A 57,671-nucleotide genomic window follows, 5' to 3' on the forward strand; every position below is an offset into this window, starting at 1 on the left:
CGAACACAGAAGTTAAGCTTCTTAACGCCGAAAGTAGTTGGTGGGAAACTGCCCGCGAGGATAGGTAGTTGCCACGCAAATATCAAACGGAGAGCGATGAGATTATCTCATCGTTCTTTTTTTTAACAAAAGTTCTTATAATATAAGGAATTTTTTATTCCTTATAAGCTAGTAATATAGAACTAGTCGTTAAAGTGGTTACTAGAGAGTAACCCAGCATTAAATATAATACGAAGGTGATTAACATGCGTGAGACACGTAATAATAGGAAGACACATAAGAAGGTTATATGGATCACGTTAGCCTCCGTACTCGTTGTTATAGCATTAGCAATTACATTCTTCTTTCCTATTAATAATGCGATGAGAGAACTCAGTGGCGGCAAAGATACAGTTACTGATGCTGCTTTAAAAGATCAGTTGGTAAAGAAAGTAGATAAGGATAAGAACAAGTCTTCTAACTCTGCTAATGATCCTACGAATGATCAACAAGTTAAACAGGCTGTTACTTCTATTAAGAAGACTAGTACTCAGGATATAATGCAATCAGCTAATGATGAATCAAAAGCTGCTTCGATATTGCAGAAGAACACAACCTTGTCAGCAGCTCAATCAAGAGCAGCTGCTAAAGAAATGTTTTCTGATACTCGATACAATGGGTTACGTCAATCTATCAGTAGTGGTGATTGGTATGGTGCCTATAATCAATATCAAACATTAGCCAAAAATGGATCACTTGATGCATTGAAGGCAAGTATAAATACAGCAAAGTAAGACCTCCGAATTTACCATTCGAAGGTCTTTTTTTGTCCAAAAAATGCTATATAACGATTAAAATTCAAAAATTACCAAAAATCCTGTAACCCGCTCATACCACCGGTTACAGGTGACGTATTATCAATGTAATTACAAAACGGTCAGTAATAACAGTCGTTTGTATTGAGATAAAAATGTATTTATGAGTAGCTTGCGAACGTAGTTATATCACCGGTTAAGGCCATTTTATACGCCAAAAGAACCTCCAATTTGTCTAATAATCCAGTTTCTTCTATATAAGTAGTTTGATTATGCCAATTTCAGCATAATCTTGAACGTGTTTCTTCTATATGAAGTGACTTTGATCAAAGACAATCTCAGCTACTCTATTTCAATTTAATAGGAACTTATCCTATATAACTTGCTGAAGCGATTTGGAGGGACAAACATGAATCATGTAACTCATTAGAATATCAAACGGAATAATACCTAAAATTGCATTAATAATGACACATAAGTTAATAGGACATATCCAGAATAGTATCTTATTATGGAAAAAAGCCTCAATTATGTCCTATAAACGACACATTTACCGAATATATGGTCAAAAAAGGTAAATACGATAGTCTATAAAAAATAATTTATTTTATTTTTGATTCTTTAAATGTGATCAGAACTGATTTTAAATGGTTGACATAAACCCTGATATAAAGGCATTTTAATTTAAACACATCATATTTGCTCGAATTATTTTTCGAAAAAATGAACTCAATTCAAATAAACCAATCGAAAAAATTTAATAAATTGATTAATTTATCTTGATATAAATAAAATTGTATTATATTATCTCAAGTGTAGCTACTTCAAATATGACCGACAGAGGTCAGCTGTGATTGAAGTTGGCATATAATTCAATGTTTAGGTTATGGGGAGATTTAATTATGACAATATTTGGCGAAGGTTCACTCCTAAAGAAAATTATTACTTGGGTATCGATGATAGTTATCGTATTACCAATCGTTGCTTATTCAACGGTAGAAGTCGCAGAGGCTGCTATCTACAATGACGCTGGTAAATATGGGAACGTTGATCCTAGCGTTCCGCTAAAGACTTCATCGAGAAATCCTGACAAAATTGTCGGTCTCTCAATGACCACTAAAAAAGGCGTTCCGGTTATGAGGTTGAATATATCAGCCTCGTCGGATGACGTAATTAAGAAGGGTGATCAGCTTGATATCAAGTTCAGTGGGAAGAACGTTGATACAAGTAAGATCAAGGAGCTTGCTGCTCAGGATAGCAACAGCCTCTACAATATTGACAAGAAAGGTAACGACCTACTTGTAAACTTCAAGAAGGATGCTACTTCTGGTAGTTACCAAGAAGTATTTGCAATCGCTACTAAGAATGTCAAAGCTGATACAAAAGCATCAGCTACCTTCGCCGGTAAAAATATTAATATTCAACATAATAATATTAAATCTACATATAGAGCTCCTCAGAAACAAACAAAGCAAAATCAAACACAAAGAACTTCAAACAACAATCAATCAAACAATTCTCAACAACAACAAAAAGCAACTACTCAATCAGCTGCTAATTCTTCAAATAATTCAGAGGCTCAGGCGAGTCGCTCACAAAACAGAACTTCTCAACAAGTTCAACAAAATCAAACTAACAATGCAACACAATCACAAAATCAAAATCAGCAAAAAGTTAATCCATCATTCGCACAAGCAGAAAATGCGGTTAACGACAGAACAACTATTCAAGTAACAGGAAATAATACAGCAGTTCCATTAACAAATGATTCAGAAACTGCTACTACACAAAATCCTGCTTCAACAAATTCTGATCCACAAACAACAACTCAAACTTCAGAAAATATTTCGACACAAGCAACTGCTTCTAACGAAACAACATCTGATCAAACTCAAGCTGCAACTTCTGCAACTGAACCTGCAACACCTGCAGAAAGTACAACTACAGAATTACAACCTACACAAGTTGTTTCTAATAATACAAATACACCTGCAACTTCAACACAAACTCAAGCAAGTGCAAATGGTAATTATATCGAAATAGCTAACCAAGGTGCATCTGATCCAAAAGCTACTTTGGATAACTACTTGGAAACAAGTACTGAGAAACAGGATAATATTCCTGCTGAATCAGATACTGATACTGACAATTATGAGGACAACTCACAATTTGAGGCAATCTATGGACATGTACAAAACAAAGCTGACGGTGCCACTACTGAAGAAGTAAATGAAATCGTCAAGAATTTGCCAAGTATGTGGAACTATATTGGTCAAAATACATCTGAAAATGACCATCAGGGCCAAGTTTGGAACTTCCACTCAACACTTTCGACTGGAAGAGACATGTACGTTACAATCGACGGAACTGCCAACCAAAACAGTTCTGACGCTCTTCAACAACAGATGCCACAACTGTTGAGAAGCATGGGTCAAAGTATTGAACCCGGCGCTCTCAATCAAGCTGTCGACATTGACGCCTTGAAGAGGTCACAGATCTATCAAGACTATCTTGATGGTAATTATGCTGGGCCAACCGGTGATCAAACAGCAGATACTGCTGCAATCATCGACACAGTGCTCAAGCATTCTACTATTAGTCTTGATAAGCCTAATAATGGTGCTGACATCACTAAGTTGCCTACCATTGCGGCTGTCGATCCTAACGCTCTTTTGCAATACGCTAAAGACAATGCTTCGACAACTTCAACTAAGACAACCAGTGAAGCTAGTCAAACTGCTGATTCAAACAGCAATGACAACACCGACAGTCAGGCATTGTACACAACTATCAAGAATGATACGTACAATAAGATGACTCCATGGGCTTCTGACAATGAAAAGGCTGAAATGCTCAAGTCTGTACCTACAATCTGGAATGATGTCTCAACTAAGACTGATAAAACAGATAAAGTAGGTAACTTCTACAACTTTGCCTTAGACGGCTCTGACGGAAGAACTATGTACTATACAATTGATGGTCATGTTTTGCCAAACGGTAATAAATATGAACAACAATTCCCAGCTGTATTGAACTCATTAGGTAAGAACATGACACCTAATACCTTCGATCAAGCTGTAAATAACGATATTTTAAGAAATTCTAAGGAATATGCTGACTATCAACAAAAGAGTCAGGCTAATTTGGCAACCAATGCTGCCAAAACTGCAGTAGCTGCTCCAGCCGCTGCTGGCGCCGGTTTAGGCTTATTACCATTACTACTACCATTCATTGGTGTTCCAATGGCAATCGCTGGTGCACTCTTATTACCAGTTGCTACAGGTGCAGCCTTACTTGCTGCTCCAATCGTTGGCCTATCTGCCTTAGCACTAGCTCCAGTTATTATTCCTGCACTAGTACTATTACCAGCATTATTGGCATTACCAGTTCTCGGACTTGGTTTACCACTTATTTTGGGTGCTAAATTAGCATTCTTACCAATCGATTTATTGAACACACTCGTATTAAGCACAGTTGGATCAATTATCCTAACTGCACCACTAACAATTTTCAATACATTAGTAGGTGTCGGTCTAGGCTTGTTTAACACGCTTGTTGGTTCATTACCACTAGCACTACTAGACTTCGTCGCTCCAATCTTACTTAACTTCCTAATTGTTTCAGGAATCAGTCACTTGGTACAATTCACATTGTTCAACACACTTGCATTCCTAACAATTGCGAAAGCTTTGATCAACGGAGTAGTCGATTTGGCCTTAGCATTATCAATCATTGGCTTACCAATTGCTTTGATCAAAGGATTATTCGACCTATTGAACTTAGGTCTCGGATTGATCAACGCAGTCTTACTACCAATTCTATTAGCTGGCGTAAATGGCTTGTTGTTACTACCAATTGCTTTGCTAAATACATTATTAATGACATTATTTAATATTTCCGTTCCACTAGTACTTGGGTTCATTGTTTCAATGATTCTAAGTGGAATGATTACAGGATTAACATTCTTAGCCTTATTAGGTGCTAAATTATTGGCCGACTTGGTTAAAAATGGTTTCAAATTATTATTAGGCTTGATTGTAGCGGGAGTAACCTTAGTTGGATTGCCACTACTAGTTCTTGTAGCTCAAGCATTAAACTTCTTTATCCTATTGATTGCTAACGCAGTCGGTGGATTCGCATTATGGGCATTGTTGCAATTAGCTAAGACATTATTGTTAGGTGGAATTGCAATCACATTGTTCACATTGCCACTACTTGGAACACTTGCTGTAAATACTTTGATCAAATGGAGTATCAGAGCAATTATCCACATCTTTAGATTCTTCATCGGTGCTATCAAGCTCGGTGCAAGATTTGCATTAACATACATACTCGGATGGCTCAGCGTGTTTGCTGGAGCAGACATCATTGGTTCAAGCATTACAGTAGTTGCAAGTGCTATTGCTACTGTAGTCGCATTATTAGTTCCTGTCGCCGGCCCAATCCTTGCATTATTGCCATTCGTTATAAATTTAGTAGCCGTATTTAATACAGCAATCGGAATTGTTCTTAAACTTGTTCTTGCTTTAGGTAACATTATTGCCATTGCAAACTTATTATTATCAATCCCAGCAATTCTCTTCATAAGACCTCTATTAGGCCTTCCAATAACACTTGGTGCTGGTCTACTTTCAGACTTAGTAACTGGTTTATTATCACTACCATTACTTCTATTTAGACAATTAGCACTTCAAGGTTTAGTAACATTACCATTAACACTATTGAACTTATTCAATGGTTTCTTAATTGAACCATTATTGATCAACGGTCTTGGCTTATTGAACGCCATTGTATTGCCATTCGTCCTTGCACTTGGTGCATTCGGATTGATTGCAATTCTTGGTCTTCTACTATTAGCCTTGAGACTTCCAGTGATTGCTTTAGCATTATTAACAATCCCAAGCTTTATTCCATTATTCAACTTGATTTTAACTGCTATTTTCTTAGCACCATTGATCACATTAGTTCTATCAGTCTTAAACTTATTCATTGGTTTACCATTGATATTCTTGATTGATACAGCTATCAATATCATCGTTCCATTCTTAGTATGGTTAGCAGGGATGCTACTATTGGCACCAGTCTTTGGACCATTAGCATTCTTCAATCCTCTAACATGGATCAACATGCCATTACTAGCCTTTGTCGGTACATTCTTGACAAAACTAGCTCTCAAATTGATTGCTTTACCAATCATCTTCTTAACAAACGGATTACTCAGCTTATTGCCAGCATTTATTGCAGCATTTGTAGCTGGATTATTACATGCACTATTTAACGGAATCTCATTACCACTATTAGCATTGCCATTATTGATTCCATTGATGCTCAACGGCTTGTTAACAGCTTTGATTCCGGGATTGAACTTGATCACAGTACCAGTTGGTTTATTAGCTGGTTTAGCTGGATTACCAATCCTATTAAACTTATTAAACAAATTCCTTGGAAAATTGATTTGGCGTAGCGTTACATTCGTAACTGTTTACTTGCTTGCCAACGTATTGAGAGACTTACTTGGCTTACTTACATTGCCATTACTATTAGGTCTATCAACACCATTGATTTTCTTGAACAAATTATTATTTAACCAATTTGGTTTGTTCCCAGCACTATGGCTTGGACTTCCACTATTGGCACAATTATTAACATCTGGACTACTTTGGGGAATTACATTTGCCAAAGACTTCGCAAGAGTTGCCTTAGACTTGTTCAACATTGGTGCAACGTTATTAACATTGCCATTGTGGACAATTCTTCCAGGCATCAACTTGTTAAGAAAATTAGCAATTGGATTCGTTGCCTTAGTTGCAGTTCCATTAAGAGTTCTCAAAGGCTTGTTCGATATTATCCGTGCAATCGTTGAACTTGGATCAGCACTATTGATTCCATTAGCAGTCGGATTTATGAACTTCCTATTGTTATTACCAGTTACAATCTTTAACTTCTTAGCATTGAAGTTATTGAACTTAGGTATTCCAGTATTATTAGCATTATTACTATCAATTGGCTTATCACTATTGGCTGCTGGTTTGACATTCATCGTCTTACTTGCAATTCAATTACTAAATGGCTTCTTGAAGTTTGCTGCAAGATTATTGATTCTAGGTGCTATCACACTATTGATCCTTGGTGCATTGCCAATCATCATCGGTGCCGCTGTCTTGAACTTCTTCTTGCTTGCTGGATTGAATGCCTTCGTAGGCTTCAATATCTGGTTACTATCAAGTCTTTTGAAAGACTTATTAACAGCAACTATCTTACTTGGCTTGTTCTTATTGCCATTAGTAGGACAACTTGTTATCAATACTCTCGTTAAATGGAGTATCAGAGCAATTATCCACATCTTCAGATTCTTCGTGGGTGCTCTAAAACTTGGTGCTAGATTAGTACTTTCATTTGTCTTAGGACTATTGAATCTAATCACAGGTGCCGCAACAGCCGGATCAATCGTTTCAGCAATTGTTAGTGGAATCGCTACATTGTTAACAGCCTTGATCCCAGTTGTTGGACCGGTCCTAGCACCATTACCATTACTAATTACATTAGTATCAATCTTTAATACATTAGTATTATTACCAATTAAATTATTAACAGGATTCAATCACTTCTTGGCTTTAGGATTCTTCCTATTGTCAATTCCAGCTATCTTGTTCGTACGTCCATTGCTCGGATTACCAATTACATTATTAGCTGGCCAAGCTTCAGATGTTGTTATGAGCTTGTTGACACTTCCATTAGTTATCTTCAATCAAATTGCCTTGCTTGCATTAGCTGGATTACCAGTACTATTGCTTAACAGATTTAGCAATCTATTAGCCGCACCATTATTGATCAACGGCGTTGGATTGTTGTTAGCCTTAAGATTACCAGCATTACTAGCACTTGGTTTGTTGATTGCACCATTACTACTTGGTTTGCTCAACTTTAACTTAAACCATCCATTGCTTGCTGTACTTCTATTAGGACTTCCTGGCTTGATCCCATTCTGGAACTTGAACCACTTACTATTATTCCTAATTGGATTACACAACTTGATCTCAAGTACTTTGAGATTATTAACACTACCAATCAAAGTATTCTTTGATGTAGTAGGGGATGTCGTTCTTCCACTTCTAGTTTATGGATTGAACTTCCTCTTATTAGTACCATTCTTAGGTTTGCCAGCATTATTGAACCCATTGACATGGATCAACTTAGGTCTTCTATCAGCAGTTGGAACATTCTTGATCAAATTGTTGTTAGCACTCTTGGCATTACCTTTGATTCTTATTAAGAACTTGATCAACAGTATTATTCCTGGATTACTCGGTGGTCAATTAGCATCCTCATTACGTGGATTGCTAGGTGGCTTCCCAATCTTCCTAGGTTTGAAACTATTGACATTATTACCAATTATTAACGGCTTATTAACAGCCTTGATTCCTGGTTTGAACTTGATCACAGTTCCACTTGGTTTGTTGTCATTATTGGCACAACCATTATTGAACCTTGGAATTATTGGAAACTTGTTCGGTAAAGGCTTATGGAGAGGTGTTGGAAGCTTTGGAACATTCACACTATCTAACTTAGTTAAGAATGGTCTCGACTTAATTGGCTTACCAATCGTATTACTTCTAGCAACACTTCCATTATTCTTATTGAAGCTTGCTAACAAAGCATTTATCCTACGTCCATTATTACTATTTGCATTACCAGTATTACCTCAACTATTAGCCTTCAATGGTGTTGTATTATTGAACGCTCTTAGAAGGGGAGCAGAGTTGATCGCCGAATTATTCAACTTAGGTGCAACTCTTGCTACATTCCCAATTTGGGGAATCATTCCTGGATTGAACGTCCTCAGACGCTTAGCCATCGGATTATTAGTATTAAGAATCGTAAGAAACGTGCTTGTACAATTACTAAAAGCCTTCTTATTATTCGTATTACCAGTCAAAGTTGCCGTATTGTTAGCACCATTGTCATTCGTTATCGGACTATTAACATTCGTCAACTTAAGACTATTTAACAACTGGATCTTGCCATTATTATTGACAGTCGTACCAGCTATCTTCTTTACAGTACTTAACCAATTGATTACTTTCGCAGTACTAACATTATTGTCATTACTAAATAATCTATTCGGTAGTCTATTGAAAGCTGGTCTAATTCTTGGACTTACAGCATTGTTCACATTTGTTGGAATTCCACTATTAGTTCTCGGTATGATCTTGAACATCTTTATTCTATTGGGAGTTAATGCATTCATTGGATTCAATGTTTGGTTACTTTCATCATTGCTTAAAGACTTGCTTACTATCGGTGCCATCATTGGCTTAGCATTACTTCCACTTGTTGGACAACTTGTAATTAATACAATTGTTAAATGGAGTATCAGAGCTGTTATCCATCTAGTTAGATTCTTCATTGGTCTATTTAGATTAGGTGCAAGATTAGTTCTACAATTCATCATTGGATTGAATAATCTAGTCTTAGGTGCAGCCAGAGGAATCGCATTGATTGCCGGTGTTGCTAACTTATTATTAGCCCCAATCTCATTATTAGTTCCCGTCGTTGGACCAGTTCTATCATTACTTCATCTTGTAAGAGCAGGACTAGCATTCTTTAACCGCTTCTTGCTATTACCTCTAAAACTAATTTCTGGTTTGATCAACTTAGTTACTCTTGTTGGTTTGTTCTTATCAATTCCATATTGGTTATTCATCAGACCATTAACATCAGTATTCATGGCACTCGGTGCAGGACTTGTTTCTGACATCGCATTGACATTGTTGACATTACCATTAGTAATTCTTAACCAAGTATTATTAGTAACACTTGGTGGATTACCATTATTAGTACTAAACAGAATCAGTAACTTGTTTGCCGCTCCATTATTGATCAACGGAATCGGCCTTGTATCAGCAATTGCAGTACCATTCTTATTATTGATTGGCGCATTGCTATTGCCTGCATTACTCGGACTTGGCTTGATCTCATTAGATAACCCATTATTAGGCGTTATCTTACTTGGATTACCAAGCTTGATTCCATTCTGGAATTTGAATAATAGATTATTGTTCTTTATCCCAGCATTGATCTTGGTTAAACACTTACTTGATCTATTAACATTACCAATTTCATTCATTAAAGACTTAGTATTAAATTCATTATTACCAGCATTAGCATTACTATTGATCGTTCCACTTAACTTATTCTTATTTGGACCATTCAATATTCTTAACTGGTTATTGAATCCAGTTCTTGCATTGATCAATACATTGATAGTTCAAGGTTTGTTAACAAATCTTGCCTTACCACTCGTATTATTATTGAACGCAATTCTTGGTTTGATTCCATTAGTTGTATCACTATTACTAAATGCCTTAACAACATTCTTCTTAGGCGCACTTCCATTATTGCTAGGTGCCGGATTATTGTTATTACCATTTGGTCTATTACAACAATTATTAATGCTTAATGGTTTATTGACAGCATTGATTCCTGGCTTGAACCTAATTACAGTTCCACTTGGTTTGTTAGCCGCATTGATCAACCTTCCAGTACTATTAGCACTCGGATTCATTGGTCTAAACATCGCTGTTATTCTAGCTGTTAAATTATTAGTTGGCTTCATCAAGGCTGCAGTAGTATATCTATTGGCAAACTTGATCTTAGATGGCTTAGCATTGATCTTGATTCCATTAACAGTAGGAATTCTTGGACTAATCAACTTCCTACCAATGATGATCTTCAATCAATTCATCGGCCTTCCAGTTCTATTAGGAATTATCGTACCAATCATTGGTGCATTTATTATTAAAGCAATTCTATGGATGATCTCATTTGCTCGTAGAGCATTTGGCATTCTAAGAAGCTTGATCAGAATTGCTATTTCATTATTAACATCACCACTCTGGGCACTTCTACCAGGTATCAATTTGTTAAGACGTGTATTGTTCTGGATCAACATATTCTTCTTGATTCCTGCAACTATCATCAAACAAATCTTTGATACGTTGAGAAGATTGAACCACATTTTGCTACTTCAAATAGTTCCAAATATTATTGGTTTGATCAGCTTATTAGGTACATTAGCATTATTACCATTACTATTCTTAACAAGAAGAATCATCGGCTTAGTATTGTGGGTCGGCGTAGCATTGTTCAACTTCCTTGCACCAATCATAGTTGCCGCTATCCTTAACCACATCTTGAGACGCATCCTCAGCTTAGGATTAGTAATTCCACTCTTATTGAATGGATTCCCAATGGTATTAGTAACAGCCGGAATCTTATTGTTCTTGATTAAGAACTTTATCTTCTTGACTATCGCTAAAGTTGTTACAGCTATCGTTCTTGCTGGATTGATCATCTTATCGATCATTACTTTGGCAATCGGTGCTGTTATCCTTGGATTCCACGGTTTGATCAGATTACTATTCTTACCACTCAGAATTTTGGCAAACATCTTATTCATGCCTGCTAAACTATTGAGCTTAGTAATCTTCCCATTGAACTCAATTACAATTCCATTATTCATCGGGGCAGTAGTAAGAGTATTCGTCGGACTAGTTGTATGGCCAACAGTTTACTTGATTCAAGTATTCACATTGCCATTGCTACTAGCACCACTTGTAAAATTATTAGCCTTCCTCGATTTCTTGAGAAATAACATTGGTAACTTAGTATTTGTTCAATTAGTTCATGCCTTGATCACATTTATCAAGTACATCGTTCACACAATTGTCGACAAAGTTATCACAGTTCCATTAACAACATTCGTTGTTGCTATGAGAACACTAACATTAGCTACATTCTTGTTAATGGCTGGAACAATCTTCACATTCCTCATCAACCCATTAACAATCATACCAGCAATCTCATTCTTGATCTTTAAGTTATTGAATCCATGGACAAGATTGTTCGATTTGATTCCTTCACTAGGTGCTTACTTTGTATGGTATTTAGGTGCATTCTATGCAATCAATAATGCTTTATGGCCAGGTACTGGATTATTATTTGCACTATTTAACCCAATCCTTCTCATCTTGCTAGAAGTATTGACAGGTGTAGCAATTCCATTGCTATTACCAGCAGTGATCGTTGCAGTATTGTTAACATTATTAGTTCCAATATTCGCCTTGATCACACCATTTATTTTCGTAATGCCAAACTTCTTCTCATTATTGCCATTACACAGATACTTAATTGATCCACTCAGATTATTTATTAACTTCTACAAGAACAGTGTTCTATTCGGCTTATTACAATTATTGCCAACACACTGGATCTTGAACTTACTCAACCCAATCAACTTGTTCATGTATGTCTTCATACCTGTACAGTTCTTAGGTTACGAATTGATGCAAGTTGTAGCATTTATTTCTACATTATTGATTCCTGCATTTAGAAACGGAATTGCTAAACTAGAAGCTACTATTGCTGCAGTATTGAACGTTGTTCTAGTTGGTTCACCATTATTCCTACTTAACATCTTGAACGGACAATTCTTCTGGACATGGTTACCTGTACTCAGAGGTTTGATCGGTGGTTCATTGATCGACAAATTATTGACCATCCATGACGTTATCGGATTATTGATTGTTCCATTTATCAACTTACCAGTAATGTTCTTCTCATTGATCAATTCACTATTCTTCGCAGCAACACTTATCGGAAGAATATTTGCACCAATCTACATGTTGCCATTTAAGATTTCTGACATCATGGAACTAGCTATGAGATTCTTCTTCCCAGGAGCAAACATCTTCCCAGGATTAGGAATTACATTCTGGTTCGGCGTATTTGGATTAGTTCTTAACCAATTCATTTTCGCAAACGCAGTTATGCTACCATTTATTCTTTACCCAGGTAGATTATTCAGAATTGTATGGTCATTCAATTTACTCAACTTCTTCTTGAGAATTCAACCATGGTTCACATTGAATATCACCTTAGAATTATTACTACAGATCATCGATTATGTTCTATTAGTTCTAGGTAGAAAATTGATTTGGCAAATTACTTACTTCTTGATTGGACCTATGATTTTCTTCGGTAGAATCATTTTCGCACCGGTTGCTTCGGCAGCTATGTACGTAATCTTTAAGGGATTGGCACCAGAATTATTACTTGGAGCCGCACTTATCACCTTATTATGGATGGCAAACTCACCAGTTACATTGTTATTGCCATTGGTTCTTCCACTTATTGCATTGGCTGCACAACTTGGATTAGTTGGATTCAGCTTGTTGATCTCAGGTGCATTGTTCATTACACAACTTGTTGTCACAATGTTGATTGCTCTTATCCCATTTGCACCAACGCTACTACCATTAACAATCTTCTTATTCTTGAATCTCGGTGTCATCATCTTGACTGTCATTGGCTTATTCGCCATTGGACTAGTAAGAGACTTTAACACTATTGCTACATTGCTATTATTCATCCCAGCATTGTTCAATACATTCGAGTTTATCTTAGCCGGTAGTCCATCACTATTTGGTAGAATATTTGATAATATTTCTATCTTGTTGGCTGCTGTTAGATTCATAATTGGTTATCCATTAAATCCAATCATGTACTTATTTGTATCACCATTCCGTATGGGTATTTACATCTTTAACGTTATGTTGAAGACATTACATACCGTTAGAAATTGGTTCTTACTTAGAAATCTTCAAATATTGCTTGTTGGACCAGCAATTCTCTTGTCATTAAGAGGAGCATTAGGCCTATTAGGATTCAACACACCAATCAACACAATGTTGATCCTTATCTTAGCCATCGTGCTTGAAGTTCTCTTTGCTGCAGCATTCGCAATCTGGAACTTAGTTGTTGGCGCAGGTCAAATCATTGGTTTAGCAGCCTTGTTGATCACATTGCCATACTTGAACTGGATACCAGGGATTCTATTGTTGGTATACGGAACAGATGCATTGTTCTTCGCTACAAGACCACTTGAAGATTTGATGATTTTGACTATTCACAACTTGGCATTATTACAAGTTTGGTTCCTAACATCCGTACCAATGACAGCATTTGCTGCATTCTACGATATTTTGGCAGGGATGTTCACAATCGATCCAATTACACTATTGTTCTTACCAATTCACCAAATTGCTAACTTGATCCGTATCGTTGGTCAAATTGCTATGTTGAACGTCAATACATTGGTATGGCACAGTGCAATTATCATCGAATTAGTTTCACAAGTATTCTACATTTGGAATAGATACTTCTCACTTGGAATCTTGATTCCAGGTTGGTGGAGATTGATTCCACCAGTATTCCCATTACTTATCGGAATACTACCAGTTTCATTGATCCCTGGACCACTACCATTAATGATCTTAATGAATATCGAAACCGTTCTAAGCGTTATGCCTATGATGGTTTGGACATGGATCCCATACATGATCCTTAATATCTTGAGATTTGTAGTAGGGGCCGTAGGCTTCGACTGGGTTGCACATAATCCACTCTTTATCCCTCTATACTTATTACTTGCACCAATAACTATCTTTGCATTAACTGCACCTAGTTATCGTCTACATCTAAGATTGATATTTAGAGCTTTGATTATTGTTAGATTACAACTAACACAAGTCTTCGAAATGTTGAATGAAGAAGTCGTAAGACATGTTCTTGATTTCAATAGAAGATTGTTCGTGATCAACACTGCCAACTTATGGTCACTATTCATGAACTTAACTACCTTGAACCTTGTTCTCAATGTCGGAATCTTCAACCTAATTGCTATCAGATTAGCAATCAGAATCCCATTAACAATGATTCTTGACAGGGTATTAGCTGTTCTAGCTACTATTGCAACTTATCTAGCACTCAAACTTCCATCATTCTTATTAAGAAATATTTGGATCTTCGTGCCAGCATTTACAGTATTATTCACAGGTATCACAGCGGCTGTCAAAGTTGTTGAAGGTCTAGCACTATTAGCAACTGGTGCCTTGATCGTTCAAACTTTGATCAACGGATTACTTAAAGCTGGATTATTCGTTCTTGGATTAATTGGCGTTAAAGTATTGGCATTTATCAATGCATTACCAATTACCATCATCAATATTTTGGCAGCAATGATCCTTCAAGCTATCCTCGGAGTATTTGTAACAGTTCCTGCATTTATTGCATCAATTATCATTCCAGGGATGTTCAACTTGGCAACATTAGCTGTTGTTAACTTATTACTTCCATTAATATTATTCGTATTATTTACAAACTTTAGCAGACACTTCATCGAACTTGCTGTTATCGGACTCAGCCTATTATTAGAAACAGGTTACTTACTATTAACTGGCGGATTCAAGATTGCATTGTTCTTGTTAGTACTTGCTACTGGATTAAGATTTATCTCAAGATTGGCAATTCTATTTAACTTAGTAATGTTCAACATTGTCAGCTTTGCTGTTGGTCACTTCTACGTTATCAAAGCAATCTTGTTCTTCACATTGCCTCTATACTTAGGTATCTGGATCGCATTGTGGGCTAACTTAGCAATCATCAACTCATTATTATTACCAATCATCACGTTGTTAACATTTGTTACAGCTATCTTTGGTACCATCGCAACCTTGTTGATTGTTGGATTAGTTGCCAACATTGCATCATTGTTACTTGGATTGTTCTTAACACTAATTACAGGACTTCCATTTACAATCTTGAAACTTGTTATCGCTAATGTTCTTGCATTGGTAAATGGCTTTATTGCACAGTTCATTGCCTTACAATTCTCACCAGGTCTCTACTTATTGAATGTCATAGCAAGACAACTATTATTCGTTCTTCCTGCTAGATTCATTCAAATTGCACAAATTATTTCATTACCTGCCGGCATTTTTGCATTAGGTATCAACTTCATTACAGTACCTAGATTCTTAGCATTAGTTGCCTCAATCGTAGCTGGAATCATTGCTACATTGGTAATTACACAGGTATTGATCTTCTTAGTACCATTATTCTGGGTACCAATCATCAAAGCTATTGCTTTCGCAGACTTCTTGGCTAATAACATCAGTAATGTTGTCTTCGCAAGATTCTTGCACGCAATTATCACACTCGTTAAATGGGCTCTTAAATCTATCTTAGATGACTGGATCACAGTTCCATTGACAACATTTATTGTTGCAATGAGTGTTCTAACTGCCTCAGCATTCTTCTTGTTACAAGCAGTGGTATTTACATTCTTAGTAAATCCATTGACAATTTTGCCAGCAATTTCATGGTTATTGTTCAGATTATTGAACCCATGGACAATGCTTCTTGATCTATTCCCATCAATTACCGCATACTTCTTCTGGTACTTAGGTGCCATGTATGTTATCAACAATGCATTATGGCCTGGATTCGGATTGTTATTAACAATCTTACTTCCAGTTTGGTTGAGTATCATGAACGCCACAGTTGCATTGACGATCCCAATTCTATTCCCAGCAACATTGGTTACTGAAGCCTTGATTTTATTAGTTCCTATCTTGGCTGTAGCAATGCCAATCTATGGATTGATTCCTAACTTCTTGTCAATATTCCCAATCGGCAGATACTTATTAAATCCATTGAAACTTGCTGTGAACTTCTATAGAAATTCATTAATTCTCGGACTACTTAATATTTTACCTAGCCACGTATTATTGAATCTTCTAAACCCAATCAATTTGTTCATGTATGTATTTATTCCTCTTCAATTCTTAACAAATACAATTGTTCAAATTATTGCTCACAAAGCATTTAAATTTATTCCACAATTCCGTGACGGAATTACTATGTTAGAAGCAAATATTGAAGCATTATTCAGAATGACAATTTTGAATGCACCAATATTCTTGCTAAATATCTTAAACGGACAATTCTTCTGGACATGGTTACCAGTTCTTAGAGGATTGCTCGGTGGATCAGTAATTGATAAATTACTTATTCCATTAGATATCATTGGTATGATCGTAGTTCCATTTATCTCATTGCCAACAATGTTTGTATCACTTATCGGTTCATTATTCTTCGCTGGTCTATTGATCGGTAGAATGTTTGCACCAATCTGGATGCTACCATTCAAGTTCAATGATGTTATTGAGCTCGGTATGAGATTCTTCTTCCCAGGTGCTAATGTCTTCCCAGGTCTCGGCTTGGTATGGTGGTTCGGCGTTCTTGGATTAGGAATCAACCAATTTGTACTTGCAAACTCAATGATGTTACCATTCCTTATCTTCCCAGGAAGATTGTTCAGAATGGTTTGGTCATTCAACTTGCTAAACTTCTTCTTGAGGATCCAACCTTGGTTGGCTATCAATACTCTTAACTTTGTTGTTGTAGAATTATTCAACTTCCTATTATCTGCAATTGGTAGAAAGATTATCTGGTCACGTGTTCAATACTGGATGCTATTACCAGGTGTATTCTTCGGAAGAATCATGTTTGCACCAATCGCTGCTGCAGCAATGTACTTAGTATTTAGTGCTTTAGCACCTAGACTATTGTTATTAGCTGCCGTAGTTACATTGATGTTCATGGCTTACTCACCAGTTACATTATTGATTGGTCTCGCATTACCATTGATCACTGTAAATAACATCATCTTGCTTAACTTAGTAGGATTGACTGTTACAGCTGCTCTTGGAATTGCCGCTTTGAATTCAGCATTGTTGATCGCCTTGATGCCATTGATCCTTCAACCAGGATTCCTGTTCGTCATGGCAGCAATCTCTATCTTTATCGGTCTTGTCTTATTGGCATTACCATTTGCAATAGATAGATTGTTCAACTTGATCAGCTTATCAGCTATCGTTGCTGTATTCGCAGTAATGAGAACAGTTCTCTGGTTAGCACATAGAGTTGTTTCAGGACTCTTGTTCTATGGATTGGGTGCTATTGCAGTTCTATTCAACGGCATTATGGCTCTTGTTTACACATTTGCATTACCACTTTCAATCAATAGATTACTCGGATGGCTTCATGTAGCTAGATTAGTTGCAGTAGTTCTTGCTCAATTGATCCACTTATTGAACGCATTGATCATCCCAGTATTAACACTTCCATTATTGATTTATAACGATTTAGTATTCTTCGCTGCAAGCTTGGCTAATTTGAATGTCTTAGGACTTCTATTAGTTCTATTGATTCAAGGATTAGAAATCTTTGTAGCATTCCCAGTAGCTATCTTGGCTGAATTATTGTTCATGCTATTAGGTTACTTCCCATTAGCAGGATTATTATCACTTGGATTGCTATTGATTCCACTACCAGCATTCTTGATCACAAACGGAGTTAACTTGTTATTGAACTTCGTTCTCAAATTGATCAACTTAGCTGTAAATGGATTCTTGTTTATCGCTTCATTAGTTCTCTTTATTCCAGCTGCATTTAATACCTTTGAATTCTTCTTGGCAGGGAACCCAAGAATCTTCGGTAGAATATTTGATAATATTTCACTTGGTTTAGCAGCTGTTAGATTCGTAATTGGATATATCTTGAATCCAATCATGTATCTATTAGTAGCACCAGTACGTATGGGAATTTACATTTTCAACACAATGTTGAAGACTCTACATACTGTTAGAAATTGGTTCCAAGGTAGACTACTTGAAATCTTGATCATGGCACCTTCAATTGTTCTTTCATTAAGAGGGGCTTTAGGCGTATTGAACTTTAATACACCAATCAACACAATGTTGATTTTGATCCTTGCTGTTGCTCTTGAGATATTGAATGCTGCTGCATTTGCTATCTGGAACTTAGTAGTTGGCGCTGGACAAATCATCGGTTTGGCTGCTGTATTGATCACATTGCCTTACTTGAACTGGTTACCAGGAATTAACTTGTTGGTATACGGTACAGACGCATTGTTCTTCGCTACAAGACCAATCGAAGATTTGATTATTTTGACAATCCATAACTTGGCATTGATACAAGTATGGTTCTTGACCGGTGTACCTTTGACAGCCATGGCTGCCTTCTATGACATCCTTGGTGGATTGTTCACATTAGATCCAATTACACTATTGTTCTTACCAATTCATCAACTTATCAATTTGCCTAGAATTATTGGACAAATTACTATGTTGAACGTCAATACATTGGTATGGCACAGTGCAATTATCATCGAATTGGTTTCACAAGTATTCTATATTTGGAATAGATACTTTAGTTTAGGAATCATCATACCTGGTTGGTGGAGATTGATCCCACCAGTATTCCCACTATTGATCGGAATTCTTCCAGTATCATTGATCCCTGGACCACTACCATTAATGATTTTGATGAATATTGAGACCGTTCTAAGCGTTATGCCTATGAGCGTTTGGACATGGATTCCATATCTAACATTAACTGTAATCAGACTTGTATTAGGAGCCTTTGGCTTCGACTGGGTCGCAGCTAACCCAATCTTCATTCCTATTTACTTATTACTTGCACCAATAACATTGTTTGCATTAACTGCACCAAGTTATCGTCTACATCTAAGATTAGTATTTAGAGCATTGATCATTCTCAGATTACAATTAACACAAGTATTTGAAATGTTGAACGAGGAAGTCTTTAGACACATTCTTGATTTCAACAGAAGATTATTTGTTATTAACACAGCTAACTTATGGTCATTACACATGAACTTGAGAGTATTACCTCTAGTATTGAATATTGGTATCTTCCAGTTGATGACAATAAGATTAGCCATCGGAATTCCATTTGTTCTCGGTGCCATGGCTCTTGCTTGGCTCGTCACATTTGTAATTGCTACAGGAATGTTCTTATTACCTGCATTACTATTTGAAAATATTCTTCAAGATTTAACTTCATTAACAAATCCATTGCTAGCTATTGCCGGTGTATTAGCAGTACTTGCTGGTATCACTTATACAGTAGTCAAGACAGCATGGGTATTATGGACAGGATTCAACTTATTGAACCACTTCATTGTCCGTCCAATTCTCAATCTAATAAATATCGTAGCTATCAGTGCTTTGACATTGATTCCTAGATTATTAGCAGCAGTATTCTTCGGTATCGTGGTAAGCACAGCACCAATTTGGTTACCACTATTGATCAAATTCAATACAATTGTCCTAATTCCTACAATTGCAAACTTAAATGCAATTCCATTCTTCTTGATCGATAGCTTGAGAATTTTGGGTGATATCAATAGATTGATCTTCAAACTATTCGTATCATTCATCCTATTAGGTGGATTCCCAGGTATTATCAGATTCGCAACGGATATCGTTTCAGCATTAGTATTCGGACTCTCATTGCTACGTAACTTAGGAGCATTGAACAGCTTGTTGTTATTACCATTGAAAGTTCTAAACGACGCAATTCTAAATAACATCATTCCATTACTATTGTTGTTACCTCAATTATTAATTAACTTCTTTGCATTCAACCCATTGAACCCAATCAACTTCTTGTTCTTCCCAATGATGAGCATTGCATTATCATTGTTGAACGCAGTACTTCTTCCATTAGTATTAGTTCCATTACAAATACTTTTGAACAAAGTATTGAGCTTGATCCCGGCACTACTAGCCGCTTTGAAGGGTCCATTATCTAGATTAAATGCAATCTTGAAAGCATTATTATTACCAGTTCTTAACATTGCTTCACTAATCGGATTGTTTATTCCTGGTGTCAGATTATTAGCACTCCCAATGTTGTTGTTTACTCAACTTGCAGCATTACCAGTACTTCTAAATCTAATCAGAAACTTAGCAAGACCATTATTGTTAGGAAACTTAGTTGGACTTGCTTCATATATTATCGGTAGATTGATCACAAATGGTTTGGCAGCAACCTTGTTATTACCAATTCCAGCATTATCATTCTTACCATTGTTCATCTTCAACTTATTATTAACAAACTTATTAGCACCATTGTTTGGCGGTATCGTATTACCTGTATTAGGTAGACATCTAATTTCAGCAGGACTATGGGTACTCAACATTGTTAAAGATGTTCTTGGACTTGTAAGAAATCTTGTTGGTAATGGATTACTACTTTTGACAATGCCAATTTGGACAATTCTTCCAGCTCTAAACTTGATCAGAAGATTAGCATTACTTGGAGATTTGTTCATCGTTACACCATTCAAGCTCTTCAATAAAGTCTTGAAACGCATTATCAAATTTGTTGGATCATTGGCACTTGGTATCATTCCACTCGGATTGGTTCTATTCCTACCATTATTCATCGCAGGTTTACCATTATTACCACTCAAGCTACTAAATGGCTTCCTATTATTACCATTAATGTTATTAGCTAATGCATTACTTACATTGCCAGTATCATTGATCTTAGGAAACTTGATTCCACTAGGACTCAGTCGTGTAGCCGGTTTGCTCAAGTTGTTACCTGATTTATTAGGTCTAATTGGACAATCATTATTAAGAATTGCAAGTAAGATCATTACATTGTTGAATCCAATCTTGTGGCCATTGCTACCTGTATTGCTTCCACTTTGGAAATTATCTAAGTCAATTCAAGGCTTTAAGTTTGCAGATGTACTCAAAGATATTCTTGGACCACTTTCTAAATTACCTCTTGATCTAATCAGTGGATTATTTATTCCTGGTCCTGGATTGATCAGTACACCAATTTCATTACTTAAAGTATTGAAAGACGTACTTGGTCTTGGATTACCAATTCTTACTACATTACTATTATTACCAATCGTACATATTGGTTTGAATGTATTAGGGATGTTGGGATTGCCATTATTGACAAATATCCTCACATTACCACTAGCATTGATCAACTTAGGAATCGCTAAATTAGCATTACTTCCATTGAAGTTGTTGTTGAGATTTAACAACGGAGTTATCCTTCCTGCTATCCTTGCACCTATCACTGCATTGTTATCAGCCGGATTAATTCCATTCCTTGGATTGTTAATTGGAATTCCTGCAATGTTACTTGATGGTTTGAGATTATTAATTGATATTGGAGCATTAGTTCTATTATCACTTCCAGGATTGATTCCATTTAGAAATCTAATTCTCGACTTGATATTAGCAGCACCATTATTGATAAATGGATTATCATTATTGAATCTATTGAGAACTCCATTCAAATTGATCTTTGATCTATTGAGCATGATTGGTTTACCATTTGCAGCATTTATGTTGTTCTTACTACCAATTAAACTATTGATCGACGCAATTACATTACCATTAGTATTACTTTCTGGAGCATTCTTGGCACCAATCAACGCACTCATCCTTGGAAACTTGATTCCACTTGGACTCAGTCATGTCGCCGGTTTGCTAAGATTATTACCTGATTTATTGGGTATGTTTGGACTTCCATTATTAAGAATTGCAAGTAAAGTAATCACATTGTTGAATCCTATTCTTTGGCCATTACTTCCATTGCTAATTCCTGCATGGATCCTATCTAGAAAGATTCAAGGATTTAAGTTTGCTGATGTTCTAAAAGACTTACTTGGCCCATTATTCAAATTACCAATTGACTTGCTCAGTGGTTTATTCATACCGGGTCCAGGACTTATTGGAACACCAATCTCATTAATTAAAGTATTTAATGATTTGATCAGAGGGGCATTGTTCATTCCGATCGCATTAATAAATTCATTACTATTGTTACCAATTACAAACTTAGTTGGTTTGGTCGGTGCACCATTAATCACACCATTGATCAGCGGATTATTAACAGCACCATTATTGTTATTACTACCAGCATTTGCTGGAGTTGATGTTGTCCTTATTCCATTACACTTGATTACAACGTTCTTGAGAGTATTAAATAATCTTGTTAAACATGTACTTGCTGTAATTACATTGCCTTTGTGGTTAGGATTACCAGCACTCAATGTTCTAAGAAGAATTCTCATAGCGGCGTTATTACCAATTGTATTAGTTAACGGATTGGTAAATATTGTTAAGTTCATCGCAAGAGCAGGATTGTTATTGATCTCAGCACTTGTAGTACTTGGATTTACATTATTACTACCAATCATCTTAGCAAGATTGCCATTATTGCCACTCAAGTTATTGTTCGGATTATTGGCCTTACCATTGATCTTGTTCAACGGCTTACTAGTAGCACTCCCATTGTCATTATTAGGTGGTTTGTTAACACCAATCATCATTAATAGACTAATCAGACATCTTGTTAAACTACCATTTGATTTACTTAAATCAGTTGGTTTGAATCTATTCAACTTATTACTACCATTTATTCCAGGTCTAAACTTATTTACACCATTGCTATGGGGATTAGGATTACTTCTAAAACCATTACAACTTGTAAATATTGCTAGAGACTTGTTCGGAAGTTTACCAGTTGATCTATTGAATGGCTTACTACTTCCATTGGGACAAATTGGAAGCTTCGTAGCGTTATTGACTCCAGGATTGGGACTATTATTAGCACCTGTCTTGTTGCCACTAAGATTATTCAACAGATTAGTTGCAATTCCATTAACAATTATTAGAACTATCGGTGATATAGCAAGGATTCTTCTACTAGGTCTACCATTAGCAATCCTAAGTTCGTTGTTGTTATTCCCAATAATTAATCTACTAAATGTAGGATTAGGAATCGTGTTCCTTCCTATTATAAGTGGACTATTAACAGCACCTCTTGTATTACTAAATCTATTAGGCTTATTGATTCCACTTAACTTCATTACCGGAGCAGTTCCATTCCTATTAGCAAATGGAATGTCAGCATTTAATGCATACTTACTACCATTGATAGTAGGAGCATTGATGTTACCAATATTAGGAATTATCAATTTGAACAGATTGATCAAAGATATCGTAAAGACAATCGGTAAGTTACTCCTAAATGGCTTAGCATTATTACCATCGTTGATACCATTCCGTAACTTCAATCTACGTCTATTGTTCTTGATTCCATTACTGATCAACTTACTTTCGTTATTTAACATAATCAAATTGCCATTCAAGTTCTTGAAGGATTTGATTGTTAATGGACTACCAGGATTGTTGGTAGGAGCCGGATTAGGCTTGTTACTATTACCAGTATTCGGACCACTACAATTCCTTAATCCATTAAACTGGATCAACATTCCATTGATTTCAATTCTAGGTACAGTTCTATTCAAACTTAATGCTTTGATTGGAAACTTTATCTTGAATAAGATCACTAGTCTAGTTCCAGCAGTATTAGCTTCACTCTTGTCTTCATTATTTGGTGGAGTACCAGTTGATCTTCTTGGTTTACTTGGTCTTGGTCTATTGAACCTTGGTTCATTAGTCGGACTTCTAATACCAGGAGTTAGATTAGTAGCATTACCATTGTTGTTACTATCACAACTTCTTTCATTACCATTCTTATTGAAGACTCTCAAAGATGTCTTACCTGGATTGCTTAGAAGCACTTTGGCTGGTCTTGTAACGTTCGCTACGATCAATACTATTTTGAATTTACTATCACTAATTCCATTAGTATTGTTTAACGGCTTGATTACATTACCTGTCTTCGGACTCAAGCTATTCAATAACATCTTTGTCAAAGCACCATTGTTATTCCTTGGATTACCATTGTTGGCTCAAGTTGTTACCTTCGTTATCCTGAAGGCACTCCAATTATTGAGAAACTTACCTATATTAATTAGCATGTTGATTCTATTGCCAGTTATAACGGCACTCTCATTATTTAACAGTTTGCCATTAGGAATGAAGATCATCTTGCCAGCATTGGCGCTATTAGTTACTTTGCCAGTTAAGCTATTACTTGATTTGGCATTACTACCAATAATGTTGATTGGTAACGCATTATTGACATTACCACTAGCTGCATTGCTAGGTAACTTAATAGCACTCGGTGTCAGTCATATCACCGGTTTGGTTAGATTATTACCAGATATTATTGGAAAATTAGGCTTACCACTCTTACGTATTATTAGTAAAGTGATCACATTGCTTAACCCAATACTCTGGCCACTACTACCAATCTTGATCCCATTATGGCAAGCATCAGGACTCCTACAATTGTTCAAGACAGCTGATGTTTTGAAAGATATCTTCCCATTAGCTAGTTTCCCAGTTGATCTATTAAATGCAGTCGCAATACCAGGTCTTGGATTATTAACATTATTGAGTATGTTGAACCCAATATTCTGGCCATTACTCCCAGTATTATTGCCACTAGCATTAACAATTGGAATTGTAGGAATACCAGTATCATTACTCAATATCATTAAGGACTTTGGCAAGTTGTTATTACCTGCATTGTTAACACTATTGTTGTTACCAATCATCCATACAGGTTTGAATATTCTTGGACTATTGGCCCTACCTCTAGTCTCAGGCGTACTCACATTGCCACTATTCTTATTGAACTTGATTGTCCCAACCTTGATCACTTTGCCAGTAGCAAAATCAATTCTCCCATTATTGCTTAACTTGGGTAGCGCTATATTGCTATCAAGTTTCCCAGCTATATTATTGATTCCTTTCATTCTATTAGGTAACTTGATCAAAGGTTTGAGATTATTAGGCGACATCTTACCACTATTGCTATTCCTTCCAGGAGCACTTAAAGTACTATTAAACTTAGTAATCCTCCCTCTAAAGATTCTAATTAATCCTCTATTAGTGCTTGGACTTCCAATATTGGCTAAAGTCGTAACGTTCCTTGCATTGACTCCATTGATGCTATTGAACAACTTCTTAGCTCCATTATTAGCATTACCATTACTACCAGTCTTACTATTAGGAAACACATTGCTTCCTATCTTGTTACCACAAACATTGTTGAACCTATTGGTTCGTCCGTTATTAGGCTTAACAGGTATCGTTTTGAATAAGCTAGTATTCCCATTATTACCATTCTTACTCGGTGCCATCCTTGCGGTTCCATTACTAGGATTGTTAGCAATACCATTACCACTTGCTGTTCCAGCATTACCAATCTTCTTGATCAGTCTTCCATTCCTATTGTTCAATCAATTATTGCAATTGTTGAGTCTTGGAATGTTGCTACTTGGCCCAGCACTAATTCTAGCCGGAATTATTGCAGCACCATTTAGCTTACTTGGACCAATCGGAGTATCACCATTGGCTAGCTCAGTACCAGCCAATAGTGTAGGTGACCAGGTACCAGAACTTGGTCTACATAATGCCGCTATTCCATCAGTAGGGTTCTGGGTACATAATGATCCACTCATCTTGAGTGATCCATTAAAGTAATTGCTAAATAGGGCGGATGTAAGCCTAAATATAAAAAAGAATCACTCATGAAAGAGTGGTTCTTTTTTTGTGCCCAATTTATACAAATGCTGTCATATAGCCGATTTACGACTACATCGTGCAGATTATCCATTCGTTATGCCCGCTTTGCCTTAATTAAAGGAGAGGTAGTATTAAGTGAGTATTGCAGTCGGTGTCGCTGAAACGACGCCGATTGTCTACAACATAACAGCGTTCTCGTACACAAAGATAAGTGCATAGTTCAGTGTACAAGGGACAATGAATAGTAATAATTCAAAATATGGCTGATTACTCAAAAGACGTAGGTAATCTGATAAAGACTGATAGATAAGCGAATCTCAAGATGCGGCACAGGTAAGGAATGTGTTAATGAACTAGACAGAGTAGTTAAGGATGAGGCGGTAAAGTACGGGATAATTCGATTTGTGAGTCATGATTGCTATTATTCTAAAATCGACAATTTGAGTAGAACCCTTGTGGGGAGCCGGTTTATTGCCCAGGAAATAATCAAAACAGATCGTATTTCCTTATATTGTCCACGAAACTGCCCGCAATTACATAATCGTAAGAGCAATTGAGAATAATTATAATCAAAGACAAACACATTTGGTGTATATGGCCTTTCGAAGATAAGGTATGTAATCCTTCCTAAAACAAAACCCTATCAATATACGCAGTTACAGGGGACTATACAGACGAATTCTAAGGACTCGTTCAAATATAAGTTAGATAATTATTCAGTAGGAAAGTATTGAGTTAATCCAGTGTCATTTATAAAAGCTCCTGAAATGCCGTAAGAACGGCGTTTATGTGTAATTTGCTACAATACGTCTCATCGTGTTTCTTCTATAGTAAGACCAGACATGCAACATGGACGGATCATTTGTCAGTTTAATGATCAAAACATATCCATAATCTAAACTGATAGGGGGTCTAACTGTAAGTAATGGTTTAATATGCCTAAAAAATAAGACATAAATACTGCATATGTCCCATAAATAGACTGAAATGTAGTATATATAATCATTAAATATAAATAAATTGAAAAAATTTATGATTTTGCAGGATAATTTCCCGAATATGTCTCAAACTCCGGTAACACGGCATTTGCGGCTGTTGAAGATTGATAATTCGATAAATAAGCGGTCACACGTGATTACATTTGCTATAAAAACTCAAAAACCGGAAATAAACTGGTCAATTAACGCTTGATATAATTAATTTTATGCTCTATTATCGACATATAGCTTTTAAGGGGCCATAGATATTACGTGCATATTTTATGAATACTGGGATTCATAAATTGCATTCTATCTATTACTACTTAAGAAATAATGGGGAGATTTAAATTATGACAATATTTGGCGAAGGTTCACTCCTAAAGAAAATTATTACATGGGTTTCGATGATAGTTATCGTATTACCAATCGTTGCTTACTCTACTGTAGAGGTCGCAGAGGCGGCCATATACAACAACGCAGGTAAATATGGGAACGTTGATCCAAGCGTTCCACTAAAGACAACTACGAGAAATCCTGACAATATTGTCAGTCTCTCAATGACCACTAAGAAGGGCGTACCGGTTATGAGGTTGAACATTTCAACTTCATCACACGATGTCATTAAGAAAGGTGATCAACTTGATATCAAGTTCAATGGGAAGAACGTTGATACAAGTAAGATCAAAGAATTAGCTGCTCAAAAGAACAACAGCTTATATGATATCGATAAGAAAGGTGACAACTTGCTGGTAAACTTCAAGAAGGATTCAACATCCGGTAACTACCAAGAAGTTTTCGCAATTGCTACTAAAAATGTCAAAGCTGATACAAAAGCATCAGCTACCTTCGCCGGTAAAAATATAAATATTGATAACAACAATATTAAGTCAAATTACAGAGCTCCTCAAAAACAACAAAAACAAAATCAAACACAAAGAACTACAAACAATAATCAAAGATCAAACAATTCACAACAACAACAAAAAGCAACTACTCAATCAGCTGCAAATTCTTCAAATGATTCAGAGGCTCAGGCGAGTCACTCACAAAATGGAACTTCTCAACAAGTTCAATAAAATCAAACTAACGGAACACAAGCTTCACAACAAAATCAAAATCAACAACAAGTTTCACCTTCATTCTCACAAGCAGAGAATGCAGTTAATAGTAGAACAACCGTAACAGTTTCTGGAAACGCAAATTCTACTCAAGTACAAAACAACCAAGCTAACTCGACAGCTACTACAAATGATCAAACTGATCAAAGCAGTGACCAAGCCGATTCAGCAACTAATGCATCTACAGATACAACAGCTGCATCAACAAATAATGTAACTGCTCCTGCAGATACACAAACAACTACACAAGCTTCAGAGAATCTTGCTACAGATACAACACCTGTTCAAGAAACTCCTCAAGCCAATGCTGTAGCCGAAAACAGCACTACAGCTACAACACCTGCAACAACAAATAGTAACTTACAAGCTACAGAGGTATACCAACCTCAACAAGTTGCTACTACAAGTGATCAAACTACTCAAACAGAAGCTGCAAATAACACTAACTATATCGAGATTGCTAACCAAGGTGCATCTGATGCCAAAGCAACTCTTGATGGTTACTTAACTTCTGATACAGCAACCCAAGATAATACTCAAGCTGGATCAGATACTGATACATATGAAGATAACTCTCAATTTGAGGCTATCTACGATCACATCCAAGACAAGAACTCCGGCGCAACGACTGAAGAAGTCAATGAAATCGTCAAAGACTTGCCTTCAATGTGGAATTATATTGGTCAGAACACTGATCAAAATGATTACAACGGACAAGTGTGGAACTTCCATTCTACACTCTCAACTGGAAGGGACGCATACGTCACAATCGACGGTACTGCCAACCCTGACAGTTCTGATACTCTTCAACAACAAATGCCACAGCTGTTGAGAAGCATGGGCCAAAGTGTTGAGCCCGGTGCCTTCGATCAAGCTGTCGACGTCGACAACATGAAGAGGTCACAGATCTATCAAGACTACCTCAACGGTACTTACACGGGTCCTACAAGTGACTCTAATGCAAGTACATCTGAGGTTATTAATGAAGTGCTAAAACACTCCACTATTAGTCTTGATGCACCTGACAACGGGGCAAGTGTCACTCAATTGCCTAATGTTGCAGCTGTAGACCCACAAAGACTCTTGGATTATGCCAAAGAGAACGCTAATGGATCAACAGATTCAACACAAACTAGTTCAGATGCCACAAATGACTCTACAACCAGCTCTAAAAACGCTGATAGCCAAGCCGTTTATGAGACTATCAAGAACGATACATATAATAAGATGACTCCATGGGCTTCAGATGACGAAAAGGGCGAGATGCTCAAGTCTGTACCTGCTATTTGGAATGACATCTCAACTAAGACAGATAAAAACGATAAAACTGGTAACTTCTTTAACTATGCATTAAACACTTCTGATGGCAGAACTGTTTACTACACAGTTGATGGCCGTGTATTGCCAAATGGTGACAAGTATGAACAACAAATGCCTGCCGTATTGAATTCATTAGGTAAAAACATGACTAAAGGTGAACTTGATCAAGCTGTTAACAACGACATCTTGAGAAGTTCAAAAGCTTACTCAGATTATCAACAAAAAGCACAAGGTAACTTAGCTTCAAACGCTGCTACAACTGCTGCAGCCGCACCTGCTGCCGCTGCTGGTGGTCTTGGATTATTACCATTCGCATTATTGGCACCCGTTATTGGATTGCCTCTATTAGGATTAGGTTTATTAGGTCTTCCTGTTGCTACAGCCGGTTTAGCACTTGCAGCTCCAATCGTATTAGCAGCTGGATTACCACTTATTCCACTAATTCTTCCTATCGCACTATTGGCACCTGCATTGCTTCTTGCACCAATCGTTCTTCCTGCATTAGCATTAGGTCTACCATTGATTCTCGGTGCTAAATTAGCATTTGCTCCATTGGACTTCTTGAACACAGTTGTTTTAAGCACACTTGGTTCAATGATCCTTACAGCACCAATTACATTATTCAACACCATCGTTGGTGTCGGACTTGGTCTTCTAAACACATTACTAGGTTCATTACCACTAGCATTGTTAGACTTTGTTGCACCAATCGTATTGAACTTTGCGATTGTTTCATTAATTAGCCAATTGGCTCAATTAACATTATTTAACGCACTTATTTTATTCAACCTTGCTAAAGCTGTTATTAACGGTATTGTTGATCTTGCATTAGCATTATCATTTATCGGCTTACCACTAGCATTGTTGAAAGGTCTATTCGACCTATTAAGCCTTGGATTAGGATTGTTCAATGCATTCTTACTACCATTATTGGCAGGGGCATTAACATTCTTAGCATTAGCACCATTAGCAATTTTGAACACAATCTTGTTGACATTGTTTAACATCTCAATTCCATTACTACTTGGATTCTTTATTTCATTATTATTGAGTGGAATTGTTTCAGGATTAACATTCTTAGCATTGTTAGGCGCTAAGATTCTTAAAGACTTACTCAAAGATGCATTCAGATTCGTATTAAGCTTGATCGTTGCAGGTACAATCTTAGTTGGATTACCACTATTGATTGTTGCAGCTCAAGTATTGAACTTCTTTGTTCTATTAATTGCCAACGCTGTTGGTGGATTGCTTATCTGGAATCTACTTACATTGGCTAAGAGCTTGATGCTTACCGGACTTGGTATTGCATTATTCTCATTACCATTAGCTGGTCAATTCTTAATCAATACTCTTGTTAAATGGAGTATCAGAGCAATTATCCACATCTTCAGATTCTTTGTTGGTGCTATCAAGTTAGGTGCAAGATTAGTATTATCATTTGTACTTGGACTTTTGAACTTGCTCGCAGGAGCCGCAACCGCTGGGTCAGCAATCACAGCACTTGTTAGTGGAATCGCCGCCGCTTTAACAGCATTGATTCCTGTTGTTGGACCGGTCCTTGCACTTCTTCCATTATTAATTTCATTATTATCAATCGCTAACACATTGATCCTATTACCACTTAAGTTGTTATTAGGATTAGCACATGCCTTAGCATTAGGATTCTTCTTATTGTCAATTCCAGCAATCTTATTCCTAAGACCATTATTAGGTCTTCCAATTGCACTAGGTGCAGGATTGCTTTCAGACTTGTTAATGCCATTATTGACATTACCACTAGTATTATTTAACCAATTAACATTATTTAACTTGATCTTCCTACCATTACTACTATTGAATCTATTAGGTTCATTCGTTGTAGCACCATTGCTATTAAATGGATTAGGTTTGATCAACGCCATTGCATTACCATTCTTGTTTGCATTGGCTGCATTAGGATTAATCGCAATCTTAGGATTATTACTTCTATCATTGAGATTACCTCTAGTTGCATTGTTCTTATTGGGACTACCGAGCTTGATTCCATTCTTCAATTTGATCATGGACGCAATCTTCTTAGCACCATTAATGACATTAGTTAACTCATTGCTAAACTTATTCATCGCAATCCCATTGATGATGTTTATCGACGCAATCATTAATTTAGTTGTTCCATTCCTTGTATGGTTAACAACATTGCTATTATTGGCACCTGTATTTGGACCATTAGCATTCTTGAACCCATTAACATGGATCAACTTACCAATCATTTCATTTATCGGAACATTCTTAACAAAATTAGCTCTTAAGTTAATTTCATTACCATTGATCTTCTTCATAAATGGAATTATGAGTTTGATTCCAGCAGCAGTTGTTGCATTCCTAGTTGGTTTGTTACGTGCACTATTTGGTGGACTACCATTCTTACTACTTGCACCATTGTTCTTGCTACCATTGATCCTTAACGGATTCTTGACAGCATTAGTTCCTGGATTGAACTTATTCACAGTACCAGCTGGCTTAGGTGCATTATTACTTGGCTTACCACTAGTACTTGCAGGATTATTAAACAATATTCTTGGAAGACTTATCTGGAAAGTTCTTTCATTCGTTACAGCTTACTTAGCTTCAAACGTATTGAAAGACTTGTTAACATTATTAACAGTTCCATTGTTGATAGACTTGTTAACACCACTTATCTTATTTAACAAATTCCTTACAACACAATTCTTGATTTTCCCAGCTCTATGGCTTGGATTACCATTATTAGCTCAATTATTAACATCTGGATTACTTTGGGGACTTACATTCCTTAAAGACTTTGCCAGAATTGCATTAGACTTGTTTAACATTGGTGCAACATTATTAACATTGCCATTGTGGACAATTCTTCCAGTATTGAATCTCCTTAGAAGATTAGCATTAGTATTCGTTGCTCTTGTTGCTCTTCCATTGAGATTACTCAAAGACGTATTTGATCTTGTAAGACAATTCGTCGAAATCGGAGCATTGCTATTATTACCATTGCTCGTTGGAATCCCTGCATTCTTGTTGTTATTACCATTAACAACACTTAACTTCTTAGGTTTGAAGTTATTGAATATGGCAGTTCCTCTAGTATTAGCTTTACTTGCAACATTAGCTGCATCACTATTGATCAACTTGTTAACATTTATCGGTATGTTAGGATTAGTGCTCTTCAACAAGTTTGTTGAATTAGGTGCTAAATTGTTGTTACTCGGTGCTATCACACTTCTTATCCTTGGTGCATTACCAATCTTATTAGGTGGGGCAGTATTGAACTCATTATTACTACTTGCCTTGAACGCATTCTTAGCATTCAACGCATGGTTTATCACAACATTGATCAACAACTTATTAGTTGGCGCATTGCTATTAGGCTTAGGTCTATTACCACTAGTTGCTCAACTATTAATCAACACAGCTGTTAAGTGGACTATCAGAGCAGTTGTACACTTGATCAGATTCTTCATCGGTCTATTCAGATTAGGTGCTAGATTAGTTCTCCAATTCATCATTGGATTGATCAACTTAGTACTTGGTGTCGCAACCGGAATTTCATTATTAGCAGGTGTTGCTAACTTACTATTAGCTCCAATCTCATTACTTGTTCCCCTTGTCGGCCCAATCCTAGCATTAATTAATCTTTTGAATGCTGGTTTGTCACTTCTTAACTTATTGATTCTATTGCCACTCAAGTTATTGGCAATGTTGATCAACGGATTGACATTATTAGGATTGTTATTATCAATTCCATACTGGTTATTCATCAGACCTTTAATCTCAGTATTATTAGCACTTGGTGCAGGAATTATCTCAGACATCGTTATGACTCTATTGTCATTACCATTAGTTCTATTCAATCAATTGACATTGTTCAACTTGATCGGAATTCCAGCATTATTGCTTAAAGCATTCAACAACTTGGTTGTATTACCATTGTTGTTAAACGGATTAGGTTTAGCATTAGCTCTTGGTTTACCATTAGCATTATTGCTCGGTACATTAGGTGCATTAGGACTATTGAACCTTGGCCTATTAGGTCTTGGATTCCCATTGATTGCCTTATTCATCTTATTATTACCAAACTTGATTCCATTCTTAGACTTGATCTTGTTAGCTCTAAATGTTTTAGGACTATTCAACTTGATCAGCAGTCTACTTAAATTATTATTATTACCATTCAAGATTTTCTTGGATCTATTAAACAACTTATTATTACCATTACTTGTTGCTGGTCTTTCATTCTTGTTCTTACTTCCATTACTTGGTGTAATTACATTCTTGAACCCTCTAAGATGGTTAAACTTAGCTATTCTTTCAGGTATCAGCACATTATTAACAACATTATTGTTGAACTTAGTATTATTACCACTAAGCTTGATTAATAACTTCTTATTAAGCTTGATTCCAGCTGTATTGAACGGATTACTAGTTGGTCTACTCAGAGCATTGTTCGGCGGACTACCATTCCTATTATTACAACTTGGTCTATTGTTACCATTGATCCTTAACGGATTATTGACAGCCTTAGTACCTGGATTGAACTTATTAACAGTTCCACTAGGTTTGTTAGCATTATTACTTGGTCTTCCACTTGTATTAGCTGGAATTCTAAATAACTTGCTCAAACAACTAGTTTGGACAATCGTTGGAACAATTCTTACACAACTTGGCTTGAACTTAGCTAAAGACTTGTTAGACTTGCTTCTATGGTTACCATTACAATTATTATTAGCATTACCATTGTTCCTATTGAACTTAGGTTTGAATGCATTCTTACTCAGACCATTGTTGTTATTCGGACTTCCATTATTGGCAGGACTTCTAACTAACTTAGCCTTGGTAGTATTCAACTTGATCAGAAGGGGACTAGAGTTACTCGCAGAATTATTAACACTTGGTGGCACATTATTAACATTGCCATTGTGGACAATTCTTCCAGGACTCAACTTCTTGAGAAAATTGGTAGCAGCATTTGTAGCATTTGTTGCATTACCACTCAAATTACTTAAAGACTTATTCGACTTGATCAGAGCTGCAATCGAATTAGGTGCCGTATTATTGTTACCATTGCTCGTTGGTGCTTTAGGATTCTTACTATTACTACCAATCACAATCTTTAACTTTATCGGATTACACTTATTGAACATGGCAATTCCACTAGTACTTTCATTGTTAGCTGCAATCGCTGCTTCATTGTTAGTCAACTTCTTGACATTGCTTGCAACACTCGGATTAATGTTACTTAACAAATTGATCGAAATTGGTGCCAAATTATTATTACTTGGTGCTATCACACTTCTTATCCTTGGTGCATTACCAATCTTATTAGGTGGAGCATTCATCAATTCACTATTATTATTAGCATTGAACGCATTCTTAGGATTCAACTTATGGTTGATCACAACATTGATCAATAACTTGATCGTAGGTGCATTCTTACTTGGATTATTACTATTACCATTAATTGGTCAATTAGTAATTAACACAATTGTTAAGTGGACTATCAGAGCTATCGTTCACTTGATCAGATTCTTCGTTGGTCTATTTAGACTTGGTGCTAGATTAGTTCTCCAATTCATTATTGGAATGGTCAACTTAGTACTTGGCGCTGCAAGAGCACTTTCATTGTTGAATGGTATTGCTAACTTGTTATTAGCACCATTAGCATTGCTTGTTCCTATTGTCGGACCAGTTCTAGCTCTATTAAATCTATTGAACGCCGGATTATCATTCCTTAACCGTTTGATCTTATTACCACTTAAATTGTTGGCAATGTTAGTTAACGGATTGACATTATTAGGATTGTTATTATCAATTCCATACTGGTTATTCATTAGACCACTTATTTCAGTAGCATTAGCTATCGGTGCCGGAATCATCTCTGATATCGTAATGACATTGTTGTCATTGCCATTAGTACTATTCAATCAATTGACATTGTTCAACTTGTTTGGAATTCCAGCATTATTGCTAAAAGCATTTAACAATCTTGTATTGTTACCATTGCTTATCAACGGAATCGGATTGATTCTTGCTCTTGGATTACCATTAGCATTGTTATTAGGTGCACTTGGATTAATCAACTTACTAGGTCTTGGACTATTAGGACTTGGATTCCCATTAATTGCATTGATCTTATTAGCACTTCCTAACTTGATCCCATTCTTAGACTTGATCATGTTGGCATTGAACCTATTCGGTTTGTTCAACTTACTTCTAAGTCTTCTAAACATATTATTATTACCATTGAAGATCTTTAACGATCTCCTTAATAACTTGTTATTACCATTACTTGTTGCTGGTCTTTCATTCTTGTTACTATTACCATTACTTGGTGTAATCACATTCTTGAACCCTCTAAGATGGTTGAACTTAGCTATTCTTTCAGGTATCAGCACATTATTAACTCAATTATTATTAAACTTATTGTTATTGCCATTGAGCTTTATCAATAACTTCCTATTAAGCTTGATTCCAGCTGTATTGAACGGATTATTAGTAGGACTACTCAGAGCATTATTCGGTGGACTACCATTCTTACTATTACAACTTGGACTATTGTTACCATTAATTCTTAACGGATTATTGACAGCATTGATCCCTGGATTGAACTTATTAACAGTTCCACTAGGCTTGTTAGCATTATTACTTGGTCTTCCATTAGTAGTTCTTGGAATTCTAAATAACTTGCTCAAACAACTAGTTTGGACAATCGTTGGAACACTTCTAACACAACTTGGCCTCAACTTAGCTAAAGACTTGTTAGACTTGCTTCTATGGTTACCATTACAATTATTATTAGCATTACCATTGTTCCTATTGAATCTTGCATTGAACGCATTTATCTTAAGACCATTGTTGTTATTCGGACTTCCATTATTGGCAGCTCTATTAACTAACTTAGCCTTAGTAGCATTCAACTTGATCAGAAGGGGACTAGAGTTACTCGCAGAATTATTAACACTTGGCGCTACATTATTAACATTGCCATTATGGACAATTCTTCCAGGACTCAACTTCTTGAGAAGATTATTAGCAGGTTTGATGATCCTCAGAATCATCAGAAACGTAATTGTTGGCTTGCTTAAGATGTTAGCCTTAATTGGCTTACCACTTCTCGCAACATTATTATTTGCTCCATTATCACTATTGATCGGTTTAGGCGTATTCCTAGCACTTACTGCTTTGAACATTGCATTACCAATCTTATTAGCACTTGGACTATCAGTATTATTAGGTCTTGCTGTACAACTCTTATCAACATTGGCACTTATCGGATTAGATCTTCTAAACAATATCTTGAAGAACTTGCTTAAGTTAGGATTGTTAGGCCTATTAGCACTTGGATTTGTCTTCATCGTTCTTCCATTGTTATTACTTGGAAAACTATTGAACACAATCTTCCTATTAGCTCTAAATGCATTTATCGGATTTAATATCTGGTTGTTAAGCTCATTACTCAAAGATCTTGCATTAGCATTATTAGCTGGAGCATTATTCTTTGGACCATTACTAGGTGCAATTACACTTGGTGCCGTAACAGCTATTGCAATCAGAGCACTAGTACATCTAATCAGATTCTTCATCGGATTATTCAGATTAGGCGCAAGATTCGTACTTTCATTCATCTTGGGACTATTGAGAAATCTTACAAGACTCATTAGATTAGCAAATATCGGTCTTGGCTTACTCAACGCATTCTTAGCAATTGCATCATTATTGTTACCTATACCGGGTTGGTTACTTGCTCCAATATTCGCACTATTAGCACTATTAAACTTAGCTAACGAATTATTATTATTACCAATTCAATTATTATTAGACTTACTTGGACTTTTGGACTTAGCTGCATGGATCTTCTTAACAATTCCATACTTCTTGTTCGTACGTCCTTTGATCGGATTATTATTAGCACTTGGTGCTGGATTAATTTCACACATCATCAGCTTCTTAATCGGATTACCATTGTTCTTGCTAAATGAATTGATCCTTAACGGATTGATCACATTACCATTGTTCTTGTTGAAACTATTCAGCAAATTCATCGTTGCACCATTGTTGATCAACGGTCTTGGTTTGTTATTAGCATTAGGTACTGCCTTAGCTGTCTTCTTAGCAGCTTTGAATCTACCAATCTTGCTATTTAACGCATTGCTTGGACTATTCAATCCATTACTAGCAGCAATCTTGTTAGGTCTTCCTAGCTTAATTCCATTCTTGAACTTAGCTATGGACTTAGCATTCTTCGTACCATTGTTCTTATTAGTATTCAGCTTGCTTAAACTTCTTCTTCTCCCATTGAAGATCTTTAACGACTTACTTAAGAACTTCTTTGTACCATTACTATTAGCTCTAGCACTTAACGTATTGAACTTCTTCTTGTTCAATCCATTGAACCCAATCAACTGGATTCTTGCTCCATTGCTAGCACTTGTAGGTACATTATTGTTACAAGGTTTGCTTGGATTATTGGCATTACCACTCAAACTATTGCTTGACTTAGCTATCAGTGCAATTCCTGCAGCTATTGCCGGATTCATTGTTGGATTACTCAGAGCATTACTTGGTGGACTACCATTCTTCCTATTAATGAACTTAGCATTATTGTTACCTGGACTATTGTTGTTACCATTGATCCTCAACGGATTATTAACAGCATTGATCCCATTACTTAACTTGTTAACAGTTCCATTAGCATTGTTGGCTGCATTACTTAACCTACCAATTCTTCTTGGATTGTTATTAACAGGCTTAGGTATTCTTAAGAACATCATCGATCAAATCTTCTGGAGCATTGTAGCTAACTTATTTACATACTTCTTAACAAACTTGATCTTAGATGCTTTGGCAATTGTATTGATTCCATTACTCCTTAACTTATTAGGATTGTTATCATTCTTGCCATTAACATTGTTCAACTTGTTGATTGGATTCCCATTGCTACTTGGCTTAGGACTTCCATTACTATTAACATTATTGAACCAATTCTTATTAACATTACTTAATGGTTTGTTGAGATTAGGTCAGATCTTATTAGACCTATTCAACATCGCATTAACATTCTTAACATCACCAATCTGGTTATTATTACCACTATTGCACTTGTTGAGAAGAGTATTGTTCTGGTTAACAGTTCCATTAATGATCTTGAACTTACTCAAACTACCATTTGATATTTTAAGAAGATTCAACCATATCCTTCTAAATCTTGCTCTTGCAGCTGGACTTGGATTCGGATTAGGATTCTTGCTAGGCTTACCATTATTATTACTTGGTAACTTGATTTCATTGTTCAACTTGTTGAACGTGATGTTGCCATTGATTCTATTGAATGCCTTCGGACCATTCTTATTATCAGTTGGATTAAACTTATTATTACAATTGATTCCTGCATTGATCTTTGACGCCATCATGGCCGTATTGAACACATTGATTCTCTTCGGACCACTTGGCTTACCATTAAGAGTTCTATTGAACTTACTTGGTATTGCATTGATCATCATGCATATCATCAGCACAATTAACTTCTTCCTAATCAACCCATTGTTGATTCTCGGAGACATTAACATTGCTGTTATCACATTTATCTTTAATAAGATCCCAACATTCTTAATTCTATTAGGAATCAACGCTCTTATTAATGGAATTCTATGGCAATTACCAATCTTGCTACATGAATTCAACCTCATTCTTCTTACTATCGCTTTGATCTTCCTACCAACTATTGTCAGAAATATTGCAATTATTATTGCTGAATTAGTTGCCGGAGCACTTGGCTTAGTACTTGGAATTCCTGGTGTAATTCTTAACTGGTTACTCAATCTCTTACCAGCCATCACAGTGTTCTTCGAACTCTACTGGTTGTTTGAAATTGTAGCCAACGGAATCTTATTCGCACTCAACTTGATTTACCTTGCAATTGCTTGGGGTATCGTTGGAGCCATTAACTTGTTTGTAGCTACATGGTTCGCAATGTTCAACTCAATCGCTGGTTGGATCATCTTGAACTTAGTATTGAGATTCTTAGCTAATACATTGATTCTAATTAATGACTTCTTCTACTTCATTAACTCCGTATTAGGACTTGCATGGAGCTTACTAGCAGCATTATTAGTAATTAACTCATTATTATTAGCACCTATCCTTACAGTATTGAACTTCCTATTATTTAACCTATTGCTACCACTCCTTATGGGACTTCTAGCAGGATTCTTAATAGGTAACGGAATGTTCCTAATCATTGCAGCAATCGTTGCATTGCCAATAATTATTTTATTGGCTACATTCTTCCTATTGTTCTTACTCGATTGGTTAATTAACAATATTCCTAATACCTTGATCGTCGCATTCTTCTTCTTTATCAATACGATTATCTTGACATTAGCTAAGATCGTAGTAGATAAAGTAATTTCATATATCGCCGGTTTGGCATTATTAGCAACCGTATTATCAACACTTGGTTTGCTTGCCTTACTTGCCTTGGGTCTAAACTTGTTAGTATATGCATTACCATTTATCGTAATGTTCCACATGATTAGATTCATGTTCCCAGGTATTATGTTATTCGATCTATTACCATCAGTTTCATCATACTTATTCTTCTACTTGATTCCTTTATACTTCTTCAGTAGCTTATTGTTACCAGGATTAGGATTCTTACTTGCATTAGCATTGCCAGCAATTCTTAAATATGTATTGTTCGCTGTATTCCTTGCTATGCCAGCAACATTACCATTCGTAATTCTTGGTCAACTATTGATCGACTTAATCAGAATCTTGACATTATTACCAATTAATCTATTCCCTAACTTCTTATCACCATTAAGAATCTTTAGATATTTGATCTTCAATCCAATTGGTTTGGCTGTTAACTATTACAGACATCTACTAATCTTCACACTCATCCAAACATTGAGTATCTGGAACTGGATTGATCCAATTAGATTATTCGGTAGATTACTATTTACATTACAATTAGGATTTACATTATTTAACGTATTATTGCTACCTGAATATACATTCGTATTCCAGATCGCAAAACAAGCAATTCTTCAATTCGATATTATCGATAAGACAGTATTGTTGAGCCTATTGGGCGCTCCAATCTTCGCATTGATGATGATCCCAACGGCTATCGCTACAGCAATTGGTGCATTGATCTTCTTGCCAATCGGATTGCTATTCGGAAACATTCTTCAATTGCCTATCTTGATTCTTGTTGAATTGATCAACACACCAATCATGTTCTTAGCTTCAATCGGAATTATCTACAACTTGTTGCAGATATTCTCAAGATTTGCATCTCCATTCTTCTGGGGCTGGATCACAAAAGACTATGACATGATCGGATTAGGTACTTGGTTCTTTACTGTTGGTGGTATGTTCTGGGATGTTATCAAACATTCATTTACCGTCCACGTATTAGGACTCGCAGTTTCTAACTTAGTATTCTTCGGTGCACAATTATTACCATTATTAATTCCAAACACATACTTCAGAGTATTGTGGACAATTTGGAACGCAGGTGTAATTGCTAACCTAGCTCTATACCACGCAGTTCAATTATTATTATTTAGAGTATTAGTTGTTCCTGCACAAATCATCAGTGGTCTTGTTGGCTGGCTCAATGCAGTTATTTACGACGTCATCGAAATTGTTGATATCGCACTTGCATTGATCACATTGGCTGTCAGAATCATTGTGGTTGCAATTAGCTTAATTGGAATTCTTATTCCTGGATTGAGATTATCTCCATTAGTTACACTTCTAAATAGTGCAATTCTTCTTGGCGGTAACTTGATTGTTGCTCAAATTGCATTACTAGTATTAGAACCAAAGAACGCAATAGTTTGGTACTTGAACTGGTTCAACATTATCTTGTTGGCTAAGTCATTCGGACCAATTCTATTTACACCATTAGCATTGTATGCAGTATCAACATTCATCTTAGGATTCGGTACAATCAACAAATTATTGATCGCCGCACTTGCAATTGTCTTTGCATTTACAAATCCTTTGACATTCTTGATGCCTATAAACTTCATCATCTTCTTCTTTGAATTTATCATTGGTAGAGCAATTCTTAATCCACTCGTTCTTTCAATCATTATTCAATTATTCATGGATGCATCAGTTTACGCATATCAATTCTTACTATTATTTGTACCATTAGCTGGACCTATCTTAGCTGGTCTACTTGGCCTTAACGGTCACCTTATCGTATTTATTCAATTCTTATTGAACCTCGTTAAGTTCACAGTTATTGATTTATTCATCAAGGCTATCAACTTATTAGGATTCATTCCATCATTAATCAATACAGTATTGACAGTATTAGCTGGATTACCAACATTGTTCTACAGACCTTATGACTTGATTTCTGTTGTATTGTTTGTTGCAGCATTGTTGCCAATCTTATTACTAGATCCACTAGCAGCATCTGTTCCATTGCTTCTATTAGCTGGAACAATGCTTATCTTCCAATTATTATTAATTAATCAAATTCCTGTATATCTATTTATTAGATTGCTCGAAGGAACCTTCGTTTCATTGTCTCAATTAACACCACTTGCAGCTCTTGGCCTTGGTTTGTTATTAACAACTAACATTCCAGCAATCGAGTTTATCCTTGATGTTATTGACCATGTAATTGGATACTTGATCGGACTTGTTATTTATGTAGTTTACCTAGTTCTTAATAAATTCATCTTTGGATTTGTTGGACTAGTTGCTTCAGCATTCCCATTCGGTATTCCTTGGATTCCATTAATCGCTGCACAAACAACAGGTATTAATGCTTTAGGATTTACTCTTATTCCTATGATCGACTTCGCATTGCTTGGTATTCAAACAGTACGTATGTTGTTCTCATTAGCAATATCATCATTCCCAATCGTTAACTTGTTAGCATTCTATGACTTGCTAGTCGGATTTATTACATTGAATCCACTAAGTGCATTATTCTTACCAATTCACTTGGGTATCGTTCTTGTCAGAGTTATTTACCTATATGTATTAGGTGCATTGAACTCACTCAACTGGATCGTTGGTATGGTTCTTGCCGCAGTCGTTGAAGTTGCAGCATTCAAGATTTGGTACGGAATTATCTTGATCTTAATGATCATTGAAAACTTCCTTGGTATCTTTGCTTCACTACCAATCTTGTTCTTAACACCAGGTGGCTGGTATCAATTAGCATTCAAGTTATTAGCAGAACCATTGTTAACTTCAATGATGTTGCCACTTGTTTCACAAGGTAGCATCCTTGCACTTATCCACGAAATGTTCACATTCACTAACACCTTAAGATTGGGTGCTCCGGGTGGATTGATCTGGTGGGTACTTACCTTGATCGTCAACGTTATCGTTGGTGGTGTTGTAGGTGTTGTAGCTATCTTGCTTGATGCCATCATCTTCTTAGTAGACGCTGTCGTTAACTTGATTGGTTGGATCATTTACTTAGTTGTCAGAGTTCTTCCATTCTTAGTTCCAGCTGTTGTCGCTATTGGCATCGCTATTGGAATTATCGGTGCGGTATTCTTCATCGGAGTCTTAGTTCCACTTATTCTCCAATTGATCTTACCTGCAATATTCGCAACTATTCTTGGAACAATTGCTAATATTACAACAACAATTCTTACATTCTTAGGTAACTTGATTCTTGCAGCTCCATTCTACTTATTAGTAGACTTGATTCTTCCATTACTATTGTTAGGTAAACAAATTGGAATTCTATTATCTATTCCTCTTGAAATTCTTAACTTAGTATTGAGATTAACTCTTCTACCATTAGTATTTATCGCTGCAGCTATCGCTCAATTTAATTACTTGATTCTCAAACCATTGTTCAACTTAGCATTGAATTTACTCACAGCATTCCTTATCGGATTGTTAGGTCTATTGCCATTACTATTGAACACTGGATTAGGATTCTTACTACAATTACCATTAGATCTATTAGGATTCTTCAACTTAGTCGTATTGCCAATCCTATTACCACTTCTATTGATGGGCTTGAACTTAGGTGCACCATTACTAGCTGCTATTCTTGGATTGCCAATCTTCTTACTTGATACATTTAGAGTTCTAAGAGATATTAATCACTTGCTATTCAAGCTATTTGTACAATTTGTACTTGGCTTCCCAGGCTTATTAACAATTGGTTCAGACATTGTTCTTGGTCTATTGAATCTATTGAATGCTTTGATCAGAGCATTTGCACTCGCAAATCTTCTATTAACACCACTCAACATCTTCAATGATATTTTGAAGAACTTGTTATTACCTGTATTAGCAGCATTACCATTACTATTACTCAACTTCTTCTTGTTCAATCCACTCAACCCAATTAACTGGTTGTTGGCTCCATTGCTAGCAGGGGCATCACTATTGTTGACAAACTTCTTGTTGCCATTAGTTCTTGTACCTCTACAACAATTGTTGAACAAACTCTTGAGTATCATTCCTGCATTGATCACTGGATTAGTTGTTCCATTACTAAGAGGTCTTCTTGGTGGATTACCAGTTGATATTCTTGGCAAGTTAGCTGTTCTTGCAGCAATGCTCGGATTACCATTATTGAACTTAGCTTCATTGATCGGATTGCTTATCCCTGGACTAAGACTTCTAGCATTACCATTGTTGATTTTGACTCAATTAGCAGCATTACCAATGTTATTACTTGGTTTGCCACTACTTGGATTATTGAACCTTGATATTCTTAGAAATCTCCTTGGACAATTGATCTGGAGTGTATTGACATTCTTAGCAGTATATCCATTAGCATTACTACTTAATTCATTAATTTCTGGATTATTGTTACCATTGCTTCTTGGACTATTGTTCTTGCCAGTATTCTTGTTCAACTTATTCTTGAACAACATTGTTCTTCCATTATTAGCAACATTCTTGTTACCAGTAATCGTTGAACACTTACTAAGATTAGCTATGAACTTGATAGGTATTGCTAAGAGATTATTGAATCTCTTCAACGACTTATTAGGTCTTGGATTAACAGTTCTAACAATGCCAATCTGGTTCTTCTTACCACTATTGAACATTATTAGAAGAGTAGCATTCTGGTTGACACTTCTTGTTGGTGTTCCACTAGACATCCTTAGAAGATTACTTAAACTTCTATTCGATCTATTTATTGGAAACCCATTGAAGTTATTAGCATTATTCGCAATTCCTGCATTACTTGGTTTAGGTGCATTATTATTAGGCCTTCCATTAATCACAGCGCTATTACAATTATTGCTATTACCTCTATTAGCTAAACTATTGTTACCATTAGCAGCTATCTTATTATCATTACCAATTAAATTATTATTAGACTTATTAGCATTGCCACTTCTATGGCTTGCAAACAGACTATTAGCATTATTACCTGCATTAGCATTGGCATTGATCCTTCCACTTCTATTAAATGGATTGCTTGGATTACTTAAGTTACCACTTGATCTACTTGGATTGTTAGGTCTCCCATTATTACAAGCCTTAACATTATTCAACAAGATTTTGGCATTACTTAACCCATTGCTATGGCCACTATTGCCTCTACTATTCCCACTAAGCTGGATTTTGAGACTATTGACATTGGCTAAGGTATTCGATCTAATCAAGGATCTCCTTGGACCATTAGGTAAACTTCTTCTTGATAACTTGATCTTGTTAGCAATTCCATTGCTTAAACTATTGATCAACGGTCTTGAATTGTTCGCACTAATTAATCCTCTATTATGGCCATTACTATTCTTAGTATTGTTACCATTAGGATTAACACTTGGTCTTCTTGGATTCCCACTTGCATTGTTCAATGTTCTTAAAGATCTCTTTAACCTCATCGTTCCTGCATTGTTGACATTCTTGATTGCATCAACTGTATTCCACTTGATCAACGGTATTATCAACTTGTTCTTAATTCCATTAATTAGCGGATTACTCACATTACCATTAACATTAATTAACTTTATTGTATTAACTGCCTTGAGATTCCCATTACACGCTATGTTATTACCAGCATTATTGGGTCTCATCACAACTGCATTACTCGGTGGATTCGGTCCATTACTTGGATTATTGATTGCTATTCCAGTAGCACTTCTTGACGGATTAAGATTCTTAGCTGATGACATCATCCTCGGATTGTTGTTATTACCAGGATTAATTCCATTCAGAAACTTACTATTAGACTTGTTATTCTTTATTCCATTACTATTGAACTTGCTTTCACTATTCAACTTATTGAGAACACCATTGAAGTGGATCCTTGATTTGTTCAATCAAATAGCTCTTCCATTAGTAGTTATGGCATTGACATTCTTGGCATTGATTCCATTCTTCGGATTGATCTCATTGTTGAACCCATTCAAGTGGCTCAGAATGGCATTGCTCTCAGCTTTGACAACATTTAACGTACAATTGTTATCAACATTGTTCTTATTGCCATTGAAGCTTTTGAACAACAAGCTATTGAGCTTCTTACCAGCACTATTGAACGGATTGTTATTAGGATTCTTGAGAAATATCCTTGGTGGATTACCATTAGATATTCTTGGATTATTAGCATTACCATTGCTTAACCTTCTTGGATTACTTGGTGCATTAACACCTGGTCTAAGATTACTAGGCTTACCATTATTGCTTCTAACTCAACTATTAGGTTTGCCACTATTATTAGATACATTGAGAAACTTGATTGCACCTCTTCTATGGGGTAACTTGGCAGCATTATTAACATATCCATTGGCACGTTTGATCAATAACATCTTGTCATTGATTGGCTTACCACTACTTGGTTTGTTAGGTGCATTACCACTATTCCTATTGAAGTTATTCAATAGAGCATTCATCTTACGTCCATTGTTATTACTTTGCCTTCCATTGTTGGCACAATTATTAACAGGATTAGCATTACCATTGTTCAACTTGATCAGAAGACTATTGAGAAATGGTTTGAACTTGTTGATTAACGGAATCGCATTATTGACATTGCCATTGTGGCTTGGATTACCAGCTCTTAACTTATTGAGAGAAGCATTGATCTTACCAGCATTATTATTAACATTGCTCAGAGGATTGAGAAACTTACTCAGATTGTTATTAGGAACACCATTATTGTTATTAGGTCTTCCATTATTGGCTGGCTTAGCAACATTATTGCTTGGTCTTCCATTGATCACATTGCTTAACATGCTATTATCATTGCCATTATTATTGACATTCTTACTTCCATTGTTAGCAGCATTATCAGTATTGCCACTCAAATTGTTATTAGATGCACTATTATTACCACTAGTATTCTTAGGTAGTCACTTACTCGGATTGCCATTAGCAATCTTAGCAGGCTTGTTATTACCATTGATTCTAGCCGGTATCCTTAGAGCCTTGAAACTACCATTCGATCTTCTTAAACTTCTTGGATTAGGATTGTTCAACTTGTTGTTACCATTCATTCCAGGATTAGACTTATTGACACCATTACTATGGCCATTAGGATTACTCCTACAACCATTAGCATTGGCCGATGTATTGAGAGATCTTCTTGGTAACTTACCATTTGATCTATTGAATCTATTATTGATTCTTCCATTAGCTCAAATCTTGAGTACATTAGCTATGTTGATTCCAGGATTAGGATTATTATTAATTCCATTCTTGCTACCACTTAAACTATTCAATCGCTTTATCGCAATTCCATTAGCATTCCTTAGAACATTAGGTGATTTAGCTAAACTATTGTTGCTTGGCTTACCACTAGCATTGTTAGGCACATTGTTGGCCTTACCATTGATCAACTTGTTGAATGACTTGCTTGACTTGTTATTATTACCACTATTAAGTGGACTTCTAACATTGCCATTGTTCTTATTGAATCTAGGTTTGACTACATTATTAGTATTCCCAATTGCTAAGGGTGTATTACCATTCTTACTTGCAAATGGATTGTCTGCATTAGTTGCAAACTTCTTACCAGTATTAGCCGGATTGTTACTCAACCCAGTACTAGTATTGGCAAACGGAATCAGATTATTAAATGACTTGATTTCAACAATTGCTTCACAAATCTTATTAGGTCTTCTATTATTACCAGGCTTAATTCCATTCAGAAACTTAGTATTGAGATTGTTATTCTTTATCCCATTACTATTGAACTTAGTATCACTATTCAACTTATTGAGAACACCATTGAAGTGGATCCTCGACATCTTCAATCAATTAGCTCTTCCATTAGCAGCTATGGCATTGACATTTGCCATCTTGATTCCATTCTTCGGCTTGATCTCATTGTTGAACCCACTCAAGTGGCTCAACATGGCATTGCTTTCAGGATTAACAACATTCAATGTTCAATTATTATCAACATTGTTCTTGTTACCATTGAAACTATTGCTTAATAACTTATTGAGCTTCTTACCAGCACTATTGAACGGATTGTTATTAGGATTCTTGAGAAATATCCTTGGTGGATTGCCACTAGATATTCTTGGATTATTGGCATTGCCAATTCTTAACCTTCTTGGATTACTTGGTACATTAACACCAGGCCTAAGATTATTAGGATTGCCACTATTGCTTCTAACTCAATTACTTGGCTTACCACTATTGTTAGATACATTGAGAAACTTAATTGCTCCACTTCTATGGGGTAACTTGGCAGCATTGTTAACATTCCCATTAGCACGTTTGATCAATAACATCTTGTCATTGATTGGATTACCACTACTTGGCTTGTTGAATGCATTACCATTATTCTTATTGAAGTTATTCAATAGAGCATTTATCCTACGTCCATTGTTATTGTTCGGCTTACCATTGTTAGCTCAACTATTAACAGGACTAGCATTACCATTGTTCAACTTGATCAGAAGAGCTATCAAGCTTGGCTTGAACTTGTTGAAGAATGCTATCGCATTATTGACATTGCCATTATGGCTTGGACTTCCAGCTATCAACTTGTTGAGAGAAGCCTTGATCTTACCAGTATTGTTATTAACATTACTCAGAGGTTTGAGAAACTTATTCAACTTGTTCTTAGGAACACCAGCATTGTTATTAGGTCTTCCATTATTGAACGGCTTAGCAACATTGTTGTTAGGACTTCCATTAGTCACATTGCTCAACATGTTATTATCATTGCCACTATTGTTGACATTGTTATTACCATTGTTAGCAGCATTACCAATCTTGCCAATTAAGATATTACTTGATCTATTATTATTACCACTTGTTCTATTAGGTAATAAGCTACTAGGATTACCTATGGCAATCTTGGCCGGTCTATTATTACCATTGTTACTAGCTGGATTACTTAGAGCATTGAAGCTACCACTTGATCTTCTTAAACTTGCTGGCTTGGTATTATTCAATTTATTATTACCATTCCTACCATTATTGAATGCCTTAACACCATTACTATGGCCATTAGGATTACTCCTACAACCATTAGCATTGGCAGACGTTCTAAGAGATCTTCTTGGAAACTTACCATTTGATCTATTGAATCTATTATTGATTCTTCCACTAGCACAAATCTTGAGTACTTTGGCTATGTTGATTCCAGGATTAGGATTATTATTAATTCCACTCTTGTTACCACTCAAATTATTCAACAGATTCATTGCAATCCCATTAGCATTCATCAGAACATTGAATGATTTGGCTAAACTATTGTTGTTGGCCTTACCACTAGCATTATTAGGTACATTATTGGCATTGCCATTGATCAACCTATTAAATGATGTATTGAGCTTATTGTTACTTCCACTATTAAGCGGATTGTTAACATTGCCATTGTTCTTATTGAACCTCGGATTGTTGACATTGCTTGTATTCCCAATTGCCAAGGGTGTATTACCATTCTTGATTGCAAACGGACTTACAGCATTGCTCGTTAACTTCTTACCAGTAGTAATCTCATTGCTATTGAACCCAATCATCGTATTGGCAAACGGAATCAGATTACTCAATGATCTTTTGAAGACAATCAACAGATTTATCCTATTAGGACTTCTTGCATTACCTGGATTAATTCCTGGACTTGATCTCCTCATAGATGGTCTATTCCTTATCCCAGCATTGCTCAATGGATTATCATTATTGAACCTATTGAACTTGCCACTAAGATTCTTGAATAACTTCTTGAAGAACAACATCCTTCCATTGTTATTAGCATTAGGTTTGAACTTATTGTTATTACCAATCTTTGGACCACTTCAATTCCTTAACCCAATCAACTGGTTGTTAGTTCCAGCATTGGCATTATTAAGAACATTCAATACTAAGTTGTTAGCTAAATTGATCTTAGTACCTGGATTGATCTTGTTACACTTGTTAACAAGCTTGATCCCAGCAACATTAGCCGCAATTCTTGTACCATTATTAAGAAGTCTTCTAGGCGGATTACCACTAGATATCCTCGGATTACTTGGTCTTCCATTACTTAACCTAGCTGCTCTTATCGGATCATTTATCCCAGGTATCAGATTATTGGCATTACCACTATTGTTATTAACACAATTACTTGGCTTACCACTATTACTTGATACTTTGAGAAACTTGATTGCTCCACTTCTATGGGGTGCATTAGCAGGATTGTTAACATACCCAGTTGCTAACCTTGTAAGAGATCTAATCGGATTACTTGGTTTACCAATTGTTGGATTGCTTTCAACATTGCCTATCTTCCTATTCAAGTTGGTACGTAACGTATTGCTCGGAAATGTCTTGCACTTACTATTACCATTACTAGCACAAGGTTTGACATTCTTAGGATTATTACCACTTAACTTACTAAGAGCCGGATTGAGATTCTTGAGAAACGTAATTCCATTGGTACTTGCTCTATTGACAATGCCACTATGGTTCAACTTACCATTACTCAACATCTTGAGAAGAGTTGCCTTCTGGGCATTGCTTGGACTAGAGTTATTAACTCTACCATTCAAGCTATTGAATAACTTGCTTAGAAACTTTGTGGGCTTGCCATTATTATTGTTAGGTCTTCCATTGTTAGCAGGATTACTCAACTTCTTAGTAACATTACCATTAGTAACATTGGCTACTAAGTTGATCAGCTTGCCACTTGCATTAACATTGTTATTGCCATTGTTGGCATTGCTTGGCAACTTACCAGTCAAGTTATTAACTGACTTACTATTATTACCATTGATGTTCTTAGGTAACGCATTATTAGCCTTACCATTAGCATTGATCTTAGGAAACTTAATACCATTAGTATTAGGTGCCCTAAATGGATTAATTAAATTGCCATTTGACTTACTTGGATTGTTAGGACTTCCATTGTTGTTAGCCTTAGCACCATTAGCTAAGTTATTCGCATTACTTAACCCATTGCTATGGCCATTACTACCATTGCTAAACATCGGAACAAGAATCTTGAGAATGTTACTTCCATTCAAACTTGGAGACGTATTGAAAGATATTCTTGGACCATTAGCTAACTTGCCAATTGATCTACTCAACGCTTTGGTAATCCCAGGACTTGGATTATTAACATTATTGAATATGTTGAACCCATTATTCTGGCCATTACTTCCAGTATTATTACCATTAACATTGACTCTTGGTTTGGTAGGAACACCTATCGCATTGTTCAACGTTCTTAAGGACCTTGCTAAATTAGCACTTCCTGTATTGATTGCATTGTTATTATTCCCAATCATTCATACAGGAATGAATATCCTAGGATCATTGGCCTTACCATTGATCTCCGGATTGCTTACATTACCATTGTTCTTATTGAACTTAGGTCTCTTGACTAATCTCGCACTTCCAATAGTTAAAGGATTGTTACCATTCTTGATCAATAACGGAATCTTGTTAGCCGTAGCAGGATTACCAGTATTGCTCTTGGCACCAATCGCTCTATTGAGAAACTTGATTAAAGGCTTGAGATTGTTAGGCGACATCCTAGCTACATTATTGGCATTGCCTGGTGTACTTAAAGACATATTTGACTTAGTAATCCTCCCTCTAAAGATGCTTATCAAACCACTATTAGTACTCGGCTTACCATTATTAGCTAACGGATTGACATTCTTAGCATTGACACCATTGATGTTATTGAATAACTTGATTCCTCATTTACTAGCATTACCATTACTTGGATTGATCACATTAGGTAACGCCTTACTTCCTATCTTGATACCTCAATTGTTGTTGAACTTATTGGTTCGTCCATTATTAACACTCAATAACATGTTCTTGAACAAAGTATTGTTACCATTGCTATTCAAGTTGGCAATCGGAATTCCATTAATTGGAATTATCGGAGTTCCTCTATTATTAGGTGGACTCGCATTACCAATCTTCTTGCTTGGACTATTAAGTCAATTGTTCAATATTGGATTACAACTATTGAGCATTGCAAACATCCTTGTAGGTACAGCATTGATCCTTGGTGGATTGATTGCCTTACCATTCGCATTGATGGGTGCCATCGGCGGAAGATCAGCACGTTCAGTAGTACCAGGCATCAACGTTGAGACTCCAGAACCTCAACCAGTTGCCAAAGCAATCCCTTCAGTAGGATTCTGGGTACACAATGATCCCCTTGTATTAGGTCAATCATTGGTTGAAGGTGCAAGTGAATTCTCAGGTTTCAATCCATTATCAGCTAGCGCAGATCCTCAATACTTTAACGGTATGGATCCTGCAGCAAGTGCTACACAATCAGCTAACGGAGTTGACTCAGCCAACAGCATGGAAAATGCTGTTGAAGGAGCAAACGCATCAGATGTTGACCCATCTGATCCCGCTGATCCAAAAGCTGACCCAAGTGAAAACACTAATGCTTCAGGCGTTAGCGATCCTAAATTACCTCAAACAGGTAATAAAGGCAATAACTGGCTATATGCCGGATGGACAATTTTGTTAGGTATGATCTTACCAATGATCTTAAAGATCAAGAAACGTCGTAAGAATCATAAAGCAGGATTGAAGTTAGCCTAAAAATAAAAATAACCACTCTTAATTGAGTGGTTATTTTTTTTGCTCTAATTTTCTTTCATATAATAGGAAGTTTCTGTATTTATTAGATTAGGAAAGGGGAGTGAGATCCGTGTCTCACAAAGGATTTCAAGGATATCGATCCAGGCGATTATTGACACATCGAAGATAATTGGTAATAAAATCCAATCAATAATGATGTCAAAATTTTTGTTACAAAAACTTAATATTTGGTCCAAATATATGTTTATATACTCTGAAAATATTATGAACTATAGATGAAAGCGTGATATGAAAGGCTTTTTAAGCTTGAGAATTGTGAAAAATACAGGAAAATAGACTCGAAAAACATACCTATAATATTTTAAATATGATTTTTTTTAACATCAATTTAGTAAAAAAATGATAGCGTGATATAATCATATTGAATTGGGAGGTGATGGCATTGGATAGTTTTACTGATTTATTTCTGTCAAAATCAGAGGTAGAAAAGATTCAGTTATTCAATAAAATTAAATTAATTAGAACTAACCAGCTTGCAAGTGCCGATTTAATAGGTACTTATCGCAATCGCAATATCGAAGTCAAAGATATTAACTTGCGTAAAGCTGCATATCAAATGAACAAAAGTTACGGCAGCGTGTATAACACGTTTTTGGGAATACAAGATGATTTTAAAGAAATTTTGGGAAAAAATGACTATAAAATCGAAGAAATGTTCGCGATTTCGCGCGATGAGTACCACGCATTCTTAACTACTAGATCAGATGGTTATCGTTTTTTGGATGCAATTGTGAAAGGGTCTGAAGATTCATTCAGAAAATTTTATACTGACTTAAACAGTAGTAAGGCAACTGTTTTACGTCACTTAAAACCTGTACGTGGTTACTTGAAGCGTTTTGGGGTCAGAATCGCTTATGAACCAATGCGTTTTGTTGGTAATGAAGAAGCAATTAGAATAGCAATTGCGGCATTGTACTGGAATGCTACAAGAGGTTATGTATGGCCATTCGAGTTGTTCTCAAGAACGACAGCTTTCAAAGTTGTTGATGTAGCACTTGAGAAGTATCGTTTGGAACCAATCAATAACATCACGAAACTGTTTTACGCTTATATTGTTATGGCACATTCTTACCGTATTCTGGGCGGCAACCATATGCAAAACATTGAAGCACTCAGCGTTATCAATTATCCATTCCCTAATATTTTCGAAGGTGCTAGTTACCTGATGGAAGATAATAAGAATGATACTGATGATGTTAGAAATTTGAAGCACGCTATCAAGGAAGAGGTAAGTTACGAGGAGCAAATGTTCCAATCAGCTGACTTCTATATTCTATTGATGTGTGTTCCTACTACTTTTGAGGTTTCAGAAGAGTATCTTCAAACAGTTTCAAGACAATTAGTAAAATATAATCCATTGTTTGCTAACTTTATCGATGACTTCTTGGACTTGATTCCATATGACATCGAACAAACAGTTTCAGACTTTGCATTATCACATAAAGAATTCATGCGTTATAAGTATAATTTAACGACATGTATCATTGGTGTATTGGCACTTGATCAAAACTATATTGAAATTCTCAACTTGTTCTCCGGTTTCGGAGATGCAATGAGTACATTGACTGATGAGAATCTTCAAAGTAAAGTCGGATCAACTGTTCAACACTTGATGCGTCGTGATAAATATCGTTCATTGAAGGGTAAATCAAAACTTATTTCTGATGCCCTATACGCTATTGCATATCGTTTCTTCTCACTTTACAACCATAAGATCCAAGTTCGTGTATATCTCGAACTCGAATCATTCTTCTTGGTTTACTCAGATTTGGCAATCACTCTGGAAGCATTGCCTTATGTAAGTATCGTAAGTGATTCTAGGGATGCCGACATTATTGTTACGGCTAACAGTTCGGACCTTCCTAAGGATGAAACAAAAGACGACGTATGTGTATATCGTTGGATGTATAACGGTGTCGACGGACAAATGGGTGGATTGCTCAACTTGATCTACAAGATTTGGACCGACGAAAAAGTTGCTGGAAAAACTACTCTGTAGTTGCAAGTTAATACGAAATAGATTAGTATTACTGTATGCGATGAGTCGAGAGTCGTCGTTTTATGACGACACTTGAGGTAGGATATCAAGCAACACTCACCGGATATATTGTGAGCGATATCTTCAGCAAGTTGTGTGAACCTTCTTAGCTGATTGCTCTTATAGAGTACTACCTAAAAAACCATGGTGATTGTGCCATGGTTTTTTTCATTGGAAAAATTGCAACAGAGGGGTGAAAAAATGCGCAGACAAAAGATGTGGTTGTTGATCCTCAACATTACATTTAACATGGTCATGGGATTTATACTACCGGTCAACATGGTCTTCATTAACAAAAATCTCCATGAACCTTTAACTACCGCCGGATTTGCCTTAATGGTCTATTCGTTATTTATGATGATCGGTAATGCTCTTGGGGGAGTATTATTCGATAAAACATCGAGAAGGTGGACGTTACAATCTGGGTATTTTATCGCCGTCTTGACCTTGATAGGGATGTCATTCCATCATGTTTGGCCAAGTTATATCTTTATGTTAGTCATGCTAGGATTTGGAATGGGAATCTCCTACACAGCTATTAACGCTTATACAGCCTATATAGCAGAACAGTCAGTCGGAGACAGCCGAATATTTTTCAATAATATGTATTTGGCTGCTAACGTTGGTATCGCCATCGGTTCGACGGCAGTTTCTTTCATATTCAACGCCAGCATCTTCCTAACATTCTTCATTCCTGTGTTGATGTTCGTCTCGTGTATTATCATTGTTTTCTTCAAAGCAGACTTGTTCGATGAGACAAATGAGCAAGCTAACGAAATCCATGATCACTATAACGACGACCAACCAGCCGATCCTAAAATTGAAATTGGTGACCGCCGTTTCAGACTAAACTTAATTATTTTAAGTGGAGCCATTTTTATGATGTGGATGGGTTACACTCAGTGGGACAGTAATATGTCCGTTTATATGCTGAGCCGTGGCATGACAATGAAACAATTTGGATTAATATTTACTATCAATGCGACATCATTGCTGATCATTCAACCAATTATGAATCGTGTGATGTCAAAATTATTTAAACTATTAAAGAATCAAATTATGATCGGTATTACCATCATGGGACTATCATTCCTATTGTTACCAAATGCAAAAAGTTACCTTACCTTCGTAACGTCGATGTTGATATTAACAGTTGGTGAAGCAATGGTATTTCCAACGATACCAGCACTTTTGAACAAAATGTCGACTAATAAGAATCGTGGTTCGTTACAGAGCTTGTACAGCATCTTCGGTTCGCTCGGACGTGCCGTTGGACCATATGTAGGGAGCTTACTAGCTACTTGGTTAACATTCGGACATTTATTTTACGGAATTACCGTGATGATGATCATCATTGCGGTATCATTGCAAAGTGTCAAAGAATTGAATAAGTGAGGTAGCCTATGACAGCAACTATAATTATTGTTATCGTCTTACTGATAATTGTTCTTATCCTGAATGGCCTGTTTCTGTATCTCGAAAAAAGAGGCAACAACGCTCTAGGTGGGGATGCTCCTCATGTAGACCGTGATCCAGGATTGGATGAAGCCACTGCTAAATATTTAGAATTACCTAAGAGTCAGTGGACAATTACCTCGAATAGGAATAAATTAAATGGGTGGTTTGTGAAAGCAAAAAACCAATCAGATACGACTGTAATTTTGGTTCACGGCTTCGCTGTGGATCACGATTCACTAAATATCCATGCTCAAATGTTCCATAACTTGGGATATAACGTCTTGCAGATTGATAATCAAGCAGCAGGAGCCAGTGAAGGTAAATACATGGGCTTCGGTTATCTTGAGAGCATCGATTTGAAGGCTTGGACAGAGGAAATAGTTCGTCGAATGCCAGATGAAAAGATCGTCTTATTCGGCGCCTCAATGGGTGCTGCGACAGTAATGTTGACCTCTGGGATGACGTTGCCTAAGAATGTCAAAGCAGTTATTGAGGAATCTGGTTACACTAGTACTGAAGATATTTTGAGCTTTCACTTGAAAGATCGATACAAGATTTCTGGACGCTTATTGTTGAAGGGAATCTCAGTCGTATCAAAAATACGTGCTGGATACTATTTTGGACAGGCAGATTGCCGAAAGGCGCTTGCTAACAATCATCTGCCAATGCTGTTCATGCACGGTAAACAGGACTACGCAGTGCCTTATTTCATGAGGGATGAATTGATGGCAGTAGGAGACTTTCCGAAGGTCGGATACTCATCTGATAAAGGTGTTCATATCCGTAGTTACTACACCGATTCTGCACGTTATCAAGCGACTGTATCTGATTTTCTAAATAAGTACCTGTAGGGAGTTAATATGAAAATAACAACAACTGATTTTATGGCCTTGATCGCAGACGGTAAATTCAATCAAACAAGTTTAGACATTAGTAAAGATGACCTTTTGCAAGAAGACCCATGGTCGATCAATAAAGCAAAAGACCAAATTGAAGCTGATTTGAATCTTGGAAAATTATCACAAGTAATGATCCATGTGGTAGATGCTGAATTTGAAATCAATTTCTATTTAGAATCTGACATCATCAATCTACCATTCGATGATTACAAGAAAGTTATCCACTTCTTTGAAGATGGACAAGAGACTGATACTAAAGTGTATCTCTCAACAAGATGTGATTATTTGAATGCGTCCAAATTCCATATCGACCATATTTCAGATGACGAAGTAACGGAAGCTCAAGCTAAGAATGCAATGGCAATAATGCGCCAAAACTACGAGCAATCCGTAGAAAACTTTGCTAAAAAAGACGAGACTGAGGAAAAAGAGGCCAAATAGATGAGTTCTGCAATGCTGTTGTACATCATAATTGGACTAGCTGCAGGATGTCTTGGTGCCGTGCTCGGAATCGGTGGGGGAATGATCATCACTCCGATTTTGACGGTCATGATGGGATTAGATATCAAGTATGCTATCGGAGCAAGTATCATTTCGGTTATCGCCACCAGTTCAGGTTCGACGATCGCCTACTTGAAAGATGACATGCTCAATCTGCGTGTGGCAATGTTCTTGGAAATCGCCACGACTGTCGGAGCCATCATGGGAGCACTGCTCGTTGGGGCATTCTCCAGTACCTTTCTATACGTCTTATTCGGCTTCTTCCTGCTTTATTCAACATACAACATGATTCGTAAGTTGATGAGTAAAAAGGGT

At 36.3% G+C, this 57,671-nt stretch carries 9 protein-coding genes and 1 rRNA gene (1 of these 10 running past the window's edge); all 10 read left to right on the top strand.

Translation table 11 applies throughout. From position 1 onward, the window contains the following. Nucleotides 1-77, top strand: a 5S ribosomal RNA gene (gene rrf, locus EKM63_RS11625); the annotation flags it as partial. 168 nt (nucleotides 78-245) lie between these two features. After that, nucleotides 246-773 carry a hypothetical protein gene (locus tag EKM63_RS05605; RefSeq protein WP_125704582.1) on the top strand — a complete coding sequence of 176 codons (528 nt, stop codon included), beginning with the start codon at nucleotides 246-248 and terminating at the stop codon, nucleotides 771-773. A 923-nt stretch (nucleotides 774-1,696) separates the two neighbouring features. Beyond that, nucleotides 1,697-25,960 (top strand): hypothetical protein, encoded by a 24,264-nt coding sequence (locus EKM63_RS05610; RefSeq protein WP_125704584.1) that lies wholly within the window; start codon nucleotides 1,697-1,699, stop codon nucleotides 25,958-25,960. A 1,372-nt stretch (nucleotides 25,961-27,332) separates the two neighbouring features. Continuing rightward, a complete protein-coding gene (locus EKM63_RS05615) occupies nucleotides 27,333-28,058 on the top strand; it encodes a hypothetical protein (RefSeq protein ID WP_125704586.1) in 726 nt (241 codons plus the stop codon). Between the two features lie 708 nt (nucleotides 28,059-28,766). Continuing rightward, nucleotides 28,767-52,400: a hypothetical protein gene (locus tag EKM63_RS05620; protein WP_125704588.1), complete on the top strand. Its 23,634-nt coding sequence runs from the start codon at nucleotides 28,767-28,769 to the stop codon at nucleotides 52,398-52,400. 436 nt (nucleotides 52,401-52,836) lie between these two features. Then, nucleotides 52,837-54,459 carry a helix-turn-helix domain-containing protein gene (locus EKM63_RS05625; RefSeq protein ID WP_225418263.1) on the top strand — a complete coding sequence of 541 codons (1,623 nt, stop codon included), beginning with the start codon at nucleotides 52,837-52,839 and terminating at the stop codon, nucleotides 54,457-54,459. Nucleotides 54,460-54,699: 240 nt separating this feature from the next. After that, the gene (locus EKM63_RS05630) at nucleotides 54,700-55,893 is read left to right on the top strand and encodes an MFS transporter (protein ID WP_125704593.1); all 1,194 of its coding nucleotides are present in this window, start codon (nucleotides 54,700-54,702) and stop codon (nucleotides 55,891-55,893) included. 8 nt (nucleotides 55,894-55,901) lie between these two features. Then, on the top strand, nucleotides 55,902-56,807 hold the full coding sequence (locus EKM63_RS05635) for an alpha/beta hydrolase (RefSeq protein ID WP_125704595.1): 906 nt from the start codon (nucleotides 55,902-55,904) through the stop codon (nucleotides 56,805-56,807). Between the two features lie 9 nt (nucleotides 56,808-56,816). Further along, complete coding sequence (locus EKM63_RS05640) at nucleotides 56,817-57,296, top strand: hypothetical protein (protein WP_125704597.1); 480 nt, start codon at nucleotides 56,817-56,819, stop codon at nucleotides 57,294-57,296. Then, on the top strand, nucleotides 57,297-57,671 hold the beginning of the coding sequence (locus tag EKM63_RS05645) for a sulfite exporter TauE/SafE family protein (protein WP_125704599.1). 471 nt of this gene lie beyond the right edge of the window; 375 of the gene's 846 nt are visible here — the first part of the coding sequence; the start codon lies at nucleotides 57,297-57,299; the stop codon falls past the right edge of the window.

This window comes from Companilactobacillus mishanensis, from assembly GCF_003946505.1.
Classification (GTDB): Bacteria; Bacillota; Bacilli; order Lactobacillales; family Lactobacillaceae; genus Companilactobacillus; species Companilactobacillus mishanensis.

Excerpts from the sequence above, each read along its gene's own strand:
- EKM63_RS05605 (WP_125704582.1), top strand. The coding sequence starts at position 246 with ATGCGTGAGACACGTAATAATAGGAAGACACATAAGAAGGTTATATGG.
- EKM63_RS05610 (WP_125704584.1), top strand. The coding sequence starts at position 1,697 with ATGACAATATTTGGCGAAGGTTCACTCCTAAAGAAAATTATTACTTGG.
- EKM63_RS05615 (WP_125704586.1), top strand. The coding sequence starts at position 27,333 with ATGACAATATTTGGCGAAGGTTCACTCCTAAAGAAAATTATTACATGG.
- EKM63_RS05620 (WP_125704588.1), top strand. The coding sequence starts at position 28,767 with ATGTGGAATTATATTGGTCAGAACACTGATCAAAATGATTACAACGGA.
- EKM63_RS05625 (WP_225418263.1), top strand. The coding sequence starts at position 52,837 with ATGGCATTGGATAGTTTTACTGATTTATTTCTGTCAAAATCAGAGGTA.
- EKM63_RS05630 (WP_125704593.1), top strand. The coding sequence starts at position 54,700 with ATGCGCAGACAAAAGATGTGGTTGTTGATCCTCAACATTACATTTAAC.
- EKM63_RS05635 (WP_125704595.1), top strand. The coding sequence starts at position 55,902 with ATGACAGCAACTATAATTATTGTTATCGTCTTACTGATAATTGTTCTT.
- EKM63_RS05640 (WP_125704597.1), top strand. The coding sequence starts at position 56,817 with ATGAAAATAACAACAACTGATTTTATGGCCTTGATCGCAGACGGTAAA.